The organism is Membranihabitans marinus (assembly GCF_019802045.1).
GTDB classification, from domain to species: domain Bacteria; phylum Bacteroidota; class Bacteroidia; order Chitinophagales; family Saprospiraceae; genus Membranihabitans; species Membranihabitans marinus_A.
Map to the genome: position 1 here is coordinate 173,015 of NZ_JAHVHU010000002.1, position 57,671 is coordinate 230,685.

The following is a 57,671-nucleotide window of genomic DNA, read 5'->3' on the forward strand; positions in this document are numbered from 1 at the left end:
TGAGAAGCTATTTAAAACTTACCATTCATTAGAACAAATCATAGCTGATTTATCCCCTGAAGAATTTCCGGATTTGGCACAGTGTTACATGATCATAGGGCGGACACACTATCGATTCAGAGATTATCATCAAGCCATTCATTATTTTCGCAAAGCGGCTGATTTGCCAAAAACACTCCTGAACACCACTTTTGTCATGCATTCCATAAACAACCTGGGGCTGTGCTACCAAAAACTCAACCAACCCGATTCCTCCGATCATTACTTCAAAGGTATATTAAATGATACCACGTCTTACCCGGTCGAAGTATGGAAAGGGATTGCATCAGGTAATCTGGGATACAATCATTACCTTCGGGGTGAATATCAACAAGCCATCCCTTTGCTGCAACGGGATATCCTTACTGCCATTTCAAGGTGGGACTGGGGCCTGGCCACCGGTTCGCTCATTCCGCTGGCAGACATACGACTCAAACAAAATAATCTACAAATAGCGGACTCACTTATCAATCAGGCACGGGATTATATTCATCGTTCTAATCAGACCGACCGATTGCGGCTTCTATTCCCCGTCATCAGCAAGTGGCATGCTGCTATGGGACACAAAACGCTTGCAGCAGAATATGTCGATTCTGCACAACTGGCCACTCAGGATTACAATGACAAATTTAATGCACTTAAACTTCTGCGAGCCCGGCAGGAACTTAACGCCAATCAGCTTCAATTGTACGAAGTCGAACGACAACGACTTTATCAACAACGGAATCTCATCAGTGTCATCGTCCTATTACTGGTGGTTTTTGTATCCATTTTTATGTGGTATCGGACCAATAATTTTCGACGAAAACAAGAAATTCGAGAACTGGCTCTCAAAAATGCAAAGGAATCACTTGAAAACGCGCGTTTGCGGTTGGTCGACCAGGCTCAGAAGATTCGGGATAATAATAAAGTGATCCAACAATTTCAGCAGGAATTCACCGAACATGATCATTCGGCAGCACTCCGTGAACTCAAGAATGCGACTATCCTGACCAGCGAAGACTGGATCCTATTTAAGAAAAACTTTCAGGAAGCCTATCCGGACTTTTTGAGCACCCTGAAGACCCGGCACCCCGATCTCACCCCGTCGGAAACCCGATACCTCTGCCTGTTGAAGCTCAAGCTGACTAATCGGGAAATGGCTGCGGCTCAGGGGGTCTCTCCCCAGAGCATAAGAGTGACCACTTACCGGATACGTAAAAAACTTGATCTTGATGATCAGAAAGCCCTGGAGGCATTGATAAATGAAATTGAATAAGTTCGTCAAAATTAAACCGACCGCTTCTTGAAATGTCGCTTGTTAACTTGTTTTTAGGTCTGAAGATCTTTAATTAGATTAGTGTTCCTGGAACATAATATCATATGTTCACACAGCCCCCCTTAAACTTCATCCAGATTAATATAGCCCGGGTGTATCCGTAGTAAATCTTCTCTGTAAAAATTGATAATGCATTGATTATCAGTTTGTCTTTTGCCCTTAGGGTTCCTCGTTTTCACTTTTGCAACGTTTTTGTAACGCACCTGTAACTCTTTTGTAACCCATCTTTTTCTTGATTGACTTTCCTTCCAACCATTTTTGCATATGGATTATCACAATCACAAGAATATTCCGCCTTGGATACTGATTATTCTGTTCCTGTTCATTGTCCTTGTACTCATATGGTGTTACTATGGATGGCAAATCAGAGCATTGGACAGGGAATCAACGATCGGAATTTTATTAATAAACATATGCATTTTCGAACCAGTTTATCAACCTAAAAACCCATGAAAACGATCAGCAATTTTACATTCACGATTTTTCTGACTCTTTTTACAGTTGTTCTTCCTGCACAAAATCCTGATGCCTTCATCACAACCTGGCAGGTCAATAATGGAGGCAGCATCCTGATTCCTGTAAATCCGTATGTAAGCGGGTACAACTTTACCGTAGACTGGGGCGATGGGAACACGACATCCGGTCATACCGGAGATGCCAGCCATACCTATGCCACTGCAGGTACCTATACCGTCTCCATTACCGGAAATTTTCCGGCGATCCAATTTGGCAGCCCGACCAGCAATGACTCCAACGACGAAAAGCTGCGAACCATCGAACAATGGGGCACGCAGGTCTGGCAAGGAATGGATAAGGCTTTTCATGGTTGTTCCAACCTAACCACGGAATCCGATACCGACGCCCCGGTATTTGCTCCCAACAGCACGCTGTTCAGCATGTTTTTGAGATGTTCCAATTTTAATTCCGATCTCAATGACTGGGACTTATCCAACGTCATAGAAACCAAATATATGTTTGAGAGTGCAGCAGCTTTTAACGGTGCTATCAGCAACTGGGATGTTAAAAATGTGACCAGCATGCAATCGATGTTTCGTGGAGCATCCAGTTTTAATCAATATATCGGAAACTGGGATGTATCCAAGGTAATTTATATGGATTGGATGTTCAAATTTGCCTCCAGTTTCAATCAGGATATTGGTGATTGGAAGGTTTTCAATGTCAAGAATATGAGTGGTATGTTTGCTTTCGCCTCTCAATTTAATCAGGATCTCGGAAGCTGGACTGTATCCAAGGTTGAGAATATGAGCTTTATGTTTCAACATGCTGAGCAATTCAATCAGGACATTGGAGGCTGGAATGTATCCATGGTAACGCAAATGGCAAACATGTTTGATGGAGCTTCCGAATTTAATGGCGATATAGGAAGCTGGACTGTTGCAAATGTCACCAACATGGAATTCATGTTCTATAGCGCTACCAATTTTGACCAGGATATAGGGGAATGGAATGTTTCCAAGGTTACTAATATGACATCGATGTTGGGAAATTCCGGCCTGTCCACTGCCCACTACGATAACACCCTTACGGGGTGGGCTGCCCAAACTGTAGAACCCAATGTAACTCTTGGTGCCCAAAACCTCAAGTATTGCGCTGCTGTGGACGAACGTCAATCCCTGATCGATGACCACGGCTGGACCATAAGCGGGGATGCCGTAGAAAGCCCGACCTGCACCCCTCCCGATTTAGACGCCTTCATCACAACCTGGCAGGTCAATAATGGAGGCAGCATCCTGATTCCTGTAAATCCGTATGTAAGCGGGTACAACTATACCGTAGACTGGGGCGATGGAACAACGACATCCGGTCATACCGAAGATGCCAGCCACACCTATGCCACTGCAGGTACCTATACCGTCTCCATTACCGGAAATTTTCCGGCGATCCAATTTGGCAGCCCGACCAGCAATGACTCCAACGACGAAAAGCTGCGAACCATCGAACAATGGGGCACGCAGGTCTGGCAAGGCATGGATAAGGCTTTTCATTGTTGTTCCAACCTAACCACGGAATCCGATACCGACGCCCCGGTATTTGCTCCCAACAGCACGCTGTTCAGCATGTTTTCGGGATGTACCAATTTTAATTCCGATCTCAATGACTGGGACCTAATCAACGTTTGGGAAACCAGTTTTATGTTTGCGAATGCGACAGCGTTTAACGGTGCTATCAGCAACTGGAACACATCCAATGTCACCAACATGCAATCGATGTTTTATAATGCCAAAAAATTTGATCAAATCATTGGTGACTGGAATGTTTCCAAGGTCACCTACATGTTTGATATGTTTGCTTATGCTAGTGAATTCAATCAGAATATCGGATCTTGGGACGTCTCTAGCGTAACCAACATGTCACATATGTTCGCATTAGCATCATTGTTTAACCAGGACATTAGTAATTGGTCGGTTTCCAATGTCACCCATATGAACTTAATGTTCTACAAAGCACGTAGTTTTAATCAGGATATCGGAGCATGGGACATCACCAACGTTACTGATATGGGAACAATGTTGAGTTTAGCCAATCTTTCGACCAGTAATTATGACAATACCTTGATCGGATGGGCCACACAGAATGTGCAATCAAACGTCTCTCTCAATGCTGATGGTCTTACCTATTGTGGTGCCGTGGACGAACGACAATCCCTGATCGATGACCACGGCTGGATCATAAGCGGGGATGCCGTAGAAAGCCCGGCCTGCACTGCTGCCCCTGAAGACGCTTTCATCACGACCTGGCAGGTCAATAATGGAGGCAGCATCCTGATTCCGGTAAATCCGGATGTGAGCGGATACAACTATACCGTAGACTGGGGCGATGGGAACACGACTTCTGGTCATACCGGAGATGCCAGCCATACCTATGCCACTGCAGGTACCTATACCGTCTCCATTACCGGAAATTTTCCAGCGATCCAATTTGGCAGCCCGACCAGCAATGACTCCAACGACGAAAAGCTGCGAACCATCGAACAATGGGGCACGCAGGTCTGGCAAGGGATGAATAAGGCTTTTCAGGGTTGTTCCAACCTAACCACGGAATCCGATACCGACGCCCCGGTATTTGGTCCCAACAGCACGCTGTTCAGCATGTTTTCGGGATGTACCAATTTTAATTCCGATCTCAATGACTGGGACCTAATCAACGTTTGGGAAACCAGTTTTATGTTCGATAATGCGACTAAGTTCAACGGTAATATCAGCAACTGGAACACATCCAATGTCACTAACATGCAATGGATGTTCAGTCATGCTGAAAGTTTCAATCAGGATATCGGAAACTGGGATGTGTCCAATGTTATTTATATGGATCGGATGTTTTATAATGCCTTCAAATTCAATCAAGATCTTGGTAGTTGGAATGTTTCCAACGTGACCAATATGGTAGCTATGTTTCGATCTGCTTCCGAATTTAATCAGTATATTGGAGACTGGAATGTCTTGAATGTCACCGATATGCCGAGGATGTTTCTTAATGCCAGCAAATTCGATCAAAACATAGGTGACTGGAATGTTTCCAATGTCACTGATATGACGGATTTGCTTTCCTTCTCCGGTTTGTCCACTGCCAACTACGACAACACCCTTACAGGGTGGTCTGCACAAGCTGTGCAATCAAATATAACCCTCGGTGCCAATGGCCTCACCTATTGCGCTGCCGTGGACGAACGTCAATCCCTGATCGATGACCACGGCTGGAGTATTAGCGGGGATGCCTTAGAAAACACTAACTGCACAGCCATGAGGGTTTACATAACCACCGAACAAGGGGATACTCTGACCATTCAGGCGGGGAGCACCGATGCCATCCAGCAGTTGAAAATGAGGATCCAGGATCAGATCGGCGTTCCACCCGATCAACAAAGACTTACCTTTAATAACCAAATCTTAGAACCCGGCAGGACACTGGCTGAGTATAGTATTGCAGACGAAGATATTCTCCATCTCGTGGTCATGAGTATTCCGGTCATGACGTGCCCCGATAAAGTCATTGAAAGTTGTGATGCCATTGTGACCTTTGATCTGCCGGAAGCCAGCAGCACCTGGGGTTCTTTATCTGTAGTACGGACAGACAATACCGGACTCACCTCCGGATCCGTCTTTCCCACCGGGATCACAACGCTGACCTACCGGGCTTCAAACGCGGCAGGTGCGGCCACCTGTTCCATTGAAGTGGAAGTGTTGCCGGATCTTAGCATTGCTCATACATCGGGTATACAGAATGGTGACACGTTACATCTCGCTCAATGCCTGCCCCCGGCTATTACGAAAGAGGACCTGGAACTCGGGCCTCATCAGAATCGGAGTTCTCTCCGTAGTACTATTTATTCCCAGCCATTGCCTCCTAAAGATGAACGCCCTGCCGGACTGTGGAAAGTCCTTCTCTACGCCTATGAAGTGAGCGATCAATGCGGCCATAGAGAAACCTTCCAATACTACGTAGCATTGTATGACCTGGAACCCCCTGTTTTCCGAAACTTTCCACAAGACACCATGGTCAATGGGCCGGAAGACCTTCCGTCTGTGGCGGAAGATGTCAGGATTATAGACATTTGCAGGTATGTGGTGTGGGATACGGTAACGACTGCACCTGTCCTCGATTACGGTTCAGGTGATACATTGGCCTTTGTCCGTCGGTGGATGGCGGAAGATGAAGTGGGTAATAAAAGTTTCCGGGATCAAATGATCTACTTGCGTCCTGCGCCACGAGCTGATCTTAATTCCATAACGGTTCATATTGTGAAAGAAAAGGATTTGATTGATGGCCGGTTCCTGGAAACGACGGGTACCCTTGGCGTACCGGTCACCCTGTATCACATTGATGATTCCGGAACATCTGTTGCCATAGATGCCAGGCAGTCCGGAAGATGGCAAGGCCAGTATGGATCCGTGTTTTTTACGCCTATTCTGTCTGGATCATACCGCCTCAAAATGGATCTGCCCGATGGATATGCGGCAGTACATCCGGATTCATTGATTCATGCTGACGGATGGAGCGATACCCTCACTCTTTCCGGGGATTCCACGCTGGACATTGGCACCATTCTGCTGGTCCGGGATACGATCTCTGAAGATCAGCCCATTGTCTTAGAACAATCTGCTTCCGATCAATCTATCACCGCACGAGGCCTTGATTTTAAAGTGTACCCCAACCCCTCAGCCGGGTGGATTAAAGTGATGTTGCCGGAAACAGGAACGTATGACTTTACCATATTCAACCGGCTGGGACAAAGTGTGAAAACGGGAACGATAGAACATGGAATGGAGATTGATTTGACGAGTCAAAAGGATGGGATGTATTTTATCCGGGTAGAGAAAGAGCAGGTCTATTCAGAAACCAAGGCTGTACTATTGTTTACAGAGTAGGGTGTGGCCTTGAATGCAAGGCTAAAGTCCCCTACCGTCAATTTTTTTTGTTTATAATCAATAACAACCAAAAAGTCCTTGGTAAATAATTATGCAAGTGTTTTTTATTTATTGTGGATTTTGTATATTTAAGTCTGTGTTGTCAGTAATTAAAAATCTGATTTTTATAATAAATGTCTATTTATGTAGCTGAGTTTTAATCGTGGCTTCATTCAGTAATTGATGTGTTTTGCGAATTATTTTTATCATACTTGTTGTATGTTTACATTATTCCGAAGTTCTGGCGCAATGCCCGGAAGTTGAGCTTATCCTATCAAGTCAAAAGCAGGTTAATGATTTCGGTCTTGAAAACTCCCATTGCCGCCGTATCGATGGGGACGTTGTGATTGGCATTCCTTATGGCAAGACCGATATTACTGATCTGACTCCCCTGAAGCAAGTCAGGCATATTGGTGGCAGCCTCAATATTCTTAACAATCCAGAACTGCACTCATTGGATGGCCTGGAGAATCTTCAGTCCATCGGCGGCTACCTCAACATATTTCACAATGAGCCACTGGAAGATGTGGATGGATTGAAAAGTCTCATTTCGGTGGGTGGAAATCTGTGGATTATTAATAATTCATCCTTAACTTCCCTGGAAGGATTGCGAAACCTCCAATCCATTGACGGATCTATCGATGTATGGAGAAATGCCTCTCTTGCTTCAGTGGAAGGTTTGGAGAACATTGACCCTGGGTCTGTCAAAGCCACCCTGGATTATTGTCTTGTTCAACTGATTGATGTCCGGGTCGAACGCAATAATATTTCGACTGAAGAAGGGGCGTCATTGGTCCATGTGCTTACCAAGAGGAACCCGGTGGAACAATTTCAAAAATTGATGAACAAGCCCTACTCCAAACGGGCTGTGGAAACGGATATTTTGTACCAGAGTATTAAATCCATCTCAGACTCTGTGGAAGCTCATGGAATACTTGATGAACTCACGGACATAAGTCATGATTCCAAAGACCGTGAGATGATATGGGAAGTGAAACTGTTAAAATGCTACTGGCAATTGAAGAATGGGTCAGCTTCGTTGCCCCAGCGGATTGCTTTGATGGAGACTTTAGCTGGTCAAGCTGGTCGGGAGCAAATGTTCCACATGGCGGCACGAGCCTTGAAATTCATATCGTATAAATATTTTTTGGAGCTTCGGGAGTACAACAAAATAATCCAGAACTGTGAGACAATGGAACAGATGCTCGATCATTTATCACCGGAGGAATTTCCAGATATGGCCGGGTGCTATTTGTCCATTGGCAAAGCGCATTACTTTTTCAAAGATTATAACGAAGCCATCCGGTATTTTCGTAATGCGGCGGCCTTACCCAAAAATGGATACAATGCGAGCCATGTGTTGCACGCTATAAACAATTTAGGCCTTTGCTATCAAAAACTAAACCATCTCGACACTTCTGATTATTATTTTACAAAAATTTTGAAAGATACGGTATCCTATCCTGTAGAAGTATGGGCGGGGATTGCATCAGGAAACCTGGGGCATAATCATTACTTCCGTGGGGAATACCAGAAAGCCATTCCGCTGTTGCAGCGGGATATTTACAATGCAATATCATTACCAGACTGGGGGTTGGCTGCGGGTTCCCTCATGCCGTTGGCCGATATTCGGCTTAAGCAGAATGACTTGGAAGAGGCTAAACGTCTGATCGATCAGGCCCGGAAGTATATCTATAAAACCCGCCAAACGGTCCGGTTGAGACTCCTATTTCCTATCCTTTCCAAGTGGTACGCCGCAATGGGGCAAAAAGATAAGGTGGCTGACTATATCGACTCTACTGAACAAGTCCTACAAGAATATAACGATAAAATTCAGGAACTCAAGCTACTCCGATTCCACCAGGAAAGCAGCGCCAAACTGCATATAAATCAAATGAAGAGCCAACAATTCAGGCAGCAAAGAGACTTTGTAGTGGTGATCATTTTTTTATTTTTTATCGGAACGTCTATGTTTTTTTGGTATCGGAACAAAAATATTAAACGGAAACAGGAGCTTCATGAGCTTGAATTAAAGAATGCACAAGAATCCCTCGAAAACGCCCGTTCCCGGTTGACCGACCAGGCCCGGAAAATCAGGGAGAACGACAAGATGATCCATCAATTCCAGCAGGAATTTAAGGGTCGTATTGATCCGCCCGCCCTCCAGGAACTTAAGAGCTCCACGATCCTCACCCGTGCGGACTGGGTTTCATTCAAGAAAAATTTTCAGAAAGTGTATCCGGGGATTTTAAGTACGCTTAGAACATCCTACCCTGATCTTACACCAGCAGAACTACGACTCCTCTGCCTGCTAAAGCTGGGGTTGACGAACCGGGAGATGGCTACCGCCCAGGGGGTATCACCCCAAAGCATTTATGTGACCAATCACCGCATCCGTAAAAAGCTGGGCCTCGAAAACCAGGATAAGCTGGAAGAGCTTGTGAGAGAGATGAAATAAGGTTGAGGAATTCATAAGCCTGAGGGTTGATTCGTGGGAAAGCAGATTGTGAAGCCCGTTCAACGAAGGTTTAGGGGGGAGAATACCGAATTTTTAATTTTTAGTTTTGAATTTTTAATGAAGCGTTCAAATCACAAATGGGGCCGGCCTCCAGGCGCATGCAGTTGCCAAACAATAAACGGATGTAGTGCACAGTGATATTGAGTAGCTGTTTCGGGGAATAAATAATGATTAAAAACTAAGATTTGATTGATCTTCGCTTGTCCGTAGCAGCTTGCAAAGCGAAGGAGGAAGATCTGTTAAATCTGTTTTCTCGCTGACGCTTTAGTGCAAGAGTCCTATATAAGAGATCCTGCAAATGTTGGTCCATGAAGATATACTATTAGGCGCCTCATTCTCGCATTCCATTCTAAAGGTCGATAGGTCCGGTCAGTCTGCTAAACTGTACAAAATCAATCTATGAGCTTACCCCAAAAGTCAGTTTTGCGGTTGAAGAGCCGCGTGCCTTTAAGCCGGGGATAACTGTATGTGCCTATTAAAGAGCTGATCATTCCTTTCGAGATTGAATAGCCCCGTGTCTTTTGGCCAGGGATAGGTGTGGACAATACTGTTGGGCTCTAGCCCTGATTTATTCTCGATTAATATCACTTGTATTTGGTAATGCCGTATAAAATATTGTAGTAATTCAATGTTGTCGAAAAAAAGAGGTATAGCTGAAGTTGCACCGAGTATTTTAGACGAAGAGAAACGAAGAGTATTTCGGAATATATGCGGCAATTATGAATTCAAATGGTATTAATGGCTTTCTGGAGTGGACTCATCTTTTTTCATTTGTAAGCTTTTTGTAAGGTTCTTAATTCGGATAAAATGCTGCCCTGCGGCTATTTTTAAACCACGTATTTAAAATCAGATACCGCTTCCTTCTATTGTAATCAAATAAGAAAGGAAGAAGCATCGGTTAGCTAACCTATGAAATATGCAAACTCCAAAAGAAATGAATTTTGAAAAACCTCAACAGATGAAGCGATTGCATTTTGGATTATATGGGTCGGTAATGGCTCTGCTGGTCACGGCGTTAATGACAAATCCTTTATATGCACAAATTATTGCCGATGGTAATGAACATACCGTGGACGCCATCGGTAAGACACTAGATATCTCTTTGCCAAACAATCCCGATATCGCCTTTATTACCTTTCGATTAGTGGGTGGTGATGGGGGTTATGCGCAAGTGCTTGATAAAATCGGTGGGAAAGTTCTTAAAGCTAAGGGAGGCTCCGGTGCCTATGTCATCGCAACTTTTCCGGTAGGCAACGATCCTCATGAAATACCTCCTGGTTCCATTTTCCGGTTTATGGAAGGAAAGAGTGGACAAAACGGTAGTTCTGATGCCATAGTTGGATCTGGTGAAGATTTTGGGGGTGGAGGTGGTGGATCTGGCATTCTTTATAAAGAAAACAGCACCTCTCATTATAAATTATTGGCAGTGGCAGGTGGCGGGGGTGGTGCTTTTCAGAGTATGTTTGCCGGGTTCTCGGAATATCATAAACCCGGTCAAAGCGGGCGGATAGGAACCAGTGGAGGAAGTGGCAATGGATCCCAATATTCCAATGCAGGAGGTATGGATGGCCACGATGGTGGCAATAGTTCTTTGGGAGATGGTGGAGGGGTGCGTACTGCAACCTCCTCTCTTCGAACCAGTGCTTATACCCATGAAAATTGTGACAACTGCACGGTTCCGGGTATCGGTCATATAGAAAAATGGCGTGCAGGGGGAACCGGATATGGCTGTGGAGGGCATGGTCTGGGTACAGGTTTTTTACTTCCTGGTACAGGTTATGGTGGTGGCGGGGGAGGAGGTTATTCCGGTGGTGGATTCGGTGGAATTGTTGGAAGAGGCGGCGGGGGCGGAAGTTTTGTAAATCCTATAGCGACATCGTATAACTTTAGCGACCAGGGTACCGATCCCACACCGGATCACGGATGGATCACGTATCAGGTGACGCTTAACCAACGACCTGTGGCAAAGTGTATATCCAAAACTATATATCTGGATGAAGCTGGACTGGCTACGCTATATCCAACTGATTTTGACTATTACAGCTCCGATCCGGATGGATCCATTGTTGAATGGAGTCTGAGTAAAACGAAGTTTGATTGTGACGATGTAGGGTCAAATCAGGTCACCCTGACCGTGACCGACAATTTGGGGTCAACAGCTACGTGCACCACTACAGCAAATATGATGGATGCCAGTGCGCCAACCGCAGTTTATAAGGATATCACCGTACAGCTCGATGCTGCAGGAATGGCTGCAATCGAGGGAAAAGACGTAGATGGTGGTTCTTCCGATAATTGTGGTATTGCATCCATGATAGTAACGCCGAATACATTCGACTGCTCGAATATAGGAACACCCGTTACCGTTACACTGACTGTAACAGATGGTAGTGGAAACCAAAGCTCCTGTACGGCATTCGTAACGGTCGAAGATCATGAAGATCCGGTCATCACCTGTCCTGGAGATATCAGTGTGCCCAATGGCCTTGGTGAGTGTGGAACCAGGCCTGGAATATGTGGGGCTTATGTTAGATTCAATGCAACAGCGACAGATAATTGCAGTGCCGAGGTTACCTATTCGCATGTACCCGGTTCATTTTTTCCGATAGGGACTACGACAGTAACAGCTACAGCGACGGACCCAGCCGGAAATACTGATGTATGTACATTTGATATAACGGTCGAAGATAATGAAGATCCGACGATCACCTGTCCGGCAGATATTACTGTGTCCAATACCCCGGGTGCGTGTGGAGCTGTAGTGTCCTTTACAGCATCGGCTACAGATAATTGCAGTGCCGTGGTTACCTATTCGCAAGATCCGGGAACATTTTTTCCGGTAGGGACTACGACGGTTACAGCTACAGCCACAGATCCCTCTGGAAATACAGCTATCTGTACATTTGATGTAACGGTCGAAGACCATGAAGATCCGACGATCACCTGTCCCGCAGATATAACAGTATCTATGGACCCAGGCACATGTGGGGCGCTGGTGTCTTTCAATGCAACAGCGACAGATAATTGCAGTGCCGTGGTCACCTACTCGCAAGATCCGGGAACATTTTTTCCGGTAGGGACTACGATGGTTGCGGCTACAGCCACAGATCCATCTGGAAATACAATTGTGTGTACCTTTAATGTAACGGTCGAAGATAATGAAGCCCCGGTTTCGAATTGCAAGCCCACTACGGTCCAGCTGGACGCCCATGGAGAAGGATCAATTGTTCCTGCAGATGTGGATCGGGGATCTACAGACAATTGTCAAATACAATCCATGACCGTGAGCCCCAACACATTCACCTGTGCAGATGTAGGGAATGTTACAATAACTCTAACTGTTACGGATATTTATGGAAACAACAGCTCCTGTGAGACAATAGTTACCGTCGAAGACAACGTCCCGCCGGTGGCGATGTGTCAGAACATCACCATCCAACTGGATAAGCAGGGTGAAGCAACCATTGTCCCCACCGATATGGATGGTGGATCGACCGATGCGTGCGGGATTGCATCCTATGAAGTAAGTAAGACAGACTTTACGTGCGTTGACCTGGGTTTGAATACGGTCACTTTGACCATCACGGATGTGAACGGAAATTATTCCACTTGTCAGGCCGAGGTTCAGGTGGAGGATAATACGAAGCCCATTGTTCGGACACAGAATGTCACCATCGTACTGGACAAAGAGGGTGAAGGGCATGTTACGCCCCAAATGATAGACCATGGAAGTTCAGACAATTGCATCATCGTAGATAGGTGGTTGGAAGGAATGACCAACTACGACTGTGGTGTTGCCGGCGAGCATGAAGTGGTGCTCAAAGTTAAAGATCAGAGTGGGAATGTCGGAAGTGCCAACGCTTTCGTGACCGTGAAGTTCTATGAACCGAATTTTTCAAATATCCATGGTGTAGCCAACGGTGATACGATCCACCGGGTCGACTGTCAGGTTCCCTGGGATATATCGTTTAGTGATCTGGTGGACTACAGGACCATTACCCGGCACGGAAGCACATCTACTCAGGTATACAAAGAAGACCTGCCAGAAAATGCCCCCTGGGGGATGTATGCATTGTGGCGATATGAATATGTGGTGAAAGATGCTTGCTATCACACCTATACATTCAATTACTACCTGGCATTGTATGATCTGGCGCCACCGGTCTTTCAGAACTTCCCGAGTGACACGGTGGTCGCAAAACCGGCCGATGTACCGCCGGTGGATATGGAGGTGAAAATCATCGATGTGTGTCAATATGTGGTGTGGGATACGGTGGTGACTATGCCCGTCCTCCATCCTGAGCGTGGAGATACCCTGGGGTATACCCGTCGCTGGATGGCGCGGGATCCCTCGGGACATGAGAGCTTCAGGGATCAGATGATTTGGCTGGGTTCAGGAGACCGGAACCTGTATAGCCTGATCACCGGACGTATAGCGGACAAAGATCACCTGACCACTGCCCGATTTGCCGGAGAGGCCGGTACGAATGGTTTGCCCGTGAGTTTGTATCGATTGGATACAGATGCTGGTATGAGAACCCGAGTCAGCTCCTGGACAACAGGGGATTGGTTGGGCGCACAAGGTACTTACTATTTTGTTCCTGAACTCCCGGGGATGTATCAGGTGAAGATCGATACAGCGATCTGCCTGGTCGATACGCTGAAGTTTAACAGATCACTGTGGTCCGATACGCTATCTGTGGCAGCCGGAGAATCGTTGTATCAGGGATGGATTATTAGGCACGAATGTGTGGATGCGGAACCGACAGAGACGGATGAAACTCAATCCTTGGCAAAGGCAGCTGTGCCGGATCAATTCATCCAAAATCAAATCCCCTCAGATAAAGCGTGGCGTGTCTATCCCAATCCCGCAAAAGGTTATTTGCGACTGGACATCAACACTGATGATCAGCTCAGCTATCGAATCTACGATGCACTGGGTCGTTCTGTGAAATCCGGCGTCTGTCAACTCGGTCAAACGATTGATGTTCGTGGCTTGAATTCCGGAATGTATCATCTGCAGCTGCAGGATCAGAAGGAGCTGTTGGGTACGAAAAGAGTGTTGTTGATGGAATAGATTCTGAATTGCATAATTTTGTTGGTTGCATTGTAAATATAGAAAATCATGAAACGCAATACTAGTGCTACAATTCATAGGTTGGATGCATTAACCCGGAAAATTCATGGCTTTTGATTTATGCAGATGCAAGGAACCAAAATGTCCTCATTTTGGGTGGGTAGGATGAGAGAACCGACCTGTCCCCGTCTTGGCTGTGGGAGGGCTCTGTCCCGAGGATAATGTATGAATCAAAAGTCAAACGTCACCCAAAATTGGGCTAAGTAATATGCCCAATTTTGGAATTTAAGCGATAGTTACATTGTGTATTATGTGTTATAATAGATTGACGTGGTGGATAAAGCGTATTAGCGCTCTAAATGTAGATTCTAAGCAGACCTGCAGCGCAGGTTGAAGTTTATTAGCAACGGTTATTGTCAAAATATCGACCTCAGAGAGGTCCTAGTGTATGCTTAAACATTGCGACTTCTCCGAAGTCGAAGAACACTGCAAAACCATCTGCTAACATAGTTATGACCTCTCCGAGGTCTATTGTTTCAAGCATAAATAGAGCTTTTATTTGCGCTAAAGAGGTACAAGCTGGGGATGGGTGCATGAGATAATACCTATAGATTATTTATGATTTGCAGCACTAGATGTATAATCGGCTGTATACCCTTGTCCTCTTCTCCTCAGTAAATCTTTTATTAAGAAAATACCAATAGCGGTGCTTTGTTTTGCTCGAGGAATTTCCGGGTCACGCTGGAATGATAAATGCGCTCCCAAAACGGCCGGTTGGGTTTGTAAACCGCCAGCAAATCCATGGATTTCTTTTCCAAAAAGGAAAGGATGCCTTCTTCGATCGATTTGGCACCAGTGACCGTGAACTCCATACCTGGAAAAGGTTTGTCCTGGATCGTGGTGGATACCTGGTTCTTGTCCGAAGAAATATGAATCATGTGAATGTCTGGTTTTTCGACCATACCCACGAATTCATGGAGCCATTTCAGGGCTTTTAGTTCTCTTTCCTTCATCTCATCCCCCACTTTCATTTGAGTGGGGAATAATATATCGTCAAAGTCTGTAAATTTCAAACCATTGGGAATGGCCAATACCGGGATTTTTGATTTTTGGATGGTATGAGCGGTTGTGGTTCCAATCAGGCGTTCAAAAAAGCTGTATTTTTGCCGGAGTGCCATCACGATGAGCATGGCATTGGATTTTTCCGCCATTTCTGAAATTTCAGTGGAGGGATAGGTCCCGTGAATGGCATATTTCTCGCCTTGATTTTCTTTTGGGAGCTCATCTAGCATTTTAACCAGATGGCGATTTACGGCTGACTCCCGTTCTTTAATCATCCCCATGACCGCATTGGAAGCCAGGGTAGTGGCAGTAGGAATCGGTATATCAAATACATGAATGACGTTGACTTTCATCGGGTATTTGTCGATCATGGCTTTGACGAATTGAAAAGAATTGCGGGAGCTTTCAGAAAAGTCAGTAGCGAAAAGTAGGTTTTTCATAATTTAGATGTTCGTTTTATAAGAGTGCTTTTTTCTTTGGATATATGATAACAAAATTTACGAAAAATAAGTTGAATGATTTCATTTAAATTATTTTAGACTGCCTTCATACGTGCAATAGCGAATATCCAAATCGGGCATATTTTTCCGTTGCACTGCACACGATGGAAATATTCTATTTCTTATTGATCCTTCAATGGCTCCGTTTCAGAGTGGTTTATCTGTAAACATCCACCGACAAACGATGGTACTTTTTGCGATACGCCAACGGTGTCAGACCAGTAATTTTCTTAAAGACGTTCCGGAATGATTTGGGATCTGAATACCCGGAATCGTACATGACTTCGGTCACATTCTTCCGGGAAGATTCAAAACTGCGTTTGGCTGCCTCTACTTTGACTCGCTGGTGATATTGAATGATCGTATTATCCGTTGCTTTCTTAAACCTGCGTTCAAAACTTCGGCGGCCTAAGGTCACCATTCGGGCCAACATGTCTACGGTTATTTTATCTTGATAATTATGCTCAATGTATTCCTGTGCCTGTTTAATGGCCCTATCGTTGTGATCTTTCTGACCGGTGAACATCATAAACGCAGCTTGACTCTCCCGACTGATGTCAATTGCAAAATATTTGGACGCTAGTATTGCTGTCTCCCGGTTTGTATATTTTTCCAGCAGATACAATAAGAGATTCCACAGAGAATTGGCTCCGCCACTAGAATATATGTTGTCCTGTTCTGTGATGACTCCGCCATCAACAATATCCACCTCAGGAAATCGCTCCTTGAATTCTTTGTAGTAAGCCCAATGCGTCGAGCATTTTTTACCGTTCAGCAATCCTGTGGAAGCCAATAAAAAAGCTCCTACGCACAGCGAAGCGACTTCTGCACCGTTGTTGTATTGATCTCTGATCCAGGGGATATACTCATTATTTAGTTTAATAGCCTTTGTTATATCACCAAAAATGGGTGGAATGATCACCAGATCGTATTGTTCGGTATCCCCCAAAAGGCGGTCTGTGGAAATAGAATACACGCCATCCTGCACTTTGACCTCATTGTTTTTTCCCACTAGTTGAACCTGGAACACAGGGTTTTTACCGGCGCTGTGTAAAAATTGATTGGCTGTAGTAAATAAATAACGGGGACCCGTCACCCCCTCGGCCACAGCTCTTTCGGGAACCAGAATAGCAATTTTTTTCATTTAGATCAGTTTCTTACCAATTCGTTCTATCGTTTTCCAGTTGCGGGTAGTGATCTCAGTTCCGTAAAAGTCTTCAAGAGTGGCCATTGCTTTAGGTGTTTTTGATGCGGCCAAATCCAGTACACTCAAGAGCATCCCATTTCTTTTTGCTAATATTTTAAAAGACTGGTCAGGAGCATACCATGGCAGTCCAATACTGGAATCTTGATCTTTCCATAAAAATGAAACATAAAATCGGATATCTTTTGTGATTTCTTCGTCTTTGAAGGGGTTGTTTTTCAACAAATCACGTACGGAGTCGGCCTCCACCACAACCACAGGAACAGGAAAACCAAACCGGTCCTCAAGCTGTCGGGAAATTTTATTTGCAACGGGCTTTTTCTCAGATTTAAAAATAATGTTCCCTGAATTGAGAATAGTGGTAATTTCTTGGTAGCCAAGCTTTTTAATTTCTTCTCTTAACTCAGCCATGGGCACTTTGTGATGACCTCCGACATTGATGCCACGGAGAAAAACTACGTGCTTTTTATCGTTCATGACTCAAAAGATTTAAAGTGACTCCATTAGGATCCATAACAAAGAAACGCCGTACACCCCAGGCTTCATCAGTAATGGGATAAACGATATCGATTTTCTGTATCAATCCACGTTCATATAATCTATCAACATCCGCAACTTCGAACGATAGAAATATTGCACTGTTGTCCAATGGTTTTTTATGGTCATTCTGAAAAATGGACAACTGTGCTGTTGGGTTGACGCTGGATGCAAATGTCAATATCCACCCCATATCCATAACCAGGTCCATTTCTAGAAATTCTGTGTAAAACTGCTTACTTCGCTCCAACTCATCAGAATATATGTTGGGGACAATGCGGCGAATAGAATTAGTCATTCATTTAGTTTGAGAACATCTTAGTCAGTAGCTGAAAAAATTATCATTATAATAGCTAACGACTAATTTTACATTTGGATTGTATCATTTGCGACGGAATCACCCCTGGTTTTCGCCGTTTTAACACCCTAAATATCTGAAATTTAATCCTCATATTTGTAAGGAATTAAAAATTAAATCTATAGGTATGGAGAGAATAACCATCAAGAATACTGTAAATGCACCCATTCATAAAGTATGGAAGCTTTGGACATCCCCTGGACACATCGTAAAATGGAACGCCGCCTCGGAAGACTGGCATACAACCCGTGCTGAGAATGACCTCCGGGCTGGTGGAAAGTTTCTTTCCAGGATGGAAGCTAAGGATGGTAGTTTTGGATTCGACTTTTCAGGTGTCTATGACGTTGTGATTCCTGAAAAACGGATTACCTACACCTTGGGTGATGGTCGGAACGTGGAAGTCGATTTTACTGATAAAAACGGTGAAACCGAAATTGTAAGCACTTTTGATCCTGATAGTCAAAACACCATGGAACAGCAACTGGGCGGTTGGCAGGCTATTTTGGATAGTTTTAAAAGATATGCGGAAAATATTCACTGAAAATATGAAAAAGAGAACGATATCAGGGAACTCAGGTGAAAAGAAATAAAAAAAGGTCAACATGAAGAGTATCAATTCATCCCAAAAAATCACTCCATTTCTTTGGTATAATAACCAGGCAGAAGCGGCTATGAATTTTTACGTGTCTGTTTTCCCTAACTCGGAAATTCTTCTGGAAAAAAGATGGTCGGAGAAATCGCCGTTTCCCAAAGAAAGTACAGTGCCGGGGACGATACAGCAGGGAGTCTTTACCATAGATGGATTTCAGGTGTATGCCTTCGATGCTGGCCCCACCTTTAGTTTCAACCCTTCTATTTCCTTCTATACTGTTTTCGAAACCAGTCGGAAGTTGGATGAGACTTGGAATAAACTTATGGATGGGGGGCAGGTTTTGATGCCCCTGGATCGCTACGACTGGAGCGATCGATATGGTTGGATCACAGACCGTTACGGGATGTCCTGGCAGCTGAGCCTGGGTCAATTAAGTGATGTTGGTGGTCAGCGGATCACTCCACTTGTCATGTATTCAGGAGCTCAACAGGGCCATGCAGAAGAAGCACTGAGCCACTATCTGTCCATTTTTAAAAATTCGTCTTTAGATGGAATAACCCGATACGAAGGGGACGAACAAGGTCCCGAAGGAATGGTAAAGCATGCCCAATGCCATCTGGCAGGACAGCCCTTTATGCTGATGGACAATGGCACTGATTCCAATATTCCCTTTACCGAAGCTATTTCTTTTTATGTGAATTGCAAGGATCAGACCGAAGTGGACCACTATTGGGAAAGCTTTACCAATGAAGGAAAGGAGTCCGTCTGCGGTTGGCTCAAAGATAAATACGGTGTGTCCTGGCAGATCGTACCTGATTTTCTGACTGATAAAATGCGGGGGGATGCACCTGAAAAGCAACAACGAATGATGGATGCTATTCTCCAAATGAAGAAACTGGATGTGGAAGTTTTGAAGAAGAAGTTTAATGGTGTACGATGATGAGTGAACAAGCTCCATTTTCTCAACTTTAACCACGGAGTCCACTGAGAAGACACCAGGTGCACTTAGTCTTCATTGAGCTATTTGTATTTGGCTGATGTTTAATTTGGTTGCTTTTTAACCATGGGGCCTTCAATCGACCTGTGAGCCTCTGCGAACAGCTATCATTACATTTTTTCCGGAAATCAATGAAGGGTAACTAAACGTTGACGATAAAGCCCAAATGTCATTATATTTGGGCAGTTATCGAAAAGGAATATTTTTGACCTCTTTGTAGCTAAATTTATTGAGTATTGTACTGTTCCGTCAGTCTTTTGATCAGCTTATACCCTTTTTCTGCTACTTCCCAGGGTGGTGAGTATTCTCTCCATACATTGATGGAATTGGCAAAGCCAATATCATTGCGGGTGAAGGCTTCTATGGTCAGCCAACCGTCATAGCCCACTTCGGCTAAGGTCTCAAATGTTTCTTCGAATGGAATATGTCCTTCGCCGGGGGTGCCCCGGTCGTTTTCACTAATGTGTACGTGACCCAGTTGTGGAGCTATTTTTCGGATCGCTTCCGGGATGTTTTTTTCCTCAATGTTGGCATGGTGTGTATCGTAATGAGCCTGCACATTGGGGTGATCCACCAGATCCAACAGCTTCTTCATCTGATCCATGGTGTTCACCAGGTAACACTCAAATCGATTGATGGCCTCCGGGGTTAATAAAACACCGGCTCCATCGGCATATTCTCCCGCCTGGCGCAAGATTTCTGCGCTTCGTAGATAGTCAATATCTTCGGGCGCCTTGTTCTGAAAGGTAGCAAACGCTGAGTGAAATGGACCCGCGATAAGCTCACATCCCATATCGGAGGCCACATCTATTGCCCATTTCATCTGATCCAATGCGGCTTGCCGCACAGTGGGGTCGGAACTAATCGCATTGGTTTCTGGTCCCAGTCCGAGCACAGCAGTTATCTTCATTTCAGTACTCTGACAATGCTGACCAAATTTTTTATAGAGCTCGGGGTCATCTGACCCATAAAAAAATTCCACGCCGTCGTAGCCTATTTCTTTAAGCCGATCCACAATGGGGAAGACGTCTTCTTCCACAGAAGCGGACCACGCCAACAGGTTAAATCCAATCTTATTCATAATCCTCTGGTTTTTTATCTTTCACAAATCCATTGAATCCGAACTCGGTCGGATCAAAAGTTCCGACCAAATTTACATTTAATTCTTCTGTGATCTGATCTTCCATATGCAGGGACCAATACGCTGCATTGATTATCATCCGACGCAGATCGGCACTGACCAGGTCGGTAGCCGCCCCCATGGTCGTGGTGAACACCCGACCTTCTTTGCTGCCTGAATGATAAGTATATGTTTTTGTCCACGCTACCGGGATGATTGATTTTTTCCAATTGACTGGAGCTTCAGGAGTCATACCTGAAGTCGAAGCACCCCAGAGCAGGACCTCCGCTCCGTCCGGTATTTCTGTAATACCATATACATCCGTCGGGCCCCAAATGTCTTTGACTCCGTTAAGGACCGGGTGCTTGTTTCGTTCTGCCAATCCATCCACCAGGCCTCGTGTTCCCTCATGACCGTGGTGTCCATGATGGTTGATCCATGTTTCTCCCAGGATTTTTTTTCCAAATCCACCTTCCCAACCGGACACTTTGCTATTGAAACTGTACTTGGCATAAGGGCTTGATGGATCGTCTAATTTAAAGGCGTGGGTGGCTGTTCGTAATCCGATTACGGGCTTACCGGCTTTCAAATAATCGTCAATGTACTTCATCTGATCATCAGGCAGACCGCGAAAGCGGGTTGCTATGATCATCAGGTCAGCGGTCTCCAAAGCTTTTAATCCCGGGATGTTTTTCTGATAATTCGGATCGATGCTCCCTGTTTCCGGATGAATAGCAAATAATACCGTTGTCCGGAATCCATGGTGGTTGCTCAATATTTTAGCCAGCATAGGCAAACCTTCTTCTGAACGATATTCTTCATCTCCACTGATCAGGACAACATGCTTTGAAGTCGTTTTACGATCCGGTTCAAAGGTGATAAAGTGCTTGCTGCTTTGACAATTAGCCATTAAAGACATAAATAGCATAGATGTCAGGATCAGGCTTAGTTCTTTTATTTTAAGAAGGACCATAGGTTTATTCGTTTTTATTGCGTCGTTTATTCGTTGAGATAATCCATGTACCGACAACGAAGTGACCAGGTGTTGCATATCAGTATAGATGTCTAGATAATCTCAGCTGTCTGACACCCGTTCCTTAACTCCTTAAAGCCCCTCAGGGCGTCCTAACACCTATCAGTGAAGCGCACTAATCCCTTACATCGCTACTGCGCCTTCTTCCTGTGCCATTTCATCAACTGTTTTTATGTCGGCTTTCTTTTGCCAGATATAGAATATGATAAACAATACAATGAGTATAGCTGGAAACATCACCATTTTCGTAAGCGTGACCTGACCTGCTACTAACTCGAGTTCACTCCCTGTCAATCCCATACTTTCTGCGGTGACACGGGCATCATCGATCCATCCACCGATGACGGGTTGGAATATGGCGCTGGAAAACATCCCCATCCCGCCGATCAGAGACAGCCCTAAAGCTCCCGTGACAGGGGCTCTTTTGGCGGCTGCTCCCACCATTGTCGGCCAGAAATAACAAACCCCAATTGCAAAAAATATAGCTGCCACGTATGCCATTGGACCGGTGACTACACTAAACATGTAAATACCGATGGCTGAAAATATCGCGCCACCCAATAGAACGCCTGTTTGACCCAGTGTGGCGATAACAGGGCCTGCAAACCATCGTCCAACGGCCATCAGTCCGGTCACCAGTGCCAGAATAATCATTGGACTAGCTCCGCTTTCTGACAGTGTAACACTAACCCATTGTTGCGGTCCGAATTCTGTAATGGCAGTTATAGCCATCGTGAAGAACAAGAATAAGAAAACTGGACTTCCGAGGGCTTTGAAATTTTCTGTCAAAGATTTCATTTCCTCCAATTTGGGCTTGGGGAAATTTTGACCTAAAAAGAGGATGAAATAGATCACTGCCGGAATCAACATGATCCATATTTGAGCTTGCCACCCCATATTGGCATCGGTCATGAACTTGGAGATTAGACTTCCCAGTACAATTCCACCCGGAAACCACATATGAAACCGGTTCAGCATTTTATCGACCATATTCCCCTTGTAGCTGTCTGCGATCATCGGATTACAGGCTGCTTCTGTACATCCATTTCCAAATCCAATAAAAAGCGTAGAAATTAACAGTGTCGTATAGCCTCCTGCATAGATAGTCATCAATATGCCGATCACATGTGAGACAAAGGCAATTCGCATAATATTTTTGGGGCCGATCGAATTATAAAAGATACCACCTAAGATCATAGAAATCGGAAACCCAAAAAACCACATGGAATTGATAAATCCGAGTTGTTCTGCGGTCAAGCCGAATTCATCGCCAAGCTGCGGAAGAATTCCTGCACGAATGGAAAAAGTCAATGCAGTCGTAATGAGGGCAAAGCAGCTCCCATAAAACAGGATATTCTTATTAATTTTTTCGTTCATTGGTTGTTGAGTTTAGGTTAGTGACTATAAAAATTATTTAATGTTTAAATGCCCGGAAGAATTCCAGTTTAAAAAATCAGTTCCTATTGTTGTGGATGGTGAAAAAGCACACAACTTAATGATGACTTCTTAAAATATCGATTGTTTCCTTAAAAAATTTCAAAATAGGAAATTCAAAAGATATATCAAGGATTTGTGTCAAATATTTCTAATCAGTTGCATTATTCCGAAAAGGTAATGGAATCGAAGATTATGAGTTCCCTAGGGTTTCCTAGGGTGGTTCTTGATGAGTAACAAGTAAGGAGCAGCATATGGAATCCGACCATTCATCACTTTACGGACGGATCAGATTGCGGAGAACACAAATCTGCGGGGTTCGTCAGATGGGTGATGACGGTGCTCACCTTACCCGCCTACCCCAAAGCCATCCGGGCGAGGAAGTTTTGATATCTGCGGTACTTACCTTCCTTCAATTGATTTGATCGGCCCAAAATTCGAATTCGGTGAGGTGGGTGTCACTATCTTCCACCCAGGCTTCCAAAAATACAAACCGCACAAATCGGACGTTTTCCATTTTGTCGATATCTACCTGGATGGGGGTGCCATCAGTGGGTTGTTCGGATTGGACATCTTCTACCAATAGAGTCCAGCCTTTGTCTTGGGACTCCTGTGCCCACCCCGGATTATCCGCAGATAAGGACGTTGCTGCGTTGGTCGTGTCACTAATGCCCCACAGCTGGAATTTACGAGGTGTACGTTCGTAGCAACAATCCTGGCGGGGGTACAGCTTGAACCGGGTCAACTGCGCCGATACACCGAGATCAAAAGTAAAATGATAAGGTGTTCGCTCCTCCGAGTAGGTATGGTACCAGTCTCCGTTGCCGGTATTGCCATTAAATAGTTTATTCAAGGATCCCCCATGTGCATCTGCTACAATATCATTGGGCAAATGCACCGGCATGATCAGCGATGGATCCAGTTTGTAGATATCCGGGAAATTAAATTCCGCTCGTGGTGACAGGAAGCTGTCAATAGCTGCAGAATCCGGAGAATGCCAGGTCTCTAGCGCAAAACTTTCACCGGCCGGGAAATCAGGTACAATAGATTCATTCTCATCGGCATGGATCAGAATGGTTAATACTGAATCTTCTGCTGTCTGATAAATCAAACGACTATTTAAGACCGATTCTTCCGGGGTGGCCCATTCTATTTTCAGATTCTTGCCAACCGATGTCATTTGTTCAATGGATCGGTTCTGTAGACCACTTTGGTAGTTCGGACCGTACACGGATGCTGTATGCTCTGTAGTGAGTGATTTTTGACCGGAATCATCCTCGAACCACAATACAAAATTATAATTCCCTTCGGGGATATCGACTAAAACATCCAGAGTATCTCTGGTCGTAATGTCAAACGGCTGCATGTCTTCGCCGTTGTTCCATGAAATCACCCCTTTGGCAATTTTAGGGTCTGCATTAACGGGGATTAAAAATAAAATCTTTTCATTCCCGGGACGGGTCACAATCATTCCGGGTTTGCCGACCGCAACCGCGGATCCGGTTTCACTGAGGTAATCATTGTAGGTGTCATAAATGTCTGTGGTACATGACACTATTGTCCCGAAAATCAAAATAATGATCCAGGCCGTTTTGGATGTTATGTGGCTCATATTGTTTGTTTTAAATACTTGATTTATACTCGAAAGATTACTGCACTTCGCCCCAAAAATCCATCTCCATAATATGCATAAACCTGGATCCTGACCAGTTTTGTAAATTAACAAACCGAATATACCGTACTTTTGGAGCGTCGAGCGGAAAGATGTATTCATGCCCTCTGCCTCCCAGTTCTACGTCATCATTGGATACCTGGCCCAGTGGTAATCCGGATGGTTTCAGCACCTCCCCATTAGAGATTAATTTGGTCCAGCCGTCAAAAGTGCCATCCTGGGTCAACTCACTGGCGCCCCACACATCAAAATAGCGAGGGTTGCCATGATAATACAGCCAGGACCCCTGGCGCTGCCAAAACTTGAAACGAGATAATTGCGCCGTAACACCCAGATCCAGGGTGAAAAAATGCCGATTCGGCTCCGGATACTCTGGTGTGGGGTTGTCATCAGTCCAGCCTTGTGGCGTATGAAAGCCTCCGCCACCAATATTGTTATTGAATAAATTGGTCATGACCCATCCCCAGGCATCGGGCGCATCGTGCGGTAATTTCAAAGGATTGAAGAGGTTCTTATCCAGGTTTTGTTCAAATAAGGGTTTGATCGTCGTTTCGATCCGGGTCGATAGATTATCGTACCGATCCCGGATAAAGACGGCAAAATTTCGCGGAATGGTATCAAATCCACGAACTGCAAAATTATCTTCCTTTTGACTGGAATATCGTATATCAACCTGTTCCAGTTCACCTACTTCATTTTCAGCTTCCACGATGACAGCGATCTCCGCTTGATTTTCATTCACCCACGATATGCCAATACCTCCAAAATCCGGATTGATTTTAATGGATTCTGCGATCAGAGTAATCGGTGGGGTCAGGGGTTGAATGTCGACATTTACGGCAGCAGATCTGTTTTCGCTCTGATCTACGACACGTAATTCGACAGTATAATTTACAGTATCCGGAAATCCTGCTACCTCAATGGAATTATTGAACACGGAAGATTTCCAGTTATTCAGTTTTCCGTCTGCCGATGTAAACGATGCTTCCACATAAAGCACGTCTTTATCCGGTGGTAAGGTGTAGGAAATTCGCGCTCCACCAGGTAAGTTTTCGACTTCAATATTTGTAACCGCTCCTGGTGGTATAGAATCTTCCACCAAGGGTCGTTTTTCATCCTCATCGCAGCTATTTAGCAGCCCTATCGTGAGAAAAATAAATATAAATGTTCTAATTCTTTTCATCATGTGAATTTTTATAGTTCAAAATCACCAGCCAGGTGCCTGATCCAGGTTCGTGTTAACGATTATATCTGCTTCAGAGATCGGCCACAAATAGTCCTTTTTGGTGAATTTTGTTTCACCCACCGTACGAAGCTGATAATATTCTTCAGGCGTTTTCTTGTTGATGCTCCAACCACGAATATTGCTGTTCATTTTCTCTTCCAGCTTCCACCACCGCCGTAAATCCCAGAACCGATGTCCTTCGAAGGCCAGTTCGATTAATCGTTCCTGATGAATAATCTCCCGAAAACCTTCTTTCGAAGCGACCTTCTCGGGTTGCGTGGAATGAACTTGCCAGGATTCCTCTACACCGGCGAGTCCTGCTCGTTCTCGGACTTTGTCTATATATTCATATGCTTTTTCTGATGGCCCCTCCACTTCATTCAATACTTCTGCATAGAGTAAATACAGATCCGCTAACCTCAAAACCGGCCAGGGATAGATTTCTCTCGAGTAATTGGTTGATAAAACATCTTCTTCATTGACTAATTTTTTGGGCAGGTAACCGGTGACACTATACCGGAAAGCATCGATCTGCCCAGAAACCTGGCTCTCTTTTCCCCGTACCACCCATTGATTTTGGTCGTCCAGTCTGCCCTGACCATAGATCAGACTTCCATCAAAGGATAAAGAAGCGTAAAATCGTGCTTCCCTGTTCAGGTGTAGGACTACGGTCTCAAATCCGGGCTCCATGTAATACTGGTGGTCTTCACCTACCGTGGTGAGTTCCAGCCGATCGTTATAATTGAAGTTTTTGTCTTCCGAAATAGGTACTCCGTTGTTGGAGTAATAAAGTTCCGCCATACGAAATGTAGCTGCCCAATAGGATTGGACCTGTTCCAGGATTTCGGCCCGTGCCGAAGGATCAATTCGGGTAAAGGACCAATTTTGAAGCGTGGCAGCGGTGGGATTGGCACTGCCCCAGATCACTTCCGGGTTCCACTTTTCGGTGACCGAGCCCCGGATACTCATTTTTAATATCGTGGAATCGGACAGATCAAAAATGGAAGAACCCGGGTAATGATACAGGCTGTGACCACCTGCTTCTGCCAGGATAATGGCTGTGTCGCAGGCTGATGCTGCTCTTTCCCACTTCTGAGCGTCGAAATTTGGATTAATATAGGGGACGCCATCACTATTAAGCCAGTTGCTATAAAAGTTATTACCATTGAACATAGGACTTGCTGCGGTAGCTAGTACTTTTGCTTTGATGCCGGCTGCAATAGGTTTGGTGATACGTCCCAACTCTTCTCCACGATTTTGGATTGCCTCCGGTAAACTAGGCATAGCTTCATCGATTAGTTCTACAATATAATCCACGACCTCGTCGACCGGATCCCGACTGCGGCGCACTTCGTTGACATCGCCACTTACAGATATATTTTCTCGAATAATGGGTATGGGGCCATACATTCTCATCAGCCAAAAGTGGTAGTAGGCTTTGAGAAACTTGGCTTCCGCAATCCATCTTTCCTTTTCAAACGGCTCCAGATCCCTGGGCTGATCAATGTTTTCAAGAAAGATGTTGCAATCCCGGATTGCTACGAACATGTTGTGGTCTGACCAATAGTCCAGATAAGGGTTTGTGATTCGTTGATCTCCCTTGGCAATATTCAGCCCACCCCAGTTTCGGCCGGTTACATCATTTGTCCATATTTCATCGCCTGCTATGAGACCTGGATTGGAATTGCTGGCATGAGCCGGCAGGTACCCGTATAAGGTATAGAAAAACCGCTCTGCGTTCACCCGGCTGTTAAATGCAATATCAATCGTAGCAACATTATCCGGGACTACATCCAGAAAGGAGTTGCAGGAAAAAGTGAATATTCCAAAAAATAATACAAAGGGATATAATTTTATAGTTCTCATATTGTGTCTGTTAAAAGTTGATTTGAATACCTGCATTAATGATGCGTTGAAGTGGGTAATTCATTCCGTTCCCCCGTAATTCGGGATCCCACAATTTGAATTTGCTAAAATGAAAAAGGTTGGTACCATTTAAATAGATTCGGAGGTTTTCGATAGCACCAGCTACACCGGCCAGTTCATTGATGTTATAACCAATTTCAGCTTGTTTCAATCGGATGAAAGCACCATCGCGTAAAAACCAGGTGTTGGTTTGAATATTGTTGTCGATTGGGTTTACAGACAACCTGGGCCATTTGGCGTAGAGGTTCCGGTTGTCTTCGGACCAGTGAGACTCAGCAAATGCTTTGAGTAGCTGATTCTCCGAAGTCAATTCCGATACCACATCATTACTGTTATCTGTATCTGCAAATGGGGTCAATTTCCGGGAATCAATAAAAAAGGATATTCGATCCAAGCCTTGCACGAAAGCTGAGATATCAAAATTCTTATAACCCAATGAGAAACCGACTCCATAGCTGATTTCGGGTTCGGTGGATTCGCCGATGGGAACCCGGTCCAGCGAAGAGATGACTCCGTCATTATTGATATCACGGTACTTAATATCACCCCCCATCACGGGCCCAAAGTCCTGTCGCGCCGAATTGTCAACATCTTCCTGGTCTATGAACAATCGTTCTGCAATTAATCCGTAGGTCTGATTCAAGGGTTGACCTATTCTCGAAAGCCAGGGGGTGCCAAACTCGAGATAATTAGGCTCTTCGAATACGGAAAATTCGCTGTTCGTCAACGTGTAATTTCCTCGCATACTGATCCAGAAGTCCGGGGTGAAGTTGTGATAAACATCGAGTGACATATCCAGTCCGCCCGAGAGCGCTTCTCCGATGTTCGCTCGGATTGGTGCCTGGAGTCCGACCAAAGTAGGGATGTCAGAACGGGTCTGGAGTATGTTGGTTCTTTTTTCATGGAACCATTCCACCTGCAGCTGTACCGCATCCTGAAACAACCCCAACTCTACACCTAGGTTTGTTTTATAAGCTGTTTCCCAGGTGATGTTTCTGTTTTCATATCGTGAGATGGAGACACCCGGGCGGCTAAAGCTATAGTTGGTTCCAAAGGTAGCTCCGCGGTTATTGTCGATCAGATTGACATTGGATAAGTAAAAGAACCTGTCCGCCAATGATCCGATAGCATCATTACCCACTATTCCGTAGGATCCCCGTAGTTTGAAGCGGTTTATTTTTTCGGAGAACCAGAAATCTTCATTTGATAATACCCATCCGGCTCCTACTGAAGGAAAAAATCCGTAGCGGTTATTGGTAGAGAATCGTTCCGATCCATTGTATCCGAAATTAAATTCACCAAAATAACGGCTGTCGTAGTTGTATGTGAATCGTCCCGAAACTCCAAGATTTCGACTCGGTAAGGAGAGTTGCAACTCCTCCGCATTGCCGTCCAGATACTCCCGGGCAATACCCACCAGCAAGCCGCTGACAGTATGTTTTTCTGCAAATTGCCGGTCATAGTTAAAGGCCGTTTCCATGTAGAAAACGGTGTTGACCAGCCTGTCCTGTCCTCGGGGGTTAAAGGACAAGAATTCGGTCCCGGTATTGTCATTCAAACCCAATAAGGTATATTTGTCTTCACTCCGGTTGTAAAATCCGACATCATAATAAAACGGATTGTAAGATCTGTTTAAGCCAAAAGAGGAAGTTCTGTTGTTATTCCCCATTAGCCGCCATTTCAACCCCGGCAGTACAAATCCGAGGTCTTGCTTGATTTCGACCTGGACAAGGTTCAAAGAGCGACTGTAGTCTCGGTAGCCCCGAACCAACTCTGCGTAAGGATTGATAAAGGTACCATCTTCATCATTACCAAAAAGAATATGGTTAGTAAACTCATTGGCCTCATCAGGTTCGTAATAGGCAGGAAAGCGAACCGGATTGGATCTGGTGATCATATTGTAAATATCAGTTCCACTGGGAATGGGGCCTTTATAGTCATCCAGTGTCGCATGCAACCGGACAATGGCCTCGGTGGTGTTCGTCAGATTGATGTTGACGTTGGAACGCAGCAGGTATCTTTTCAGATCGATGTTGTTGTTGAAATTGTTGCGTTTATCTACCTTCAGTATACCATTATCCTGATTGAAGGATCCGGATACGTAATACTGAGCCACCTTCCCGCCCCCGGAAACACTGAAATTCAGACGTTGGTTATAAGTGTAGTCTTTTAAGAGCTGGTCTTGCCAGTTTACGGTCGGGTACACATTGGGATTTCCGCCTTGCAAGGTATTGTCTATTTTACTTTGCGAATAGGGGAGGATGCCCAGTGGGTCTCGTGTACGGACAGCCTCATTGTGTAGCCTTAAATAAGTGAGCGGATCCGCCAATTCAACATTTTGAGTAGGTTGCGAAAATGAATTTTCAAAACGCAGATTTACTCTGGGTTTTCCTATTTCTCCTGACTTGGTTGTTACGCTGATAATGCCATTTGCACCACGGGCACCATAGATGGCAGTCGCAGTTGCGTCTTTGAATATGGAAAAACTTTCGATGTCATCGGGTTGCAGACGAGCCAGGTCATCAACGGTTAATTCCACACCATCTATTAATATCAATGGGTTCTGACGCAAGCCAAATGAGGTGGCGCCCCGGATAAAAAACTGCGCATTGTCCTGTCCCGGCTCTCCTGAATTTTGATAAGCGATTACCCCTGAAACCCGGCCTGCTAGTGCCGTAGTAAGGTTGCTCGAGGGTACTTTAAGATCTTTGGGTTTGACCGTGGTGACGGATCCGACCAGGCTTTCTTTGGTCTGGGTTCCATAGCCTACGACAACGACCTCGTCCAGTAATTCGCCATCTGAAGACATCGTGATGATCATCTCCTGGTTGCGTTCCGGGACTTCAAGTTCCAGCTTCTGGTAACCTATGTATGAAAAAACAAGTTCTGAACCTGGACCCACATCTGGAAGCGAAAAGTTTCCATCAAAGTCTGTGGCTGTACCTATCGTGGTTCCTTTGACCTGGACATTCACGCCAATCAGTGGTTCACCATCTGAGTCCTTGACAATTCCTGTCGTAGTATCCGCCGGAATGGCTTCAGCTATTGTATTTAAATGCAGGAGTTCTTTTTCGGGCATTAGGTGAGCATGACCGGTTTCATTGATGACCAGTTCTTTCTTTGTGTCAAAATCAGAGGAAAAGCCAGAAAAAGTGCAGATGAAAATAAAGGTTAAAACGTATACTGTTCTTTGATGAACTCTGAATAAAAGGCAACTGCCATTATTATAGTCATTTGATAATATGTCCTTCCAAGCCATAGAATAGGTTTTAGGTTGTTACGAAGCCAATAAAAAGTCGTTTTGGGATAGCAGTAGGTCGTGTTAATAATCCTTTTCAAAAGCTAATATAATCTTAAATTATCCTTGAGCCTACCTATGGTTGCCTATGTATATCCTTTGAAACTGTTAATAATCTATTTTATTTTAATATATCGTGCCAGTAAAGTATTGATAGTGAGCAAAATAGTATCTGGAATGATGAACTTGGAGTTATTAAAAAAAATTGATAAAATAAATATTATTAAGGTTGGTTGATATCCTAAACTAAGGGAGGTTTATATGATGTGTCGATGTGGGCTAAGTATATTGAATGGGATGAAATAGGGAGAAGGATCTTTCGGTGGAATAAATTTTGATTCTCCCCTATTCCGAGTCATACCATTTGTATAAGGTAATACCGTATAAGATTTTGTAAATATTCAAAGATTGTCGAGGAAAAAAACGGAGGTTTGGCTGGAGTTACACCGAGTATTTTTGACAAAGAGAATCGAAGAATATTTCGGAATATATGCGGCAATTATGAATTCAAATGACATCAGACATTTCTGCACACTTATGATCGATTATGAACGGTAGATCTCGTTTTATGCATAGTGAAATGCATAGACTTATCAATTCTTTGACACCATACCGGCAACTGTTTTTTTGTGCTGGAGAAGGTTAGATTGTAAAGAAACGAGGGCAACGCCTGGATTATGTGGAGGGATGTTGATCTGTTATTTGTTCCACCAAAACTCGATTTCTTTTTTCAGACCTTCCACGACCTTGGGATAATCTGCAGCTACGTTTCTGATCTCCATGGGATCTTGAAGGAGGTTGTACAGTTCGGTCTGGCCAATGACCGGGATAAAACGCCCACCACCGGTAGAGATCTTATTGAGGTCCGCAGACTCATGGGCAGGGATGATCATTTTCCAGGGGGCTTGCATGATCATGCGGTGCTCCAGGCTGGCGGTCGGATCATTCACATCCGCCACGTCATGATTGTAATCTTCGCTATATACTGTTTTTCGTGCTTCCAGACTTTGTGAATCCATGACATTTATACCCTGCATCTCGTCGGTGGGATTCAGGTTCACAGCAGCTAATGCGGTGGGTACCATGTCGATGCTGCTCACAAAAGTACTGGTGTCCAGTCGGGGCTTGATTTTCCCCGGCCAGCGGTACATAATGGGGGTGCGAATTCCCATGTCATAAGGAGATTGCTTCGATGGCCATACAAAGCCATTCCCTTCCGGGTTCTGGGTCCAGCCATTGTCGCAAACATAGATCAATAATGTGTTATCGGATAGTTCCCTGTCATCCAGGGCATCGATAAGTTCACCAACGTTCTGATCAAACCATTCACACATGGCCCAATATTTTGCTATGGATTCGGAAGGCGTCTTTTTTTTATATTTTTGGTAAAGTGAGTCTGGAGGATTGTGTGGGGTATGGGGCAGGAAAGGGGCATACCAGAGGAAAAATGGAACGCTGTCTTTTTTTACCTCATCCAAAAACTGATAAATCGGTGCCATTCCTTCCCGGCCTATTTTGAGCCCGCGATCGCCATGGCGGCCATTTTGAGCAGGATCACCGGTCGTCATGCCTTCCGAAAAGCCCCCCGTCTTATAGTTTCCTTCCCACCATTTTCCAGTCTGTAAGGAGCGGTATCCTTTTTTATCTAATAGTTTCGGTAGGGGAGGGTGGCTCTGCAATCGATTTACCATACTGGTATTCTTCTTTTGTCGTTGTTCCCGCCACTCCAGACTGTATTTTCCGCCTTCTCCATTGTAATCAAAGACCGGGTCATTCCCTGTAATACCATGTTGATGTGGGTACAGTCCCGTGATAATAGAGGCCAATGACGGACGGCACAGCGGTGCAGCGGAATAACCGCGGGTAAAAGTCAGGCTTTCTTCGGCCAATTGGTCAATGCGGGGTGTTTCGATCCGAGGATGTCCCATAAAACTATAATCAGTCCAGGCCTGGTCATCGGAGAGGATGAAAACGATATTGGGTGGTGTCTCAATAGGATTTTCGGTCGAATCATTGGTTTGTTGCTGGCAGCCAGGTAGGGTATACAGCAAATAAAGAAGGGCGAAAATGGTGTGCAATCGGTTCATTCCGATAAATATATCAAAAAACCGGCACAAGATTTAACAGATTTTGGAAATCTGTCAAATCTGTGTTCCTGGTTTAAGACAATAGCCCGTAAAGCTTTGTGTGGCTGGATAGTCTGGCATTTGAGGGTTATGCACTCTGGAAAAGTGTCAGACCTTGCCCTCCTGCACTTCCTCCTCCAACAAATGGCAGTCACCAAAAGGTCATACTCGCTCCAGCTTCACCGGATAGGTGCGCTTAGAGGCCCATTGGGGGACATAAATGCTCTCATCGTTATCAATACACACATCGTGCGGATGCATAAAATCGATGAATGAGGTGTCTTTTCGTTGTTCCTGAAGGCTGTTTCCTACGTAGACGGGTTCGGTGCCTCCAGGTGTAGAAACTACTTTGTCATTTCCATCTAGTATGGTGATGTATCCGGAGTTGGGATATTGTTGGCTGGTGCTTCTGTACACAGCTGCATAGGTGTGATCGCCATGAATCACGGGTCGGCAGATGAAGGATCCGGGTACTTCGATGGTCGATTGGTATTGGCCATCCATGGAAAATCGCTTCAATTGCATGTGTGTTCGGTTGGTAATGATCAATCCGGGGTTATCATGACGGGTGTCGATCACGATACCGTGGCAACAGCGAAAGGTGTCGTCTGAATCACCGGCACCGCCAAAGTGGCTCATATATTCACCTTTGGCATTGTATTTCGTAATGTAATTGAGTCCATACCCGTCCGCTACGTAAATGTCCCCGGAGGCAGGGTCAATGGCTGTTTCGGTGGGTTTGTACTGGCCCGGGTAATCGTAGACACCGCTTTCCCTGGGGTAGTCGAGCTTCATCAATACCTTGCCTGTGAGATCCGTCTTGATGACTTGATTGCGATCTGTGTCGGTAATAAATAAAAACTGCTCTTCGCCTTCATTGGACAAAGTCAGACCATGAGCACCCGGAAAACTGGTCCCCCAGCTGTCCAGAAGTTTTCCGGATTTATCATAAATGAGCACATTGTTTTTGGTTTCATTGGTGAGCAGGATCAATCGTCCCGAAGCATCTTCGACCATTTCATGGCAATCGTTGACCGGATTTTTACCAGCATCCAATACCCCCCATCCTTCTACGATGCGATAACGGTGGCTGTTGTGCCCTACTATTTTTTCTTTCACGTTGGTGTTTTTTATGTGAATTTGAGGAACCGCCAAGAATGAAAATCCTGCTATGGTGCTTTTTTCAATAAATGATCGACGGTCCATTTTAAAATTAATTTTGCAATAAAAGCATCAAGGTACGAAAAATGAAAAAACCTGGTCTGGATTTGATTACTAATTTAGTAATCCTTCCATTATACCAAACGATCGAAAATGTATGAAAGGGGGGATCTGTATCCCGAGCAAACACCTGCAATTGTTCAGCCAAGCGCGGATACAACCTGATAGCGTCTATGCTAAAATCATCTTCCTTACATAAGATCAAGTTCATTCAAAAGACTATCATGTTTGAATTACCGTACAGGGTAGTCAAAAACAGATTTTTGTATATACTGCACATTAGAATATGCATAAATGAGTATCAGTGCGATTATGGAATACTTATTGAGTAAATCGGAGGGATTTGTTCGTAAAAACATTCTTTGCCTCTCAGACCCAGGTGAAACACCGGTTTAACTTCTCGTCCAAGGAAAATTTTATACTGGATGAAAATTGGATCTTTGAAGTGGGTGGAAAAACCAAAACAAAGAATCAGATAAATTCACTACCGGATAGTTTTGTGGTAGCTGATGAGGCAGCATTTCCGGTGACAACACTCCCACTTTGGATTTTGGGTTTTTTGTATAGATAAATCCCGGGAGGTCAGAGCTCCAGCTCTGAAAACTTGAACGGAGCTGGAGCTCCATTCTCCCGGGAGGTCAATGGAACAAATATTCTTCAGGTATACTCATATAGCCACCACCCATTGAGAACCGGACCTTCAGATCAAAATCACTTTCCTCATCATTCTTCTTCTTTACATAAATCCGGATCGGGTGATATCCTGCGGCCAACCGGATCGTTCCTTCCCTGGACATCGATTCTCCGGCTCTGAAATCACCATCAATCACCAACGCATCATGAATGCGAACGATCGTCTGATTTGAAGATGTTGTCTGTAGTGTGTATTCGCCAGATTCCGGTACATTCACATAACCGGAATAAACCACCATATTCCCGGAGGAACTTTTATTCGAAGGAAAGGTGTTCCCTCTGATGGTATTCACCACTTTTTCATGTACCGGTGCGAGCTGGTTGGTTTTTGGAATCCATCTACTGTCCACGTCATACAGCCGGGCTTTCAATCCGGCGGTCAATCCATTTTCTGGTTTGGTCAATGCCGGGATGTATTCGGTATCGTAAGGCCGCGATGCGCTGGAATTGGGGCGGCGCATCTGAAGCACCTTGTTTTTCATTTGTTTCTGAAGGTCATCGTACTGCGAATCATTGGCTAGATTATGGCCCTGCTGTGGATCTTTGGATACATCGTATATTTCAAAATCATCTTGATGACTTTGGATGTCATAACGGACGCCCACCATATCTTGGAGACGGATCATCTGCATTTGTCCTCGCTTTCGGCCCTGGTGTGCGGGTAGGAAATCATCATAGCTTGGCGTTTTACCATTCTGTGCGTACTCTACATAAACGGGATTCGTCGCCGGTTGTTGATCTCGTAGAATAGGGAGAAGAGAATTCCCATCAGAGCGTTCAGGTGCCTGGATTCCGGCCGCCTCACAAAATGTAGCCAGCCAGTCTGACATCATTACCGGCGCGTCATTGATTGCTCCTTTGGGCAGTTGTTTCGGCCAGGTCACAATCGTAGGTACTCGCAATCCACCTTCCCATAAATCGCGTTTGATGCCGTCAAAAAGTCCATAGCTTTTGAAGAATTCCGGTGTAAAAACGGCATACTCCTCCGGAAGATAGGATTCTCTGGATGGACCATTATCGGAAGTGAAAATCACCATTGTATTCTCTTCCAGATTGAGGTCCCGGAGCAATTGTCGTACATCTCCCACCGCATCATCGATCCGGCGGTTGACCGTGGCAAATCGTTTGTAGGTGTCGGGCCAGGGAACTTCTGCAGTCGAAGGATCCTGATCGTCATCCCAAGTCGCATTGGCGTAGTCCGGGTGCGTCCAGGAATCGACCTCGCCGGAGGCTGTATTGATCATGTGGCCGGGTTCACCGGTCCATTGCAATCCACCGTTTACTCCACCCCCCGATGGGTATTCCTGCGTAGGTAATTCAATGACCGCATGGGGTGTGTCATAAGCTAAAAACATAAAAAAAGGTTGACCATCTTCTTTTTTGTTGTAATCGACGATCCATTTTTTGGCAAATGCGGTCCAGAGATCACCAGTAAAACATTTGGCTAATCCGTCAGAGACTTCTTCATGGTTGTGGTATACTTCTTTTTTCCCCCGGTAAATTCCTTCCACCGGGTAATGTTCGTGACCGTCTCGGTGCCGCATATATCCATAAAACTCATCGAACCCTCTGTTCAATGGATGTCCGGGCCATTCATCACCGTTGTCGCTGTATCGGTTATCCCCTTGAAGCCCCCATTTGCCGACAGCTACGGTACCATATCCGGCTGCTTTGAGCACATTGGCTACGGTATAATTGTCTCCGAGCCGCTTGTCGAACTGGTTGTCCCGGACATTGCTGTGGCCCTGATGGACACCCAGGAGGAAAGAAGCCCGGGAAGGCGCACAGACCGGGGCATTGCAGTAATGATCGGTGAGCATGACCCCTTGATCGGCCATTTTGTCGAGATGGGGCGTTCTCTGCCAGGGATGAGCTTTGTTGCCCTCTTTTGCTCTTTGATTTTGAAAAAATGTCCCCAGGTCACCCCAGCCCAAATCATCGGTGAGGATAAAGATGATGTTGGGTGGTTGTTGTTCTTCTTTGTTCGTTTGGTGCGTAGGTGTGCAGGCGGTGAGGAAAAAGATAGAAATGAGTAAGTAATGGATCTTCATAACAATGGAGCTTTAAATTCTTAAAGAGTAATATAGAAAAATAATTGGTTTTGATTTCGAAAAATCGCCAGGTAACTCAGGGCAATCGCAAGAAATCCAACAAGTTGATTTCTTTTGCTCGAAGAGACAGAAGGATGCAAGGTGGTAGCGGTCAATTGATTGGTGAAAGTATAATGTTGGATTGTTTGCAGTAAAGGTGAAATGTAATGCACGGTAACCGAGAAGTAATCCTTGTTTATCAGAATTCAAACCTCAAAGCTTAATGCCTGGTTCAGGTAGATCGAGATCTTATCTATGGAAAAACCAATTTCTTCCTATTCGAATACCGGGAAAAATAAATTTACCTGGGCATGCATGGTATATAAAAAATGGGAGGTATCGTTAAATACCAGAATAGGACTGGAAAAATCACCCGGAATAATAGGGTTGTCGGGATACTTCTCCCAATGAATCAAATCTTTGGAGCGGGCTACATTCGAAGTCCAGATGCTTTTGCTGTTGTCGGTCAGCCATTCCTGATTGTCCGTGGCATGATAATACATATAATACATTCCGTCTCGTTTGATGACCTGATTCACAGCTACAGCTGATCGGTCATATTTCTCCGGTCCTTTCTTCAGCACCGGGTCGTCCTGCACATTGGTCCAGTGGATTTTGTCGGTCGATTCAGCCAGCCAAATAGCTGAATCAGTGCGTTCATAAAATAAGTACCACTTCTCATTCTCCACCCAAAGCGTCGGAGTCCCGTAGGGCCCGTCGATCTGCTCCCCGGTGGTTTTTTCAATAACCAGATCACCCTGGTCTTCCCAGTGAACGCCATCGGATGATGTAAGTAAATGGGCAATATCATCGGTACCTTCTGCATACATATAATACGTGTCATTAATCTTTGAAACATGCATGTCTTCTGTCCATCGATCATTGTAGATAGGTTTTTCCGAATAGCGGGTCCAGTCCTTACCATCGGGTGAGGTGGCATAGCCGAGCATCATTTGATTGCTCTTTTCATAATTATATCCGGTGTACCACATTTTATACTGCCCTTCGTCAAACAGAATAAAACCCCGCTCTCGGATCCCCTTGTCCCAGGTGTTCTCTCCGGTGCCGGTAAATACGGGGTTTTCTTCATATGGTGTGAAATGGATCAGTCCGGCAGGGAATGCATCATCGGAGATCACTTCCGTGGAAGTCTGGTCAGTGGCGGGATTGCATTGGATAAGGAGGAAAGCTGTGAATAGGATTAGGGTGATATTATAGTGGATGTTGATTGTTTTCATAAACAGGGTGGTTATGCTGCAATATAATAATTCGCAAAGACATTTTACAGATATTAAATTTATTGGCACGGTTGCGCAAATGACCAAAGACCATTTTAAATGTTAAAACTTAAGGCCTAAAAAGTACTATATGTCGTATGCCTAATCCATCAATCAGGTATCACCACTTCGACGACCGGAGCCGGTGTGCTCAGATTTTTTATCCGATCCATCGCCCGGATTACATACCGGTATTTTTTCCCTGGTTCACTTTTGGCATCAAAAAAGAATGGTTGTGGCTTGAAGCTGATTCCCACAATATGGGCCCCGCTCTCCAGATCGATGGGGCCGTTTTCTTCGAACCGGTACACCACGTAACCGTATGGTTTTTGTGCATCATGAGCGACCGCCGGCGAATCCCAGCGTAAACGCACAAAACGATCAATAACCGTAGCTCGAACGTTTGCAGGTGGGGCAGGAGGAATGCTGTCCAACCATTTCATTGGCGGGATCAAGGCAGGATGCTGATACAGGTCAAGCCTTAAAGAATCTGCAAATCCGGCCATGTTGTTCATCAGGGAACGCGAACTGAAATAGACGCTTCCGTGGATGTTATCTTTTTGCCGCAGCGCTCTGACCTGACGAGGCAGCTGGCTCCAGTCTTCCCACCCATTTTTTCCTTCCAGGGAACGATAAGGGGCCTGGCCTACATAGACCTGCTTGCCAAAACTGTTTTTGCTCCACCAATCGAGTAGTTTTTCAAACGCAGCGGGCGGGTAATGAAAAGGAAAGTAGATCTGTGGGTTTACATAATCCATCCAGCCCTCTTCCAGCCACTTGTACACATCGGCGAATAGTCCGTCGTAATTAGTAAAGCCATTGGTTTCGGAGCCCCGGGGATCTTCCTTTTTATTGCGCCAGATGGCAAAAGGGCTAATGCCAAATTTGACCCAGGGTTTTGCCTGATGAATTGATTCATTCAGTTCCTTCACAAGCAGATCCACATTATTGCGTCGCCAGTCTTCGATGGTGTTGAAATCCGCAGTACCATATTTTTCATAGGTCATAGAGTCTGGCAGAGGATCTTTTCCCGGATAAGGGTAGAAATAGTCATCAAAATGAATCCCATCTACGTCGTACCGCATCACTACATCGAGGATGACCTCAACGATGTATTCACGTACTTCCGGAATTCCAGGATTAAAATAGGTTTTGTTATTATAGGTATAGAACCACTCTGGCCGGGTATGTGAAATATGATCCCGGGATCGCTTGCCTGCATCACTATCCTGGGAAGCGCGGTAGGGATTGAACCAGGCGTGCAGCTCCATGTTGCGGTCGTGGGCAGCTTCGATCGCAAATTCCAGGGGGTCATAAAAAGGCTCTGGGGCCTGACCTTGTTTTCCGGTCAGGTAATAGCTCCAGGGTTCTTTTCCGTCCGAAAAGAAGGCATCTGCGGTGGGTCTGATCTGAAAAACGACTGCATTGAGTCCCATACGCTGGTGCTGGTCCAGGAGCCAGAGCAATTCTCTTTTTTGATCTTCCGTGCTCAGTCCCGGCCGGGACGGCCAGTCAATGTTGGCGACTGAAGCAATCCATACCCCGCGAAATTCGTGGAGTGGGGCAGGCGAATGCTCTTGAGATGAAAGTGTGCTGAATGCAGTAATCCAAAAAAGGAAGATGAGTCGTAATTTCATAGGTTGCTTAAAAGGCTTTTGCAATATTAACTATCTTTCATTCTTTTCTCATCTTTTTTGACGAGAAAAACTTTCTCAAATTTTTCTCTCATCAAACTGATGGTGTGGTAATGCCCTGCAAAGCGGGAAAGAGCCCGCACCGCTATTGCGGTGTCTGCGCTGATCACGCTATAGGCGTGACAAGTCCTGCGGTAGAATCCTTTAGTGCTATGAACTTAAGTCCACATATGCTAGCTTATATCCTTCCTAAAACTCAAAATCAAAATCCAGTACAATGGAAGAAATTTTGCCGTCAAATTTTACCGGTGACCCATACCGGTCATCCTCCAGGAAAAACCCATTTACCTCTTTTGTCTTCGGATCGACGATCCAGTATTCCTTCACTCCATGTCTTTCGTATACTTTCTTTTTCTGGTTTTCATCAACCCTGGCATTGGAAGAAGATAGGATCTCTATGACCATGTCTGGTGAACCATGTAAACCGTCCTCTTTTATTCTATGAAGGTTGTCATTGGTGACAAATACTATGTCAGGTTCAAATACATTTTCATCATCCAGATAAACTCCAAAAGGAGCGATACGGACTTCACCCAATAGATGCTTTTCAACATGCAAGAAAATTGATACATTAATTCTGTTCAGGGTTTTTTGATGAATATTACTTAGCGGAGGCGACATTGTAAGTTGATTTTCAATGATTTGAGCACGAGTGCCTTCGGGTAAGCTTTCCCAAACTTCCCGAATGGTCCGCAGTGGTTGGGATACGGTGGTCGATGTCATGGTTAATGGTTTTTGTTCTAATATAAGGGAATATCGGGCTTTTCCGTTCCCTGTTGGAAAAGAAAAGGGTTTAGGTTATAAAATAATGAGAAGGTTTCCCCCTCAGCACCTAAACCACATTCCAGAAATTTCATTCTAATTATCTCCTTTTCAAAATTACCTGATGATGGAAATAATCAACCCATTTTTATAAAACAAAAATTTATATTCGCAGTAAAACCTGGTTATGGCAGAAAAATTTGGAAAGACGTGGTGGGGGCAGCAATGGCTGAGAGCGCTGAATAATATTGACTTTAGCAACCGGCTCCCCAGAGGTGCTACTTATGCCCGGCGCGGGTCGGTGACATCGCTTGAAATTAAAGGAAGTCGCATCCATGCAAGGGTCAAGGGAAGCCGTCCCAGTCCTTACAAAGTAGACATCATCCTGCCAGGTTTTGAAGATCCGGAAAGAAGGAATTTCCTGGAGGCACTTTCCACCCGGCCCCTGATTATTTCCAGGCTTTTCAATCGGGAATTGGCGCCTGAATTACTGTCCTTGGCTGAGGACAATGGACTGCAGGTGTTTCCGGAAGAATGGTCGGATCTGGAGATGAGTTGCAGCTGTCCCGACTGGGCGGTTCCGTGCAAGCATCTCGCTGCCGCCATTTATAAAATATGTTCTGAAATTGACAATAATCCCTTTTTGGCATTTCGTCTTCATCATCTTGATTTGATCGAAGAATTGTCAAAGCGGGGACTATTCATCAAAACCGAATCTGCGACGATCCCGGAGATCACCGAATTGTACATCGGGAATGGGTCCGGGAAAAATAGGAAATCGGATAAATTTGAGTTGCAAAATGCATATCAAAAGCTATCCTATTCGGCCTTGTCGCCCATCCATGAAGCACTCTATGCCTTATTACCAGAAGCCCCGCCCTTCTATGCCGGATCCGGCGATTTTAAGAAAAAATACAAAGTAGCTCTGAACCGCGCGGTTAAAAGTGCAGACCGCATCATAAATGGAAGGACCAGTCTGGCCGCCCAGTTAGCACAGAGCATAGACAGCCAGACGATATCTGCACACACCACGAGCGCAGTGATCGTTTCCGAAGACCTGCAAACCACGGTGCAGGTGAACGGTGAAACTCTTGAACTATCCGGTTTCATGCTGAATTTGGCTGAAATTCCCGGCAACAAATTATTGGATTATCAACCTTCTACTGCCGCCTTTCACACCTTATTCCATTTGGCTATGCATTTGACAGCCAACGGAGGAATAGTTCCACAGATCATACGTCGACCTGATGAGAAATATGCGATTCGCTGGCTCCCGTCTATGATCAGCAAAGAAGTTCGACAACTGGTCATAAATGCAAATGAGATTCTTCCACCGGATGTTTTTTGGTGGGAAACGGGTCAGTCAAAAAAATCGATTGAAAAGGATAATGTGATCAATCTGCTTTCGGTGTTTATCACAGAATTGGTCACGGGATTGTCAGGGAAGGAAACGAGGGATCTGTTCTTAGACCTGTTTTTTACAAATCTATCCTATAGTTTTGATCAGCCTGGAGAGCGTGCACTGGTCGGTGGTATCCAGGCCTGGTTGCAGAAGTTCTACCTGAGTCAGGGGGCTTATAAACCGCAACTTGCTGTTTCTGAACTGAGTGAAGACGAGTTCCGGATCGATGTCAACGTGGTTCACAACACTAGTAATCCGGATGGTTATATTCCTCTGAAAAATGTGCTCAATCAAAAGAAATACGATAAGAACCGGATCGAAATCCTGCAATCCATAGCAACACTTACGGAATTCATACCCGGACTGGAGCAGTACATCCGGACCAAAGGGAAAGATAATATCATCCTGGATAATCCTACTTTTACGTCATTCTTATTTGAAATGATCCCGGTCATCCGGTTGTTGGATATTGATATCCTCTTGCCGAGGTCACTACGAAATATTTTAAAACCCCGGCCTTCCATATCGTTGACTGCTCAACCCGGAAAATCCTATATAAGACTGGAAAAACTACTGAAATTTGATTGGAAAGTAGCCATCGGTGATGCATTGATGACCGAATCTGAGTTTAAAGAGTTATTGAAGCATTCCGAGGGGCTGCTTAAGTACAAATCTCAGTACATATACGTCAATCAAGACGATTTGGAAAAGCTGCACAAACACTTCACCTCTGGAAAAGAACAGCTGTCCTCGTTTGAGATGTTGCGCGTTGCATTGATGGGTGAATATCAGGGGGCATCGATCGGTTTTGATCAAGAGGTCAGAGATTTGATCCAAAGGTTGACGGACGTCGAAAGGGTTCCATTGCCCACGGGACTCAAGGCCACACTTCGCCCCTACCAGGAGCGTGGTTATTCCTGGATGTACCGCAACGCCAGGATTGGATTTGGTTCGGTCCTCGCAGATGATATGGGGCTTGGAAAAACCGTACAGGTCATCGCCACCCTCCTGAAATTCAAAGAAGAAGGATTGCTGGATAAAAAAAAATCGTTGATTATTGTACCTACCGGACTTTTGACCAACTGGGAGGCTGAAGTTGAAAAGTTTGCCCCAACGTTAACGACGTGTTTATACCATGGAACGGGAAGAAAGCTGGATGAAGAATCCGATATCGTATTGACCTCATATGGCATTGCCCGTTCTGAAGCTGTAGAACTGAAGAAAATGCCGTGGTTTGTCGTGGTGATCGATGAAGCACAAAACATCAAAAACCAAAATACCCAACAAACCAAGGCGATTAAAAGCATCAAAGCGGATCATTTTATTGCCATGAGCGGAACACCGGTGGAAAACCGGTTGAGTGAACTGTGGAGTATCGTGGATTACAGTAATCGGGGGGTATTGGGCTCCGATAAAGATTTTCAAAAATTGTACGGTAAGCCCATAGAGACATATCATGACAAATCGGTAGCGGAAAAACTCAAAAAGGTGACCGCCCCTTTTATAATGCGTCGGCTGAAAACTGATAAAAGCATCATCAGCGACCTGCCCGATAAAATTGAAATTGATAGTTACGGGACCTTAGTCGCAGAGCAGGCCAGCCTCTATCAAAAGACGGTAGAAGAAGCCATGAAAGAGATCGAAGCCATAGACCCTGCAGATAAAAAAGAACTGTTCACCAGACAAGGACTGGTTCTCCAGATGATTATTGCCTTGAAACAGATCTGTAATCACCCGGCACAATACCTGAAAAACAAGAACCGGAATGCCGCTCACAGTGGGAAAATCCAACTCTTGTTTGACAAACTGGATGCCATTCTGGATAGCGGTGAAAAAGTATTGGTATTTACCCAATTCAGGGAAATGGGCGAACTGTTGCAGTATTTCATTGAAGAACGATATCAAGAATCACCTATGTTTTACCATGGCGGCAGTAGTCTCAAGCAGCGCAAGAACATGGTGCACAATTTTCAAACAAATCCGGCGGACAAGATTTTTATTCTGTCTTTAAAAGCAGCCGGGACAGGACTCAACCTGACGGCCGCCCAACATGTCATCCATTATGATCTTTGGTGGAATCCGGCTGTAGAAATACAGGCTACAGACCGTGCCTACCGCATCGGACAAAAAAATGATGTTATGGTTCACCGGTTTATTACCAAAAATACTTTTGAAGAACGGATCAATGCTATGATTCAATCCAAAAAGACCCTGGCGGAAATGACTGTTTCCACTGGTGAAAACTGGATAGGGAATCTGAGCAATACAGAATTAAAGGGGGTATTTGAGATGAAGTAATACCATGTGAACTCATAATTGGCCCATACATTCCGATTTTCTTCGAATCTCTTCATCAAAAATACCCGGTGTAACTCCTAGCTATACCTTTGTTTTCTTCCTCGACAATCTTTGAATATTTACAAAATCTTATACGGCAGTATCAAATACAAATGGTATAATTCATCCACATGACGCTGACCCGGAATTGCTTGATAAATAAATGACGAAAAATCAATCATACCGCCTTTCTCACACACCCCAATTTCGTATGCAAGCACACTAAAAGCTTCAGCGCACAGAAGAGGCAGAAGCATAGTGGCGTACTCTCGAAGCGCTAGGGGTAATTATAACCCCCTATAACATAGACCACCAAGGTGAATGAATCACCTCAACGCTCCAGTTCATCATAATTGATGGGCACCGAGATGCGTTGAACGGGTTTTTCATGGCCATTGTGGCAGGAATTGCACGTCACGGGAAACTCCTGATAGAGGTAATTGTCTTTGAAATCACCAGGGACATCAAAGTAGTCTTTATTTATTTCCGAAGTCATTCGCATCATATTCAGAGCGATTTCTTTGTTTTTATGATCGGCTGCAAAGTCTAGTTTACCTGGTTTATCAGTAGACTTGGCATGGCATGCATCGCATCCGACACCTAAGGCGACCTGGAAGCTTTTCATGACGGCCGACAATTCATCGTGGCTGATGTCTTTAGGAAGAATCTTTAGATTGTTTTCCCGATCCGTGGATTTTTGCGAAGGACTAAAAGCTGAAGCAGCAATAATCACCAAAATAGAGATGGCTGCCACCATCACATTTCTCTTGTTTTTTTTGATTTTCATAGGGAGGTATTTATGTCAGTTAAAATGATCGATTGACAATATAATAAAATATTGGGGGAGATAAAAGGATAGTAATCTAATCCGAACTCGCAAAAGTTACAAAATACATTTTCTTCCTAAACGATTCGATGGTCGTATAAAGAACCCACTTACTCATTCATACCCGTCATCGGCTCAATGACCCTTGAAATATCCGGAATATCGCTTCATATTTACTTTTGATAACAAAATTTGAAGTCCATGAAAAATTCAATGAAACTTTTACTGATCGTAGGACTGATCTGGGGAGTATCTTCAAGCTGTAGTAAAGATGACGATTCAGGATTATCCGGAAACTGTGGGAACGGCGATGCCTGGTTCGAATTGGTTACCGATGAATCTAATCAATTAACGGAGGCATCAACCAAATACTCCATGGACCCCACCCAAGAGAATTGCGAAGACCTCAAAGGTGCTTATCGACTATATATTAATGCGTTAAAGGAGATTAGTAAATGCGTGCCTGGGTTTTCCAGATCGGCATACCAACAATCCCTGACGTCAGCTGAAATGGAAATAGAACAGGTCTGTCAATGATTGTAAGGTCTGGTGAATGTGGTGGAACCTACTTCCTGCTTTTTTATAGACGGTTCACTTCGCAAAGTGCGCACCGCTGATTAATGACTTAATTAAACCCATATCAAATCTATAAAACACCAACAATGAAAAAACTAACACCATTAATTTTCGTATTTCTATTTAGCACAGGATTGATCATAAATACCCATGGACAATCATTTCAGAAAGGGGACCTCATAGCCAATGCCGGAATTGGGTTGGGGTCCACATTTGCGTTTACAGGTGGCTTGGGATTGCCATTGGGAGGCGGTGTAGAATATGGGATCACCGATGCCATTGGTGTTGGCGGAGAAATTGGTTTTGTATCCGGTGGGGGATTGACTGCGATTTATGTCGGGCCCAAAGGTTATTACCATTTCAATGAACTGTTTAATATCGAGAATGACCAGTTGGATATCTATGCGGGGTTGAGTCTGTATTACCGGCACTTTAGTTTCTCGGGATTTTCTTTTGGTATAGGCAGTGGCATCTACCCTGGTTTTCACATTGGGGGCCGATACTATTTTTCAGAAAATTTTGGCGTTTATGCAGAATTGGGGAACAGTTACGGCTGGTTGAAAGCAGGAGTGTGCTTAAAATTTTGATACAGAGGTGTGATTCAGTTTGGGAGAACCTGGTTTAAATTATTGAACGTTTCAAATTGACTTATCCACCTACGAGATAAGACGTCAGCATTTCATAAATTTTTGTAAATTTAAGACAAAACTTGAACCAGGGAGTCCGGTACTGTAATCTCTTCGTGATTATGTTGGTGATATTGTCATCCGCAGAATCCCAGGATCGAACCTTGCTTTTTGAGAATTATAGTTCACGCGACGGATTGTCCCAAAATTCATGCTACGATATCTCACAGGATGGAAGAGGATTTATGTGGCTGGCGACCCAAGACGGGTTGAATCGATATGATGGCCATGAGTTTCGGGTGTACTTGCCGGACAATGAAATTGGCGGGGTCCTTCCCTCCAATCACATCACCAGCCTGGAGTTCGATTCGGACGAAAATATCATGTGGGTCGGAACCATGCGTGGCATTAGTCTTTATCATCAGGAGATAGATTCTGTCGTTTCACTTTCCAGTATCTATCCGTTTGCTGTTGATCTGGAAGAATTAGGCGCTAAAAAAATTATTCAATTCCAAAAAGGAGAATTATGGATCGTTTCTCAAAAAAACGGGTTGGTCATGGTCAATCTCGAATCGAAAAGCATCCATAAGTTTTTTGATGATGAAGGATTGGAGGACCACGTAAATGGGATAACCTATCATCGAGGAGAAATTGTGGTAGCAGTGGCAGATCAAATTTATACCCTGGATCCTAGTGCTTCTGAAAATCAGACGAAGCTTCATGAAACAGGCGTAAAATTTTCTGAAATCAAAGAATTGTATTCTTTCCGGGATCAGCTCTGGGTAGGCACTTATACCAAAGGATGTTATTACATCGAGGACTTTGGAAGCGAGAATCACGTCGTGCACTTTGAACCGGCCCGGGTGGGGGGGATTGGCGCATTCATGACTGATCCCAATGGTCATTTATGGATTGGAACCCGAGGAAATGGGATTCTGGTCTACGATCCCATGAAGGAGGAGACCGTGGTCGCTCGTCATAATAGATTTGATGATAGGTCGCTTCGGAAGGATTTTATTCTGTCGTTGTTTGTAGATCGCCAGGGACTAACCTGGTGCGGGCTGAGCGGAGGTGGCTTTTCCAAGTACGATCCTTTGAAATATCAATTTTCGAACCTTCAAAATGATCCATTGGATGCTACCAGCCTGCCGGGGAACATGGTATTTAACATATTTAAGAGCAAAAGTGGAATGCATTATATCGGAACGCAAAACAAGGGATTTATACAATGGGACATGGAAGCGAATCGGTTCTACGAGTATTCCTTTTTTTCGAAACAGGGCGTCCCTGAAAACACCGTATATGATATTATCAACGATGGTCAGAATTCGTTTTGGCTCGCTACGTGGGGCGGACTGATCCATTTTGATGAAGCGAAACAAAGGTTTACTTCATACAGAAGTAAAAAATATCCGGAAACACAGAATTTATACGCGGTGCACAAATTGCAACACAAAAACAGTTTATTGGTGGCCAGCGAGCATGGTATGATGTACTTCTCCTTAAAGCAGAAGGAGTGGCTCCCTTGTGCTCCCGATGTTTTTCAGGAGAATGCTATTATAGGCCGGCACATCCTGGAGGACAAAGATGGGATCCTATGGATCGGTACGGAAGGCGGGGGCTTGGTCAGACTGGATTATGTCAAGCAGGAGATTAAAATTGTTCAAGAGGTCTCCCGTATTTCGGAGAATGTCCGGTATGTCCTGAAGGAACACAACTCCCTTTGGTTAGCTACTGATCAGGGAATCGTGTCGTATGATATGAAGAAAGATACGGTGATCCATCACATCCGGATGGATGGGATCCATCAATCCAATGTCTGTTATAGCATCCAAAAAGATCAGGTTGGAAACTTTTGGATTGGGACCAATTTTGGTTTGCTAAAATTGGATCGCCGGACCCATCGATTGCAAAATTACAATATTACGAATGGTCTGAAATTCCTTGAATTCAACACAGCGTGTACCTTGGCAGAAGAAGACGGAACACTCCTGTTCGGTGGGGTGGGTGGAATAACTAAGTTCAATCCACTTGATATCGTCAAAAATACATTTAGTCCGGATCCCATTATCACCTCAGTACGTGTCAATAATCAAAATTGTCATTTAACAGATTCCGCGAACTATGTGTTTGGACACCAGGAGAACGATCTGACTTTTCATTATACGGCCAACAATTTTTCCAATCACGAACGCAACCAATATTACTACAGGGTGCAGGGATTAATGGAGCAGTGGAAGAACAATCAAACCCATCATACCATTAGTTTCAACAGTGTCCCACCAGGTAGTTATTCTTTTCAGGTGCGGTCCGTAAACAGTGATGGCATACAGTCCGAAGGGGTAGCCCGGTTTAGTTTTATTATTCAACCTCCGTGGTGGAAAACCTGGTGGTTTATGACTGTGATGATTCTTTCCGTCCTATTCATCGCCTGGATACTGATCAAAAGAAGAATCCGAAGCATCCGAAATCAGGCCGAGTTAAAGCAACGGATTGCGGAAACGGAAATGATGGCATTGCGAGCGCAAATGAATCCCCATTTTATTTTTAATTGCCTCAATAGTATCGACGCCTTTATCCAAAGCAATGACAAGTACCAGGCGACCACTTATCTGAATAAATTTGCGCGGTTATTGCGAAACGTATTGGATAGTTCCAATCAAAACACAGTGACCTTTTCGAAGGATTTTGAAACCTTGAAGCTGTATTTGGAACTCGAGCAACTCCGCAATTCGAATAAGTTTACCACTCATATCCATGCGGATAAGGAGTTGATGGACGATGATTTTCAGGTTCCGCCATTGCTGATCCAACCTTATGTAGAAAATGCCATACTGCATGGGTTAAAGTACCGGACCGATAATGCAGGGAAATTGATGATCTCAGCGTACAAATTGCATGAAAGGATATACTATGTCATTGAAGATAATGGGGTGGGGAGGGCAAAATCCAAAAATGGAATTTCAAAAGACAGAGTCTCCTATGGGATGAAAATGACCAGCGACCGGGTCCGGTATTTTAACAGTGAAATAGACCCTTCAGTTACAGTGACAGATTTGACTCAGAATGGTCAGGCAGCCGGAACAAGAATTGAGGTGCTGCTGGACATCAAATAAAAGGATTCGGTTCTCGAGTTGGCATAGGATCGGAGGCATATAAAAAAAATGGTTAGACATGAAAAGATTATCAGCAGTTATTATCGATGATGAAGCCAAGGGACGCCTCGCTCTCCGGGAGAAGATAAACAATTACTGTCCGACCGTGGAGATCGTTGACGAAGCTGCGGACGGATTACAGGGTGTCGATATTATTACCCAACATGATCCGGATATCGTTTTCCTGGATATCGAAATGCCCCGGATGGATGGTTTTGAGATGATTCAGATGTTACCCGGTGTTGATTTTCATATCATTTTTACTACCGCTTACGATCACTACGCGATAAAAGCCATCAAGTATTCTGCGTTTGATTATCTGCTAAAACCCGTAGACATTGAAGAACTGAAATCAGCCGTGGACCGGGCAGGCCACTATCCTGTGAAGTGGACTCACGATAAGATCAGCACCCTTCAGGATAATTTAAGAAGCCAGCCCAATTTGGGGAAGATTGCCATTCCTACCATGGAAGGATTGTTGTTTTTCAATACGGCGGATATCGTCCATCTCGAAGCTCAGAGCAATTACACCATGATTTATTTCGAAGAACATCCCAAGTTATTGGCAAGTCGGACCTTAAAAGAGTTTGAGGAATTATTGCCGGCCGACCTGTTTTACCGGACTCATCATTCTCACATTATCAATCTGCATTTCATCAAAAAGTATATTCGCGGTGAAGGCGGACAGATTCAGCTGCAAAACAATGACTTTGTTCCTTTGTCCCGGCGGAAAAAGCAGCGGTTTTTGGAGGTGATTATGTGATATGAAAAAGCACGATTATCCAGGAAGGTTATGATTTTTAGGTCATAGTATGACTGGTGCGTGGCACTTGGCGCAGAGCATGAGTGAAAAAGTCTAAAAGATCACCAGCGATGAAAAGTTTATCCGTTACAAAGACTTATTGAAATACAGCACTAAGTCGCCAGGCTGTGTTCACCAAATTGAACATCACGACGCTCAATTTTTCTCTTTCCTCCGGGCTTCCCACTGTTCTATAGCTTCCGATAATTGCTTCTGATAGGCCGGCTCTCCCACCACAAATACCTGATTATCTATTTTGATTATATCACCTTCTCTCGTGGTGTTGTATCGAATGGGACGGATGTTTTCTTTACAGAAAAATTGATTCTCCCGGACGATATTGGTAGTAGCCCGATGAAAACGCAGCGGAGATTTGGCGATTTCATAAATCAGATTATTTGCGACTACCACATCAGTGGTCCCTTCATCCAGAAAAAGTCCGTTACTTTCTGCCCGGCCCACATTGAGGTTAACATCATGGATGCGATTGTGCAGGATCTTGCTGCCGGGTTGGAGCCCCAGCATGTAGATTCCACCGCCATCACTCAGCTGTTGCATGATATGATGAATGTGATTATTTTCCAGAGTGTTGTCTCGACACGGCGTCGGTACAGGGCTCCACATCCATCCAATGGATATCCCGGTATAGGGCAAATCAGAAATCTCGTTTTCCCGTATGGTCGTCTCAGCGGTGAGACCGCACCAGATCCCCACAGCGCCAAAAAACTGCTGGCCACATTTCCGGATCGTGTTGTTCGTGATTTTATTTCCTTTAGCCACTTGTTCCGGAGCTTCCTGCCACCAGGGCTGACCGTTCACCGTTCGATCACGGCCTTCGCCGATCATGATTCCATTTCCGGAAATGTCCTCAAATGTGCAGTTTGAGATGGTGTTGTTTGTGGATCCAGTGCCAAACCACAGGCCTGATCCACCCAGGTTCTTGAAGTGACAATTGGTAAAAGAGTTGTTCTCTGTCCAGTCTCCTTTAATGGCGGCTGGAACGACGGCCCACCCTTTGGTCGGGGGTAACAGATCTTTAGATTCAGCCTTTGTGAATCGCGGGTCAAAATGACAAGCTTGTACCCCGCCATAGCCTCTATCCGGAATGATCCAGGCAGCATGTTTAAAGGTCAGGCCTTCAAAGCGTATATTCTTCAATGGTTGTTCCATACTTCCCGATAGGTCCAAAAGACCATGGGAGACGGGAATGGTTATGTTGTGATCGTTGGGATTCTGTTCAGTGGGTAATTGGATGTAAAGAACGTTTTCGATTTTGTCGTAGTACCATTCATCATCCGCATCCAGGAATTCAAGATCATTTTCCAGAAAATAGCGCGGGTTGGGCTCCCAGTTGTCAAGATTGAAAAAAGCAGGCTGCCGGGCACCGATGGAGTCTACTGTGGTGAGTTTCTTTAATGACAGGTCGATGTCCTGGACACGTATTCGTGAGATCGACCAATCATGCAACAAAATAAGCTCGGTTTGTTCCACCGAAGCAGGGATAGGAAAATCACCCGCTTCAAAGAAAAAGTTCGTTCTTCGATCAGCACCTACTTTTGCTACTCGTAAAAAGCCTTCGTTGGGATACCGGGCACGAATGGCTCGTCGGTCATCGATGAAAAGCTCCCGAAATTCTGAATGTTTGGGAAAGAGTTTGGATAAGTCAGCTTTCCATAGACCATCTGATGTACGCCTCCACTTTGGAACCTCCACACCACCTGAAATTACCGGCGCGGTCCCGGGCAATGCAGCAATAGTCAAGGCGCCTTTTTGGTTGTGAAATTCGGCCGATCGAAGTCGTATTGGTTCACTGATTCGGTAAGTTCCCTGATCAACCCAGATGGTGCAATCCTGGTCTGGTGAATGGTGAAATTCCGCTTTCACGGCGTTCAATGCTTTGGACAGTGTCGCAAAGGGCGCTTTTTTTGTGCCGGGATTTGAGTTTTGTCCGGCTGGCGACACATAAAATTCAGCGGAAAACGATAATGGGGAAGCCAGAATCCACATCAGAAAAAAAGCAATTAGGCGGTAAATATTTCTATGTTTAACCAGGATGTTCATCATTCAATTATTTTTTCAAATAAGCCCGCCTCAGATCTAACTTATATTTTACCTCACTATTTGTTGGCTCCATTTGGCAGACAGGATATCAAGCATTTGGACACTTTTATCACTTCACAGAGCTTTGGTTCATTCAAGAAATCCGTCAGACTTATTTGCTTAAGTTCCATAGCACCTGATCCGCAGCATGGATGACGGCTGCAGTAGTGCGTTGTTGAGGGTCAAGATCACTAAAAGTTTTCAGCATTTTCTCCAGTTTTTGCAGACCCTGTTGGTTGTTTTGCTTTTCAAACTCCTTCTTTAAGAGATTAATTTTTTCAAATTGTTGGATTCCTTCGACCAGACGTTCCATACGCATGGAAGTGCGACCGCCCGGATAGACGAAATACGTGTCACCGGCTGCCCAGGTCCGAAACCGGCTATCCAGCAAAGGTTCCAGTACCCAGCTGTTGTAGGCCCACCGCAGAAAACCATCCAGGTTTTCACTGGCTGCATGCCAGGCCAACCATTCACTTTGGGCCGGTGGACTAAAGGTAAATGTATTGGGATAAGGGTGGGAGCAACTGGTGTAATAAGTGGAGATTTGACCTGCTTTCCGGCGTTGTTCTTTCATTTCAGGGGTAAAGGATTGACCGTAGGAAATGCAGTAATCATCAATGTCCTGAAGTAGCTCCGGATGCAGATTTCCTGCAAGTGAAATCTTAAAGTTCTTATCGGCTTTCCGGATCACTTTCAGTGTTTTTTGCATGGCCTCCATGGGACGTTCATCCATAGCAATAAAAGTTTTTTCAAACCATCCTTTTTTCTTCAGATGGGTGGCAAACGAGGTGAGCATGGAGCCCCATAGGTCTTCATATTCAGGTTCTCCCGGTTGGGTTTCTATAAATCGCAGTTGGTTGGTAGCCTGGTCATAATATTGAAACGACAGCCGCCAGGGGATCATCGAGTAACAATTGATTTGTTTGGTCACCCCCAGATCCATCATAAACTCTACCCAACGATCAAATATGGTATAGTCAAAATACCAGGTTCCATCCGCTTTTTTCATCCAGGTCACCATCGATTCAAAATAATCATGGGTTTGCGCATTCCACGGTTTGTGTGTGATGGAAGCCGTGATGACATTTCCGCCGGCATCGGCATAGTGTTTCATATCTTGGCGCAAAAACTCGAAATGTTCATCACTCCAGGGAGTTACATTATAATAGCGTGCAACGGCATAGGGGTTTTGCCATAAATCCAAATGAAATTTCCAGTGCCTGGGCTTGGGTAGTTTCTGAGCGCTTACATCAAGTGTCAGCGTGAGTTCTTTCATTAATTGACCGTTGTCGTATATCGTTACTGTGCCTTTGTATTTTCCGGGATGGGCATCTTCAGGAACCCATACTCGGATCCAACCCGGGCGTGTACTATTCCCGGGAATAGTTAGTTCTGTAGTAATGTGGTCGATCGCATCTGCAACCAGTGTGGAATCAAAGTCCGTGTTGTCCCGATGGCCACAGGCGCCTTTACCGTCTTTGTTGAGTTCATCGGTCAACACATATCTCACAAATCCAGACAGGATGTGTTGTTGGCTGATTTTATGCCGGCTGTCTTTCTGGTGCACGAGATCGCTCACCGAGTAAGCGAGTTTGACGGGGTCTTCAGAAGCTGAGACGACCCATTGCGCCGATACACGTTCTCCTCTCCAGGCACGAAGATGAATCGTAGGTTGGAAGTGGTCCTGCGGCATCGGTACTTCTTTTTTATACCGAATATCGGTAGAACCCCAACTGACTTTATTTTCTTGTATACCTTCCCATGCTTTCAGGTCTGTGGCGACCGGATTGGGTAATTCAGTGTATATCGTTGCAGGGTAGGGCGTCTGACCGGTTTTTTGACCGGAATGCGTGATCCCTTTCTGGTTCTGAGCAGAGCCATTTAAGATGCCCAATAAGATGAGGAGAGTAAGTGTACAAGTGTTTCGTATCATAGTCTGCAAGATAAAATAATAATTTCAGAAGATCATAACTTGTTCGCTGATTGCATGGGATAGACCGCGTATGTAGCTACCTGAAATCGTTTGACTTAAAGTATTTATACAGCATTTTATGATATATACACCACTGGAATTCCATGCAAAGTTAAACCTGCTTGTGTTGAAGAATTACGGGAAATCATTACTAGTGCCTCTTTTGCACAAATTTTTAGAACCCATGAAAACTAGGGATAAATCCGGTTGTTAACTTGTGTAAAATAGAATGTGGTTGGACCTGAGTCGAACCTTGTTCTTCGAAACTTTGATATGCGATTAATCGATCCCCATCCCCCCTAATCCTGCTTTCAATCACATAACCTTCAAATGGCTGCAGGGGGAGGTGCCCCACAGCACTTGTCATTGAATATTTATTCGTCCTCTGGAAAACGAATGTGGTCCCAGTCTTTGGATCAGGTCGGTCCTTCCCGAACTGTTCATTGTACCATACCAAATTTGAATTCAGGTACATATTTTTATCACATTCGTTCAAAGAATGGATACTATACATCTGGGCAGTGTATGATCAATTGAAGCGTGATGATTAATGGCTGAGATGCTGCGACGTTGCAAACCTGTTTGCGAAGAAGGATTCAAGATCCGGTATAGAGATAGATCATTGTATATGAAGATCGAGGAGATACTAAAATTAAAAAAGCCTCCCAACCCGGGAGGCTTTTTTTGTTTGATCATAAGATATGAAGCCTGAACACTAGAAAATACTGTGATCTTTCATTCCTATAGTAGGAGAATCTTTAATCATTCCATCTTCGGTTGAATCGATTCTATCCGCATTGACTAGGGCATCAACCGTCTTACCACCCCGGGTTTTGTCCTAGGTTCGGATTCTTAAGTAAATCCAGATTTGGAATTGGGTAAAAATAAAGTTTATCCTCCCAAATACGATGCTGATTTTTCATAAAGACCAGCGTATGACCATCTGCTGCCAGTTGATACCGGTTGGAAGCACCATTGTCCAGTGTTTCACCGACATAAAGATAATAGACCCCTGGGATTTTCTCCGGATCCTTTTTCTTGGTAACAACCAGATCCAGCTTTCCGTCCTGATTCATATCGTAGGGTTTATCCAACTCAGGGATGTAGATCCCGTCCCATATGTCCGTCAGCAATTCACCCACCTTCCAGCGCTGTACATCCGCCCAGGCAAATCCTTCATAGCTTAATTCAATCGCTCTTTCTCTTCGGATCTCCAGTAAGGACGGATCACTAATTCCGGGGAAAAAACGTTCCTGGATATATGGATCAACGGTAGTTGGTTTTGAGTCCAAACCACCTGTAATTCCCGCCCGGGAACGCAGTACCCCGATGGTTCTACTCCAATCGGCATCGGTCAATTCACCCAATTCTGCTTTGGCTTCAGCGTAATTCAGCAGGACTTCTGCAAATCGGAAGAGGACAATATTGTTTTCATTGGCCATTCGGTTATCCAGGGATATATCCGGCATGGTGAATTTATGCGTCTGGTATCCAGTGAGCGAATACCCATAATCCGGCGCGACTTCGATTTCCTGTCCACCTTCAAGTCGGGTGAACCCGGGTGTGCGGACGGTTTGTGAAAGTCGGTAGTCCCGATTTTGAGTTTCTGTAACAAAAGACATGGTGTCCGAACCGGGAATATCTGTGAAAGGCGTTCCATCCCGCATCAGGTAGGTTTTGACAAAAGAGCGCGTTAACCCCACCGCCACCGATGATGTGACTGAGGTCCAGAGTCTGTTGGCCTGATGAGCTACCCCCAGCCCATTGTCAAAAGTAACCGCATACAGTACCTCAGACGAGATGGGTTTCTTGCTGCTAAACAGTTCCTTGTAAGAATGCTCCGGGCCGGCACCCGTATAGATGGTGTACCCTGCGTCCATGACATATTCTGCAGCATCTACAGCTTCTGACAGCCATTGATCTGCAGAAGATGAAAGACCCGCCTCGGTGTGATATTTCCGAAAGGTGCCTTCCCAAAGACAAATGCGTGATTTTAAAGCAGAAGCCACTGTGGAAGTCACCGTGGACGCACTTTCATCGGTTTTGTTGGAAATATTGTTGATCGCAAAATCCAGGTCTTCTAAGATTTTGTCCATGATCAGCGTTCGGTCGTCTCGTCCAGCTGTAAGAAGCGGATCTTCCACATCCAGGGGATGATCAATCCATGGCAGATCACCAAATCGTCTCATCTTGTTAAAATAAAAGTAGGCGCGAAAGAAACGGGCCAATCCAATATAGTGGTTGCGGACCTCGACCGGTACCTCTTCGCTCGTGCAGTTTGCAATAAAATAATTGATGTTTCTCAGGCTGTTCCAGTTCCATCCAGAGCTCTCTTCAGGACCAAAACCTCCGGGTGTGAGGTATTGAATGACTCCATTGTAGGCCGAATAATAATTTAGCGAAGAGGAAAGCTTCGAACTTGAGGGGAACTGGTTGTAAAAGGAATTGGTATACATCTGCAACCCCTGTTCCGTATTGAAAATCGGACCTTTATCAACTTCTGCTTTAGGTACTTCCACCAAATCGCAGGAGAATAATCCAAATATAAAAATCGTGGCAACTATTAATTTTTTCATGATTTTCTAAATTTAAAATGTGACGGTTAAACCAAAACTAATGCCCTTCAGAGTGGGGTAGTTGTATGTCTGCGTACCATTGGATATACCGCCGGTGATA

35 protein-coding genes (2 of these 35 running past the window's edge) are annotated in these 57,671 nt (G+C 44.7%); 13 read left to right on the plus strand and 22 right to left on the minus strand.

What is annotated here, in order from left to right:
* The 4 genes from KUV50_RS01150 to KUV50_RS01165 all read left to right on the plus strand — a co-directional run.
* Positions 1-1,297 carry the 3' portion of a hypothetical protein gene (locus KUV50_RS01150; protein WP_222578243.1) on the plus strand. It extends 977 nt beyond the left edge of the window, so only the last 1,297 of its 2,274 coding nucleotides appear in the window; the start codon falls outside the window, past its left edge; the stop codon is at positions 1,295-1,297.
* Positions 1,298-1,806: 509 nt separating this feature from the next.
* Positions 1,807-6,744 (plus strand): BspA family leucine-rich repeat surface protein, encoded by a 4,938-nt coding sequence (locus KUV50_RS01155; protein WP_222578244.1) that lies wholly within the window; start codon positions 1,807-1,809, stop codon positions 6,742-6,744.
* A gap of 229 nt (positions 6,745-6,973) precedes the next feature.
* Positions 6,974-9,241: a hypothetical protein gene (locus KUV50_RS01160; RefSeq protein WP_222578245.1), complete on the plus strand. Its 2,268-nt coding sequence runs from the start codon at positions 6,974-6,976 to the stop codon at positions 9,239-9,241.
* 1,018 nt (positions 9,242-10,259) lie between these two features.
* On the plus strand, positions 10,260-14,378 hold the full coding sequence (locus KUV50_RS01165; RefSeq protein ID WP_222578246.1) for an HYR domain-containing protein: 4,119 nt from the start codon (positions 10,260-10,262) through the stop codon (positions 14,376-14,378).
* A gap of 686 nt (positions 14,379-15,064) precedes the next feature.
* Here KUV50_RS01165 and KUV50_RS01170 read toward each other — a convergent pair.
* The 4 genes from KUV50_RS01170 to KUV50_RS01185 form a co-directional block, all read right to left on the minus strand.
* Positions 15,065-15,880 carry a universal stress protein gene (locus KUV50_RS01170; protein WP_222578247.1) on the minus strand — a complete coding sequence of 272 codons (816 nt, stop codon included), beginning with the start codon at positions 15,878-15,880 and terminating at the stop codon, positions 15,065-15,067.
* Positions 15,881-16,097: 217 nt separating this feature from the next.
* Entirely contained in the window at positions 16,098-17,084 is a 987-nt protein-coding gene (locus KUV50_RS01175; protein ID WP_222578248.1) for a GlxA family transcriptional regulator, read from the minus strand.
* Positions 17,085-17,621 carry a DUF1697 domain-containing protein gene (locus KUV50_RS01180; protein WP_222578249.1) on the minus strand — a complete coding sequence of 179 codons (537 nt, stop codon included), beginning with the start codon at positions 17,619-17,621 and terminating at the stop codon, positions 17,085-17,087.
* Complete coding sequence (locus tag KUV50_RS01185; protein WP_222578250.1) at positions 17,611-17,979, minus strand: VOC family protein; 369 nt, start codon at positions 17,977-17,979, stop codon at positions 17,611-17,613. The genes KUV50_RS01180 and KUV50_RS01185 overlap by 11 nt, the downstream gene beginning before the upstream one ends.
* 187 nt (positions 17,980-18,166) lie before the next feature.
* Here KUV50_RS01185 and KUV50_RS01190 point away from each other — a divergent pair, with 187 nt between their 5' ends.
* Together KUV50_RS01190 and KUV50_RS01195 are read left to right on the plus strand one after the other, a co-directional pair.
* Positions 18,167-18,580 carry an SRPBCC family protein gene (locus KUV50_RS01190; protein ID WP_222578251.1) on the plus strand — a complete coding sequence of 138 codons (414 nt, stop codon included), beginning with the start codon at positions 18,167-18,169 and terminating at the stop codon, positions 18,578-18,580.
* A 61-nt stretch (positions 18,581-18,641) separates the two neighbouring features.
* Entirely contained in the window at positions 18,642-19,571 is a 930-nt protein-coding gene (locus tag KUV50_RS01195) for a VOC family protein (protein ID WP_222578252.1), read from the plus strand.
* 283 nt (positions 19,572-19,854) lie between these two features.
* Here the strand turns inward: KUV50_RS01195 and KUV50_RS01200 are convergent, their stop codons facing one another.
* The 9 genes from KUV50_RS01200 to KUV50_RS01240 all read right to left on the minus strand — a co-directional run bounded on the left by KUV50_RS01200 (position 19,855) and on the right by KUV50_RS01240 (position 34,668).
* Positions 19,855-20,709, minus strand: coding sequence for a sugar phosphate isomerase/epimerase family protein (locus tag KUV50_RS01200; protein ID WP_222578253.1), 855 nt, complete (start codon positions 20,707-20,709; stop codon positions 19,855-19,857).
* Positions 20,702-21,721 carry a ThuA domain-containing protein gene (locus KUV50_RS01205; protein WP_222578254.1) on the minus strand — a complete coding sequence of 340 codons (1,020 nt, stop codon included), beginning with the start codon at positions 21,719-21,721 and terminating at the stop codon, positions 20,702-20,704. The genes KUV50_RS01200 and KUV50_RS01205 overlap by 8 nt, the downstream gene beginning before the upstream one ends.
* A 183-nt stretch (positions 21,722-21,904) precedes the next feature.
* Positions 21,905-23,158: an MFS transporter gene (locus KUV50_RS01210; RefSeq protein ID WP_222578255.1), complete on the minus strand. Its 1,254-nt coding sequence runs from the start codon at positions 23,156-23,158 to the stop codon at positions 21,905-21,907.
* Between the two features lie 469 nt (positions 23,159-23,627).
* A complete protein-coding gene (locus tag KUV50_RS01215) occupies positions 23,628-24,827 on the minus strand; it encodes a DUF4998 domain-containing protein (RefSeq protein WP_222578256.1) in 1,200 nt (399 codons plus the stop codon).
* A gap of 37 nt (positions 24,828-24,864) precedes the next feature.
* Complete coding sequence (locus tag KUV50_RS01220) at positions 24,865-26,070, minus strand: DUF5000 domain-containing lipoprotein (RefSeq protein WP_222578257.1); 1,206 nt, start codon at positions 26,068-26,070, stop codon at positions 24,865-24,867.
* A gap of 24 nt (positions 26,071-26,094) precedes the next feature.
* Positions 26,095-27,978, minus strand: coding sequence for a RagB/SusD family nutrient uptake outer membrane protein (locus KUV50_RS01225; RefSeq protein ID WP_222578258.1), 1,884 nt, complete (start codon positions 27,976-27,978; stop codon positions 26,095-26,097).
* 10 nt (positions 27,979-27,988) lie between these two features.
* The gene (locus KUV50_RS01230; protein ID WP_222578259.1) at positions 27,989-31,297 is read right to left on the minus strand and encodes a SusC/RagA family TonB-linked outer membrane protein; all 3,309 of its coding nucleotides are present in this window, start codon (positions 31,295-31,297) and stop codon (positions 27,989-27,991) included.
* A gap of 737 nt (positions 31,298-32,034) precedes the next feature.
* Positions 32,035-33,423, minus strand: a complete 1,389-nt coding sequence (locus KUV50_RS01235; RefSeq protein WP_222578260.1) for a sulfatase — start codon at positions 33,421-33,423, stop codon at positions 32,035-32,037.
* Positions 33,424-33,624: 201 nt separating this feature from the next.
* Positions 33,625-34,668, minus strand: a complete 1,044-nt coding sequence (locus KUV50_RS01240; RefSeq protein WP_222578261.1) for a 6-bladed beta-propeller — start codon at positions 34,666-34,668, stop codon at positions 33,625-33,627.
* A 358-nt stretch (positions 34,669-35,026) separates the two neighbouring features.
* On the opposite strand from KUV50_RS01240, the gene KUV50_RS01245 reads away from it, so the two are divergent.
* A complete protein-coding gene (locus KUV50_RS01245) occupies positions 35,027-35,254 on the plus strand; it encodes a hypothetical protein (RefSeq protein ID WP_222578262.1) in 228 nt (75 codons plus the stop codon).
* 67 nt (positions 35,255-35,321) lie between these two features.
* On the opposite strand, the gene KUV50_RS01250 is transcribed toward KUV50_RS01245, so the two are convergent.
* From KUV50_RS01250 to KUV50_RS01265, 4 genes are all read right to left on the minus strand, one after another.
* Positions 35,322-37,427, minus strand: coding sequence for a sulfatase-like hydrolase/transferase (locus tag KUV50_RS01250; RefSeq protein WP_222578263.1), 2,106 nt, complete (start codon positions 37,425-37,427; stop codon positions 35,322-35,324).
* 314 nt (positions 37,428-37,741) lie between these two features.
* The gene (locus KUV50_RS01255) at positions 37,742-38,704 is read right to left on the minus strand and encodes a hypothetical protein (RefSeq protein ID WP_222578264.1); all 963 of its coding nucleotides are present in this window, start codon (positions 38,702-38,704) and stop codon (positions 37,742-37,744) included.
* A gap of 149 nt (positions 38,705-38,853) precedes the next feature.
* Positions 38,854-40,380 carry a glycoside hydrolase family 10 protein gene (locus tag KUV50_RS01260; RefSeq protein ID WP_222578265.1) on the minus strand — a complete coding sequence of 509 codons (1,527 nt, stop codon included), beginning with the start codon at positions 40,378-40,380 and terminating at the stop codon, positions 38,854-38,856.
* A gap of 246 nt (positions 40,381-40,626) precedes the next feature.
* Positions 40,627-41,160 carry a Uma2 family endonuclease gene (locus KUV50_RS01265; protein ID WP_222578266.1) on the minus strand — a complete coding sequence of 178 codons (534 nt, stop codon included), beginning with the start codon at positions 41,158-41,160 and terminating at the stop codon, positions 40,627-40,629.
* Positions 41,161-41,386: 226 nt separating this feature from the next.
* On the opposite strand from KUV50_RS01265, the gene KUV50_RS01270 reads away from it, so the two are divergent.
* Entirely contained in the window at positions 41,387-44,899 is a 3,513-nt protein-coding gene (locus KUV50_RS01270; protein ID WP_222578267.1) for an SNF2-related protein, read from the plus strand.
* 370 nt (positions 44,900-45,269) lie between these two features.
* Here the strand turns inward: KUV50_RS01270 and KUV50_RS01275 are convergent, their stop codons facing one another.
* Positions 45,270-45,725, minus strand: a complete 456-nt coding sequence (locus KUV50_RS01275; protein ID WP_222578268.1) for a c-type cytochrome — start codon at positions 45,723-45,725, stop codon at positions 45,270-45,272.
* Between the two features lie 240 nt (positions 45,726-45,965).
* Here KUV50_RS01275 and KUV50_RS01280 point away from each other — a divergent pair, with 240 nt between their 5' ends.
* From KUV50_RS01280 to KUV50_RS01295, 4 genes are all read left to right on the plus strand, one after another.
* Complete coding sequence (locus KUV50_RS01280) at positions 45,966-46,301, plus strand: hypothetical protein (RefSeq protein WP_222578269.1); 336 nt, start codon at positions 45,966-45,968, stop codon at positions 46,299-46,301.
* Positions 46,302-46,426: 125 nt separating this feature from the next.
* Positions 46,427-46,927, plus strand: a complete 501-nt coding sequence (locus tag KUV50_RS01285; protein WP_222578270.1) for a hypothetical protein — start codon at positions 46,427-46,429, stop codon at positions 46,925-46,927.
* A 161-nt stretch (positions 46,928-47,088) separates the two neighbouring features.
* The gene (locus KUV50_RS01290) at positions 47,089-50,082 is read left to right on the plus strand and encodes a two-component regulator propeller domain-containing protein (RefSeq protein ID WP_222578271.1); all 2,994 of its coding nucleotides are present in this window, start codon (positions 47,089-47,091) and stop codon (positions 50,080-50,082) included.
* Positions 50,083-50,140: 58 nt separating this feature from the next.
* Positions 50,141-50,884: a LytR/AlgR family response regulator transcription factor gene (locus KUV50_RS01295; protein ID WP_222578272.1), complete on the plus strand. Its 744-nt coding sequence runs from the start codon at positions 50,141-50,143 to the stop codon at positions 50,882-50,884.
* A gap of 195 nt (positions 50,885-51,079) precedes the next feature.
* On the opposite strand, the gene KUV50_RS01300 is transcribed toward KUV50_RS01295, so the two are convergent.
* Complete coding sequence (locus KUV50_RS01300; RefSeq protein ID WP_222578273.1) at positions 51,080-52,987, minus strand: right-handed parallel beta-helix repeat-containing protein; 1,908 nt, start codon at positions 52,985-52,987, stop codon at positions 51,080-51,082.
* Between the two features lie 148 nt (positions 52,988-53,135).
* Positions 53,136-54,956, minus strand: coding sequence for a DUF4091 domain-containing protein (locus KUV50_RS01305; RefSeq protein ID WP_222578274.1), 1,821 nt, complete (start codon positions 54,954-54,956; stop codon positions 53,136-53,138).
* Positions 54,957-55,325: 369 nt separating this feature from the next.
* Between KUV50_RS01305 and KUV50_RS19635 the strand changes: the two genes are divergently transcribed.
* Positions 55,326-55,532, plus strand: a complete 207-nt coding sequence (locus tag KUV50_RS19635; RefSeq protein ID WP_222578275.1) for a T9SS type A sorting domain-containing protein — start codon at positions 55,326-55,328, stop codon at positions 55,530-55,532.
* A gap of 281 nt (positions 55,533-55,813) precedes the next feature.
* Here KUV50_RS19635 and KUV50_RS01315 read toward each other — a convergent pair whose 3' ends face one another.
* Both KUV50_RS01315 and KUV50_RS01320 read right to left on the minus strand, forming a co-directional pair.
* Positions 55,814-57,571 carry a RagB/SusD family nutrient uptake outer membrane protein gene (locus KUV50_RS01315; RefSeq protein ID WP_222578276.1) on the minus strand — a complete coding sequence of 586 codons (1,758 nt, stop codon included), beginning with the start codon at positions 57,569-57,571 and terminating at the stop codon, positions 55,814-55,816.
* A 12-nt stretch (positions 57,572-57,583) separates the two neighbouring features.
* Positions 57,584-57,671: the 3' portion of a SusC/RagA family TonB-linked outer membrane protein gene (locus tag KUV50_RS01320; RefSeq protein WP_222578277.1), read on the minus strand. 3,575 nt of this gene lie beyond the right edge of the window; only the last 88 of its 3,663 coding nucleotides appear in the window; its start codon lies off the right edge, out of view — the gene reads right to left on this strand; it ends in the stop codon at positions 57,584-57,586.

Bases quoted from the DNA above. Each gene is read 5' to 3' on its own strand.
- KUV50_RS01200 (WP_222578253.1), bottom strand. From the start codon at position 20,709: ATGAATAAGATTGGATTTAACCTGTTGGCGTGGTCCGCTTCTGTGGAA.
- KUV50_RS01300 (WP_222578273.1), bottom strand. From the start codon at position 52,987: ATGATGAACATCCTGGTTAAACATAGAAATATTTACCGCCTAATTGCT.
- KUV50_RS01170 (WP_222578247.1), bottom strand. From the start codon at position 15,880: ATGAAAAACCTACTTTTCGCTACTGACTTTTCTGAAAGCTCCCGCAAT.
- KUV50_RS01255 (WP_222578264.1), bottom strand. From the start codon at position 38,704: ATGAAAACAATCAACATCCACTATAATATCACCCTAATCCTATTCACA.
- KUV50_RS01210 (WP_222578255.1), bottom strand. From the start codon at position 23,158: ATGAACGAAAAAATTAATAAGAATATCCTGTTTTATGGGAGCTGCTTT.
- KUV50_RS01155 (WP_222578244.1), top strand. From the start codon at position 1,807: ATGAAAACGATCAGCAATTTTACATTCACGATTTTTCTGACTCTTTTT.
- KUV50_RS01195 (WP_222578252.1), top strand. From the start codon at position 18,642: ATGAAGAGTATCAATTCATCCCAAAAAATCACTCCATTTCTTTGGTAT.
- KUV50_RS01235 (WP_222578260.1), bottom strand. From the start codon at position 33,423: ATGAACCGATTGCACACCATTTTCGCCCTTCTTTATTTGCTGTATACC.
- KUV50_RS01285 (WP_222578270.1), top strand. From the start codon at position 46,427: ATGAAAAAACTAACACCATTAATTTTCGTATTTCTATTTAGCACAGGA.
- KUV50_RS01280 (WP_222578269.1), top strand. From the start codon at position 45,966: ATGAAAAATTCAATGAAACTTTTACTGATCGTAGGACTGATCTGGGGA.
- KUV50_RS01315 (WP_222578276.1), bottom strand. From the start codon at position 57,571: ATGAAAAAATTAATAGTTGCCACGATTTTTATATTTGGATTATTCTCC.
- KUV50_RS01205 (WP_222578254.1), bottom strand. From the start codon at position 21,721: ATGGTCCTTCTTAAAATAAAAGAACTAAGCCTGATCCTGACATCTATG.
- KUV50_RS01265 (WP_222578266.1), bottom strand. From the start codon at position 41,160: ATGACATCGACCACCGTATCCCAACCACTGCGGACCATTCGGGAAGTT.
- KUV50_RS01230 (WP_222578259.1), bottom strand. From the start codon at position 31,297: ATGGCTTGGAAGGACATATTATCAAATGACTATAATAATGGCAGTTGC.
- KUV50_RS01220 (WP_222578257.1), bottom strand. From the start codon at position 26,070: ATGAAAAGAATTAGAACATTTATATTTATTTTTCTCACGATAGGGCTG.
- KUV50_RS01250 (WP_222578263.1), bottom strand. From the start codon at position 37,427: ATGAAGATCCATTACTTACTCATTTCTATCTTTTTCCTCACCGCCTGC.
- KUV50_RS01290 (WP_222578271.1), top strand. From the start codon at position 47,089: ATGTTGGTGATATTGTCATCCGCAGAATCCCAGGATCGAACCTTGCTT.
- KUV50_RS01275 (WP_222578268.1), bottom strand. From the start codon at position 45,725: ATGAAAATCAAAAAAAACAAGAGAAATGTGATGGTGGCAGCCATCTCT.
- KUV50_RS01185 (WP_222578250.1), bottom strand. From the start codon at position 17,979: ATGACTAATTCTATTCGCCGCATTGTCCCCAACATATATTCTGATGAG.
- KUV50_RS01190 (WP_222578251.1), top strand. From the start codon at position 18,167: ATGGAGAGAATAACCATCAAGAATACTGTAAATGCACCCATTCATAAA.
- KUV50_RS19635 (WP_222578275.1), top strand. From the start codon at position 55,326: ATGGCTGCAGGGGGAGGTGCCCCACAGCACTTGTCATTGAATATTTAT.
- KUV50_RS01175 (WP_222578248.1), bottom strand. From the start codon at position 17,084: ATGAAAAAAATTGCTATTCTGGTTCCCGAAAGAGCTGTGGCCGAGGGG.
- KUV50_RS01165 (WP_222578246.1), top strand. From the start codon at position 10,260: ATGAAGCGATTGCATTTTGGATTATATGGGTCGGTAATGGCTCTGCTG.
- KUV50_RS01305 (WP_222578274.1), bottom strand. From the start codon at position 54,956: ATGATACGAAACACTTGTACACTTACTCTCCTCATCTTATTGGGCATC.
- KUV50_RS01295 (WP_222578272.1), top strand. From the start codon at position 50,141: ATGAAAAGATTATCAGCAGTTATTATCGATGATGAAGCCAAGGGACGC.
- KUV50_RS01215 (WP_222578256.1), bottom strand. From the start codon at position 24,827: ATGAGCCACATAACATCCAAAACGGCCTGGATCATTATTTTGATTTTC.
- KUV50_RS01260 (WP_222578265.1), bottom strand. From the start codon at position 40,380: ATGAAATTACGACTCATCTTCCTTTTTTGGATTACTGCATTCAGCACA.
- KUV50_RS01240 (WP_222578261.1), bottom strand. From the start codon at position 34,668: ATGGACCGTCGATCATTTATTGAAAAAAGCACCATAGCAGGATTTTCA.
- KUV50_RS01225 (WP_222578258.1), bottom strand. From the start codon at position 27,978: ATGAGAACTATAAAATTATATCCCTTTGTATTATTTTTTGGAATATTC.
- KUV50_RS01180 (WP_222578249.1), bottom strand. From the start codon at position 17,621: ATGAACGATAAAAAGCACGTAGTTTTTCTCCGTGGCATCAATGTCGGA.
- KUV50_RS01270 (WP_222578267.1), top strand. From the start codon at position 41,387: ATGGCAGAAAAATTTGGAAAGACGTGGTGGGGGCAGCAATGGCTGAGA.